At 73.2% G+C, this 56547-nt stretch carries 50 protein-coding genes, 1 rRNA gene and 1 pseudogene (1 of these 52 only partly in view); 15 read left to right on the top strand and 37 right to left on the bottom strand.

The window, feature by feature from the left end:
* Together fxsT and ACIPXC_RS27200 are read left to right on the top strand one after the other, a co-directional pair.
* On the top strand, positions 1-953 hold the 3' end of the coding sequence (gene fxsT, locus ACIPXC_RS27205) for an FxSxx-COOH system tetratricopeptide repeat protein (RefSeq protein WP_401623419.1). The gene continues 3049 nt to the left of window position 1, outside the view; 953 of the gene's 4002 nt are visible here — the last part of the coding sequence; its start codon lies beyond the left edge, outside the window; its stop codon occupies positions 951-953.
* 63 nt (positions 954-1016) lie between these two features.
* On the top strand, positions 1017-1925 hold the full coding sequence (locus tag ACIPXC_RS27200; protein WP_401623416.1) for a DUF4231 domain-containing protein: 909 nt from the start codon (positions 1017-1019) through the stop codon (positions 1923-1925).
* A gap of 32 nt (positions 1926-1957) precedes the next feature.
* On the opposite strand, the gene ACIPXC_RS27195 is transcribed toward ACIPXC_RS27200, so the two are convergent.
* From ACIPXC_RS27195 to ACIPXC_RS27185, 3 genes are all read right to left on the bottom strand, one after another.
* Positions 1958-2437 carry a hypothetical protein gene (locus ACIPXC_RS27195; RefSeq protein ID WP_401623413.1) on the bottom strand — a complete coding sequence of 160 codons (480 nt, stop codon included), beginning with the start codon at positions 2435-2437 and terminating at the stop codon, positions 1958-1960.
* Between the two features lie 97 nt (positions 2438-2534).
* Positions 2535-3419 (bottom strand): S1 family peptidase, encoded by an 885-nt coding sequence (locus ACIPXC_RS27190; RefSeq protein WP_401623410.1) that lies wholly within the window; start codon positions 3417-3419, stop codon positions 2535-2537.
* 1132 nt (positions 3420-4551) lie between these two features.
* Positions 4552-5892 (bottom strand): DUF5685 family protein, encoded by a 1341-nt coding sequence (locus ACIPXC_RS27185; protein WP_401623407.1) that lies wholly within the window; start codon positions 5890-5892, stop codon positions 4552-4554.
* A gap of 285 nt (positions 5893-6177) precedes the next feature.
* Here ACIPXC_RS27185 and ACIPXC_RS27180 point away from each other — a divergent pair, with 285 nt between their 5' ends.
* Complete coding sequence (locus ACIPXC_RS27180; RefSeq protein ID WP_046780579.1) at positions 6178-6627, top strand: cell division protein SepF; 450 nt, start codon at positions 6178-6180, stop codon at positions 6625-6627.
* A gap of 36 nt (positions 6628-6663) precedes the next feature.
* Here the strand turns inward: ACIPXC_RS27180 and ACIPXC_RS27175 are convergent, their stop codons facing one another.
* Together ACIPXC_RS27175 and ACIPXC_RS27170 are read right to left on the bottom strand one after the other, a co-directional pair.
* Positions 6664-7833, bottom strand: coding sequence for an acyl-CoA dehydrogenase family protein (locus ACIPXC_RS27175; RefSeq protein WP_401623403.1), 1170 nt, complete (start codon positions 7831-7833; stop codon positions 6664-6666).
* A 149-nt stretch (positions 7834-7982) separates the two neighbouring features.
* A complete protein-coding gene (locus tag ACIPXC_RS27170) occupies positions 7983-9626 on the bottom strand; it encodes an MFS transporter (protein ID WP_401623400.1) in 1644 nt (547 codons plus the stop codon).
* A 283-nt stretch (positions 9627-9909) separates the two neighbouring features.
* On the opposite strand from ACIPXC_RS27170, the gene ACIPXC_RS27165 reads away from it, so the two are divergent.
* Together ACIPXC_RS27165 and ACIPXC_RS27160 are read left to right on the top strand one after the other, a co-directional pair.
* Entirely contained in the window at positions 9910-11025 is a 1116-nt protein-coding gene (locus tag ACIPXC_RS27165) for a hypothetical protein (RefSeq protein WP_401623397.1), read from the top strand.
* 238 nt (positions 11026-11263) lie between these two features.
* Positions 11264-12340, top strand: coding sequence for a phosphatase PAP2 family protein (locus tag ACIPXC_RS27160; RefSeq protein ID WP_401623394.1), 1077 nt, complete (start codon positions 11264-11266; stop codon positions 12338-12340).
* Between the two features lie 283 nt (positions 12341-12623).
* On the opposite strand, the gene ACIPXC_RS27155 is transcribed toward ACIPXC_RS27160, so the two are convergent.
* Both ACIPXC_RS27155 and ACIPXC_RS27150 read right to left on the bottom strand, forming a co-directional pair.
* Positions 12624-13604, bottom strand: a complete 981-nt coding sequence (locus ACIPXC_RS27155) for a helix-turn-helix transcriptional regulator (protein ID WP_401623391.1) — start codon at positions 13602-13604, stop codon at positions 12624-12626.
* 45 nt (positions 13605-13649) lie between these two features.
* On the bottom strand, positions 13650-14522 hold the full coding sequence (locus ACIPXC_RS27150) for a transglycosylase family protein (protein ID WP_401623389.1): 873 nt from the start codon (positions 14520-14522) through the stop codon (positions 13650-13652).
* A gap of 295 nt (positions 14523-14817) precedes the next feature.
* On the opposite strand from ACIPXC_RS27150, the gene ACIPXC_RS27145 reads away from it, so the two are divergent.
* Together ACIPXC_RS27145 and ACIPXC_RS27140 are read left to right on the top strand one after the other, a co-directional pair.
* The gene (locus ACIPXC_RS27145) at positions 14818-15630 is read left to right on the top strand and encodes a hypothetical protein (protein ID WP_401623386.1); all 813 of its coding nucleotides are present in this window, start codon (positions 14818-14820) and stop codon (positions 15628-15630) included.
* Between the two features lie 210 nt (positions 15631-15840).
* Entirely contained in the window at positions 15841-16248 is a 408-nt protein-coding gene (locus tag ACIPXC_RS27140) for a hypothetical protein (protein WP_401623383.1), read from the top strand.
* Positions 16249-16261: 13 nt separating this feature from the next.
* Here ACIPXC_RS27140 and der read toward each other — a convergent pair whose 3' ends face one another.
* From der to ACIPXC_RS27115, 5 genes are all read right to left on the bottom strand, one after another.
* A complete protein-coding gene (gene der / locus ACIPXC_RS27135; RefSeq protein WP_030963375.1) occupies positions 16262-17725 on the bottom strand; it encodes a ribosome biogenesis GTPase Der in 1464 nt (487 codons plus the stop codon).
* A gap of 75 nt (positions 17726-17800) precedes the next feature.
* Positions 17801-18490 carry a lysophospholipid acyltransferase family protein gene (locus ACIPXC_RS27130; protein ID WP_401623380.1) on the bottom strand — a complete coding sequence of 230 codons (690 nt, stop codon included), beginning with the start codon at positions 18488-18490 and terminating at the stop codon, positions 17801-17803.
* Positions 18445-19152, bottom strand: coding sequence for a (d)CMP kinase (gene cmk / locus ACIPXC_RS27125; RefSeq protein ID WP_401623377.1), 708 nt, complete (start codon positions 19150-19152; stop codon positions 18445-18447). The genes ACIPXC_RS27130 and cmk overlap by 46 nt, the downstream gene beginning before the upstream one ends.
* 118 nt (positions 19153-19270) lie before the next feature.
* Positions 19271-20359 (bottom strand): prephenate dehydrogenase, encoded by a 1089-nt coding sequence (locus ACIPXC_RS27120; protein WP_401623374.1) that lies wholly within the window; start codon positions 20357-20359, stop codon positions 19271-19273.
* A 118-nt stretch (positions 20360-20477) separates the two neighbouring features.
* A complete protein-coding gene (locus ACIPXC_RS27115; RefSeq protein ID WP_401623371.1) occupies positions 20478-20990 on the bottom strand; it encodes a YidB family protein in 513 nt (170 codons plus the stop codon).
* Positions 20991-21073: 83 nt separating this feature from the next.
* On the opposite strand from ACIPXC_RS27115, the gene ACIPXC_RS27110 reads away from it, so the two are divergent.
* The 3 genes from ACIPXC_RS27110 (at position 21074) to ACIPXC_RS27100 (ending at position 22740) form a co-directional block, all read left to right on the top strand.
* Entirely contained in the window at positions 21074-21415 is a 342-nt protein-coding gene (locus tag ACIPXC_RS27110; protein WP_401623368.1) for a DUF952 domain-containing protein, read from the top strand.
* Positions 21416-21497: 82 nt separating this feature from the next.
* Positions 21498-21986, top strand: coding sequence for a Rieske (2Fe-2S) protein (locus ACIPXC_RS27105; RefSeq protein ID WP_401623365.1), 489 nt, complete (start codon positions 21498-21500; stop codon positions 21984-21986).
* A gap of 73 nt (positions 21987-22059) precedes the next feature.
* Positions 22060-22740 (top strand): DNA polymerase beta superfamily protein, encoded by a 681-nt coding sequence (locus tag ACIPXC_RS27100; protein WP_401623361.1) that lies wholly within the window; start codon positions 22060-22062, stop codon positions 22738-22740.
* On the opposite strand, the gene ACIPXC_RS27095 is transcribed toward ACIPXC_RS27100, so the two are convergent.
* From ACIPXC_RS27095 to ACIPXC_RS27035, 13 genes are all read right to left on the bottom strand, one after another.
* Positions 22729-23490: a DNA polymerase beta superfamily protein gene (locus ACIPXC_RS27095; RefSeq protein ID WP_401623359.1), complete on the bottom strand. Its 762-nt coding sequence runs from the start codon at positions 23488-23490 to the stop codon at positions 22729-22731. The genes ACIPXC_RS27100 and ACIPXC_RS27095 overlap by 12 nt on opposite strands.
* 3 nt (positions 23491-23493) lie before the next feature.
* Positions 23494-24504, bottom strand: a complete 1011-nt coding sequence (locus ACIPXC_RS27090; protein WP_401623357.1) for an ADP-ribosylglycohydrolase family protein — start codon at positions 24502-24504, stop codon at positions 23494-23496.
* Positions 24501-25241: an NUDIX hydrolase gene (locus tag ACIPXC_RS27085; protein WP_401623354.1), complete on the bottom strand. Its 741-nt coding sequence runs from the start codon at positions 25239-25241 to the stop codon at positions 24501-24503. The genes ACIPXC_RS27090 and ACIPXC_RS27085 overlap by 4 nt, the downstream gene beginning before the upstream one ends.
* Positions 25238-25465: a hypothetical protein gene (locus ACIPXC_RS27080; protein ID WP_401623351.1), complete on the bottom strand. Its 228-nt coding sequence runs from the start codon at positions 25463-25465 to the stop codon at positions 25238-25240. Before ACIPXC_RS27080 ends, ACIPXC_RS27085 begins: the two co-directional genes overlap by 4 nt.
* Before the next feature lie 135 nt (positions 25466-25600).
* The gene (locus ACIPXC_RS27075; RefSeq protein ID WP_401623348.1) at positions 25601-26872 is read right to left on the bottom strand and encodes a pseudouridine synthase; all 1272 of its coding nucleotides are present in this window, start codon (positions 26870-26872) and stop codon (positions 25601-25603) included.
* Positions 26872-27504, bottom strand: a complete 633-nt coding sequence (scpB, locus tag ACIPXC_RS27070) for an SMC-Scp complex subunit ScpB (RefSeq protein WP_401623345.1) — start codon at positions 27502-27504, stop codon at positions 26872-26874. The genes ACIPXC_RS27075 and scpB overlap by 1 nt, the downstream gene beginning before the upstream one ends.
* Positions 27501-28511 (bottom strand): segregation and condensation protein A, encoded by a 1011-nt coding sequence (locus ACIPXC_RS27065; RefSeq protein ID WP_401623342.1) that lies wholly within the window; start codon positions 28509-28511, stop codon positions 27501-27503. The genes scpB and ACIPXC_RS27065 overlap by 4 nt, the downstream gene beginning before the upstream one ends.
* 563 nt (positions 28512-29074) lie before the next feature.
* Positions 29075-29605 carry a hypothetical protein gene (locus ACIPXC_RS27060; protein ID WP_401623339.1) on the bottom strand — a complete coding sequence of 177 codons (531 nt, stop codon included), beginning with the start codon at positions 29603-29605 and terminating at the stop codon, positions 29075-29077.
* Positions 29590-30627 (bottom strand): ParA family protein, encoded by a 1038-nt coding sequence (locus ACIPXC_RS27055; RefSeq protein ID WP_225884681.1) that lies wholly within the window; start codon positions 30625-30627, stop codon positions 29590-29592. Before ACIPXC_RS27055 ends, ACIPXC_RS27060 begins: the two co-directional genes overlap by 16 nt.
* 449 nt (positions 30628-31076) lie before the next feature.
* Positions 31077-32192: an alanine dehydrogenase gene (gene ald / locus ACIPXC_RS27050; RefSeq protein ID WP_392580272.1), complete on the bottom strand. Its 1116-nt coding sequence runs from the start codon at positions 32190-32192 to the stop codon at positions 31077-31079.
* 153 nt (positions 32193-32345) lie between these two features.
* Positions 32346-34322 (bottom strand): tetratricopeptide repeat protein, encoded by a 1977-nt coding sequence (locus ACIPXC_RS27045; RefSeq protein ID WP_401623334.1) that lies wholly within the window; start codon positions 34320-34322, stop codon positions 32346-32348.
* A 402-nt stretch (positions 34323-34724) separates the two neighbouring features.
* Positions 34725-35357 carry an NUDIX domain-containing protein gene (locus ACIPXC_RS27040; protein WP_401623331.1) on the bottom strand — a complete coding sequence of 211 codons (633 nt, stop codon included), beginning with the start codon at positions 35355-35357 and terminating at the stop codon, positions 34725-34727.
* Positions 35358-35438: 81 nt separating this feature from the next.
* On the bottom strand, positions 35439-37109 hold the full coding sequence (locus ACIPXC_RS27035) for a CTP synthase (RefSeq protein WP_401623447.1): 1671 nt from the start codon (positions 37107-37109) through the stop codon (positions 35439-35441).
* Positions 37110-37573: 464 nt separating this feature from the next.
* Between ACIPXC_RS27035 and ACIPXC_RS27030 the strand changes: the two genes are divergently transcribed.
* The 3 genes from ACIPXC_RS27030 to ACIPXC_RS27020 all read left to right on the top strand — a co-directional run bounded on the left by ACIPXC_RS27030 (position 37574) and on the right by ACIPXC_RS27020 (position 42533).
* Positions 37574-39385 (top strand): glycoside hydrolase family 15 protein, encoded by a 1812-nt coding sequence (locus ACIPXC_RS27030; protein WP_401623445.1) that lies wholly within the window; start codon positions 37574-37576, stop codon positions 39383-39385.
* A 120-nt stretch (positions 39386-39505) separates the two neighbouring features.
* A complete protein-coding gene (locus ACIPXC_RS27025) occupies positions 39506-40891 on the top strand; it encodes an FAD-binding oxidoreductase (protein ID WP_401623328.1) in 1386 nt (461 codons plus the stop codon).
* Between the two features lie 22 nt (positions 40892-40913).
* Positions 40914-42533, top strand: a complete 1620-nt coding sequence (locus ACIPXC_RS27020) for a PucR family transcriptional regulator (RefSeq protein ID WP_401623325.1) — start codon at positions 40914-40916, stop codon at positions 42531-42533.
* 357 nt (positions 42534-42890) lie between these two features.
* On the opposite strand, the gene ACIPXC_RS27015 is transcribed toward ACIPXC_RS27020, so the two are convergent.
* From ACIPXC_RS27015 to ACIPXC_RS26995, 5 genes are all read right to left on the bottom strand, one after another.
* Complete coding sequence (locus ACIPXC_RS27015) at positions 42891-44003, bottom strand: glycosyltransferase family 4 protein (protein WP_401623322.1); 1113 nt, start codon at positions 44001-44003, stop codon at positions 42891-42893.
* Positions 44004-44255: 252 nt separating this feature from the next.
* Positions 44256-45980, bottom strand: a complete 1725-nt coding sequence (gene recN / locus ACIPXC_RS27010) for a DNA repair protein RecN (protein ID WP_401623443.1) — start codon at positions 45978-45980, stop codon at positions 44256-44258.
* A 144-nt stretch (positions 45981-46124) separates the two neighbouring features.
* A complete protein-coding gene (locus tag ACIPXC_RS27005) occupies positions 46125-47033 on the bottom strand; it encodes an NAD kinase (RefSeq protein WP_381885551.1) in 909 nt (302 codons plus the stop codon).
* A complete protein-coding gene (locus ACIPXC_RS27000; RefSeq protein ID WP_401623318.1) occupies positions 47030-47845 on the bottom strand; it encodes a TlyA family RNA methyltransferase in 816 nt (271 codons plus the stop codon). Before ACIPXC_RS27000 ends, ACIPXC_RS27005 begins: the two co-directional genes overlap by 4 nt.
* Before the next feature lie 7 nt (positions 47846-47852).
* A complete protein-coding gene (locus tag ACIPXC_RS26995) occupies positions 47853-48185 on the bottom strand; it encodes a hypothetical protein (protein ID WP_401623315.1) in 333 nt (110 codons plus the stop codon).
* Between the two features lie 65 nt (positions 48186-48250).
* On the opposite strand from ACIPXC_RS26995, the gene ACIPXC_RS26990 reads away from it, so the two are divergent.
* Positions 48251-48598 carry an SCP2 sterol-binding domain-containing protein gene (locus tag ACIPXC_RS26990; protein WP_401623312.1) on the top strand — a complete coding sequence of 116 codons (348 nt, stop codon included), beginning with the start codon at positions 48251-48253 and terminating at the stop codon, positions 48596-48598.
* A 57-nt stretch (positions 48599-48655) separates the two neighbouring features.
* On the opposite strand, the gene ACIPXC_RS26985 is transcribed toward ACIPXC_RS26990, so the two are convergent.
* The 4 genes from ACIPXC_RS26985 to ACIPXC_RS26970 are packed head-to-tail and all read right to left on the bottom strand — an operon-like array spanning position 48656 to position 52723.
* A complete protein-coding gene (locus ACIPXC_RS26985) occupies positions 48656-49489 on the bottom strand; it encodes an ABC transporter ATP-binding protein (protein WP_401623309.1) in 834 nt (277 codons plus the stop codon).
* A 17-nt stretch (positions 49490-49506) separates the two neighbouring features.
* The gene (locus ACIPXC_RS26980) at positions 49507-50508 is read right to left on the bottom strand and encodes a FecCD family ABC transporter permease (protein WP_401623441.1); all 1002 of its coding nucleotides are present in this window, start codon (positions 50506-50508) and stop codon (positions 49507-49509) included.
* Between the two features lie 41 nt (positions 50509-50549).
* Complete coding sequence (locus ACIPXC_RS26975) at positions 50550-51608, bottom strand: FecCD family ABC transporter permease (protein WP_401623306.1); 1059 nt, start codon at positions 51606-51608, stop codon at positions 50550-50552.
* Between the two features lie 50 nt (positions 51609-51658).
* Positions 51659-52723 carry an HAD hydrolase-like protein gene (locus ACIPXC_RS26970; RefSeq protein ID WP_401623303.1) on the bottom strand — a complete coding sequence of 355 codons (1065 nt, stop codon included), beginning with the start codon at positions 52721-52723 and terminating at the stop codon, positions 51659-51661.
* Positions 52724-52810: 87 nt separating this feature from the next.
* On the opposite strand from ACIPXC_RS26970, the gene ACIPXC_RS26965 reads away from it, so the two are divergent.
* Entirely contained in the window at positions 52811-54082 is a 1272-nt protein-coding gene (locus tag ACIPXC_RS26965) for a DUF1015 family protein (RefSeq protein ID WP_401623300.1), read from the top strand.
* Between the two features lie 72 nt (positions 54083-54154).
* On the opposite strand, the gene ACIPXC_RS26960 is transcribed toward ACIPXC_RS26965, so the two are convergent.
* From ACIPXC_RS26960 to rrf, 3 genes and pseudogenes are all read right to left on the bottom strand, one after another.
* Positions 54155-54982 carry a hypothetical protein gene (locus ACIPXC_RS26960; protein WP_401623439.1) on the bottom strand — a complete coding sequence of 276 codons (828 nt, stop codon included), beginning with the start codon at positions 54980-54982 and terminating at the stop codon, positions 54155-54157.
* Between the two features lie 552 nt (positions 54983-55534).
* Positions 55535-56350: pseudogene (locus ACIPXC_RS26955) on the bottom strand (hypothetical protein); the annotation flags it as partial.
* A gap of 106 nt (positions 56351-56456) precedes the next feature.
* A 5S ribosomal RNA gene (gene rrf, locus ACIPXC_RS26950) occupies positions 56457-56547 on the bottom strand; the annotation flags it as partial.

Genomic DNA, 56547 nt, shown 5'->3' with positions numbered 1-56547 from the left:
CGCACCCGCGGACCCTGGCCGCCGCGAACAACCTGGCGCTGAACCTGCGGCTGGTCGGCCAGTACACCCGGGCCCGCGAGATCGACACGGAGGTGTACGACCTGCGCACGGAGGTGCTCGGCCCGGAGCACCCGTACACCCTGTCGTCCGCGCAGAACCTCGCGCGCGACCTGCGCGAGGTGGGCCGGTACGAGGATTCGGTGCAGCTGCTGAGCCGGACGTACGAGATCTACAAGCGGACGCTGGGAAGGGCGTTCCCGGGCACCCTGTCGGCCGCGAAGAACCTGGCGGTGTCGCTGCGCCGGGCCGGGCAGCTGGAGGACGCGCTGCGGCTGACGACGGCCACCCGGGCCCGCTACCGGGCCAAGTACACCTCGGTCAACCCGGACCTGCTCTCCTGCGAGCTGAACCTGGCCTCGGACCTGTTCGCGACCGGGGACCCGGGCGGGGCGCGGGACCTGGCGCAGGAGGTGGTCGACGAGTACATGAAGGTCCCGGGCGAGCGGCACCCGTACACGCTGGCGGCCGTGAACAACCTGGCGGTCTTCCACTGGGGCTCGGGCGCGGCGGAGCCGGCGGAGGCGATGCTGCGGCAGACGATCCGGCTGATGCGGGACGTCCTGGGCGGCAACCACCCGCACACGGTCTTCGCCACACTCAACCTGGCGAACGCACGGGCCGACCTGGGTGACCCGGAGGGGGCCCTGGAGCTGGAACGGCTGGCCGTGCTGCGGCTGCGCGAGGTGCTCGGGGCGCATCATCCCGAGACCCTGGCGAGCAGCTCCAACATGGCGGTCAGCCTGGACTCGATGGGCCGCAAGGAGGAGGCGGCCCGGGTGCGGAACGAGGCGGTGGTCGAACTGACCCGGCTGCTCGGCGAGGAGCACAGCCTCACCCGGTACGCCCGTGACGAGCGGCGGGTCCACCGGGACCTGGAGCCGCTCGCCGTGTGATCCGACGGAGGGCGGCGGGGGCCTCGGTCCCCGCCGCCCGCCACCCGAGACGAGGGGGGCGTTGTGACCGACAGCACGACCTTTCGAAACGAGGACCTGCCGGCCCTCTTCCACCACACGGACCAGGCGGCCATCTCCCGGCAGCGGGAGTCCACCCATGCCACGCGGGCGCAGCTGCTGCTGCTCGTGGCGGCCGCGGGGGCCGCCGCGCTGCCGCCGGGGCCGGAGCTCGGGCCGCTGCACCTGTTCGGGCTGCTGAGCGCGCTCTCGTACGCGGCGGTGCTGGGCGTGGGGATACGGGCGACCAGGCGCCGGGCCCGGCCGCAGTGGCAGCTCAACCGCAGTGCGGCGGAGTTCATCAAGTCGCTGGCCTGGCGGTACGCGGTGCACGGGGCGCCATTCGGCAGTGACGTGGCCGATCCCGGGGAGACGTACCGGACGCGGCTGGAGGCCGGTCTTGCCGAGCTGCGAAAAATGGGCTGGGAGGATCCGCGGGCGGCCGGCGCGGTGCCGGAGGGTGCGGAGATCACCGGGGCGATGAGGCGGCTGCGCGGCAGGGACTACCACGTACGGCGGGAGACGTACGTACGGGACCGGCTGATCGAGCAGCGCAACTGGTACCGGCGGCGGACGGAGGTGTCCCGGCGGGCGACGCGCCTGTGGTCGTGGACGATCGTCCTGCTGACCTGTCTGGCGCTGCTGTTCGCGCTGCTGAGGGCGTTCGGCTCGGGCCCGGGGGCGGGCCTGCCGGGGCTGCTGAGCACGGCGGCGGCGGCCGGGATCGCCTGGAACGAGGTGCGCCGCCACCATCCGCTGATCGAGGCGCACACGCTGATCGAGCAGGACCTGGCGGCGATGATGGTCGTGATGCAGACGACCATCACCGAGGTCCAGTGGCCCTCGTCGGTGTACGAGACCGAGCGGTACGTCTCGCCGCAGCACACGGACTGGCTGGCGCGGCACAGCAGTTGAGGCGGTGGTGGTCGCGGGTGGGAGGGCGGGGCTCAGTCCCGGGTCACGCCTTCGCGCCACAGGACGGTGACCGGCTTGCCCAGGGCCCGGGCATAGGCCACGATCTCGGCGGTGCCGCCGTGTCCGCGGGCGGGCCGGCCGTCCCAGACGGCGACGAGCCGGTCGCAGGAGTCGGCGATGTAGGTACCCGCGGCGTAGTAGGCCTCGTTCGTGGAGCGTGCGAAGTCCATGCGGATCTCCTGGGTGGCGCGGAGCCTGAGGCGCCGGTAGCGCTCCAGTGCCCCGGCGTCCTCGAAGGTCTCTTCGTAGTCCTCGCTGGGGATCACCACGGTGAGGTCGGCGCCGCATTCGAGTGCGATGGCCGCGAACAGCTGGTCCGCTCCGTCGGCGAGGCTGGAGAGGGCTTCCAGCGGGCCTTCGTGGCCGTCCAGTACGGCCCGCAGGCCGTTCTCCACGTGGCCGAGCCCCGAGTCGGGGATGGACCGGTGCCCGGTCACGCCGATGCGTTTCATGCCGGAACCTGCTTCCCCCGTGGACACGGCCGCCCTGGACATCCTCCCAGAAGGCGGGAGGACGTCCAGGGTGCCGACAGGGGCGCGCGGGGCACGGTCAGTAGACGCTGACCCCGTAGGCGTTGAGCGCTTCGACCACGGGCTGGAAGAAGGTCGTGCCGCCGGAGGAGCAGTTGCCGCTGCCGCCGGAGGTGAGGCCGACGGCCCGGGTGCCCGAGTAGAGCGGGCCGCCGCTGTCGCCGGGCTCGGCGCACACGTTGGTGCGGATCATGCCGTAGACGATGTCGCCGCCGCCGTAGTTGACGGTGGCGTTGAGGCCGGTGACCCGGCCGCTGTGGGTGCCGGTGGTGGAGCCGCGCCGGGTCACGGACATGTTGACCGTGGCGTTGACGGCGCTGGTGATGTCCTGGCTGCCGACGGTCCCGGGGGGCGTGGGCGTGTTGCTGGCGTACTTGATGAGGCCGTAGTCGTTGTTGGGGAAGCTGGACCCGGTCGTGGTGCCGAGGACGTTCGTGCGGGCGGAGTTGGTCCACCAGGTGCCCGCGCCGTCGGTGCAGTGTCCGGCGGTCAGGGCGTAGTAGTTGCTTCCGCTGCGGACGTTGAAGCCGAGCGAGCAGCGCCAGCTGTTGGCGTAGATGGCGTCGCCGCCCGAGGCGAGCTTGGTGAGCCTGCCCGGGATGCGCTCGATGCGCAGCGCCCCGGCGTCGGCTCCGGCCTCGCGCTTGATTCTCACGAGGGCGGCGGCGGGGACGGTGGAGTCGGCGGAGACCACGAGGGTTCCGGTGGCGGGGTCGGCGTGCCAGGCGGTGCCCGCGACGTCGGCCCGCAGGACGGAGGCGCCGGCGGCGGCGAGCCGGTCGGCGCTGAACCTGCCGTCCTGGGGGTCCGCGCTCGCCGCGGTGGGGGCGGCGAGCGCTGCGGCGGCGGCCAGGCCGGTGGCCACCGCGAGCAGCCTGTTACGGGTGGTGCGCTTGATCCTCACTTCTCGTCCTCCTGGAGAGGGTCGGGGGCCGGCGGTCGTGGGGGTGCCAGGGCCCGTGAGGCGCAGCCGGGGGCACGGTGGGCGCATGAACTTTGGCCGTGTCCCTGACAAGCGCTGTCGGGAGTGTCCTGTCGTCGGTTACCGGTCGCAAGAGCGGCTTTCGGCCTCCGCCCGCCGCCTTTCACCGTGGCGGGCGGCGTGTTCCGGGGTGGCGGGAAAGGCCTTGGGAAGGGGTCCGCGAAGGCGCGGTCGGCGGCGCGGGCGGAGCCCGGTCGGGCTCGGTGGTGATCGCGCCCCGCGCGCCGGGTATGCCGGCCTGCGGGCGGCGGAGGGGGCGTGCGGCGAGCCGTGCGCCGGCGCGTCGGGGGGTGCGCACGGCGGCCACGGACCGCGGGGCCGGCGTCCGGTCGGGACCGGGCCGGTGCGGGCCCGCGCCGGAGGGGGTCACCGGGCCGGTCCGGTGGTGCGCGTGCGCGGGGAACGCCCCGGCGGTACGGGGACGGGAGCGCCCGAGGGGGTTTCGGTGCACGTGGGGACGCGGCCGAAGGTGCGGGGCGGCGTCGGGACTTCGGGCCGGATCACGACGGGCGGGGCGGCCGCGGCGGGCGGTACGGGCGGCGCGGGCGGGAGGGCCCCGGTCGCGGGTACGGCCCGGGTCGCGCGGCCCCGGCGTCCGCGGTCCCCGGCGGTGGTGCGAAGCGGACCGCCCCCGCGGGCGTGCCCGGAGTGTGTCCGCGCAGCGGCGCCGGCCACCCGGGGGGCCGGCCCTGCGGCGTCCGCCGCAGGGCCCGGCGGGGCGGAGCGGCACCCGTGCGCGGGACGTGCCGGGGCGTGTCCGGCTGTGCGGCGAGGCGCGGCGCCGCCCGCCCTGCGACGGGCGGGACCTCTCGGACACGACCCCGGACGCGGAACGGCCGGAATTCGACCTTCCGGGTCGGCGGCGGGCCGACGGCCGCCGACCGGCGCGGGGAGACCGTACGGAGCGGACCCGGGCGCGGCCGTGTGCGCGCGCCGTGTCCGCCGGACCGCGTGCGGATCGTCTGCGTGATCGCTCATCCCGCTCAGCTCTTCCACGCAGGTCCGGACGGGAATCCCCGCATACGCCGTCCGGGCGCGTGGAACTGACGCGGACTCAGTCGCAGCAGCAGCCGCAGTTGCCGTCACAGCAGCCGCCCCCGCCACCGCCGGAGCCGCCCCCGGAACCACCGGTCGACGAGCAGCCCGGCCGGCAGCAGTCGCAGCATTCGCAGGCGTCGCACCACGGGGCGCGCTTCTTGCGCGACCAGGGGCCCTCGTACTCGGTGCAGCAGATCCGACAGGTGCAGAAGAGCCCGATGGCCACGGCGCAGCCGGCCAGCAGTCCGCGGCGCGGCTTCTGCGGGTGCTGACCGCCGCCACCGAAGCCACCGCCGCCGAAGCCGCCGCCACCGCCGTATCCGCCACCGCCGGGGCCGCCTGGGCCGCTGCCGCCGCCCGGGGCCTGGGGGATGTTCGCGCCGAGCGGGGCACCGCCGTAGGGGTTGCCGCCGTTCGAGCCGTACCGGTTCGAGCCGTACGGGTTCGGGCCGTACGCGTTCGGGCCCTGCCCCGCCGAGGCGGTGGCCGTGTGGCCGCAGCTCATGGTCCCGAAGGCCCGGTCCACGGAGGTGCGCAGCTCGTGCACGAGCAGTCGGTGGGCGAGGCCCGCGTCCGCGAACTCGACCTCGCCCAGCGCCAGCCTGATGCCGCGCAGGGCGTCGTCGCAGAGCCTGCGGGCCTCGGTGAGCGGGGTCCCGGTGGCGGTGAGCGGGTTCCAGGCGCCCGCCTCCGCGTCGGCGCCCCGGTCCTCGACCGCGTCCAGCAGGTGCGCGAGGCGCCCGAAGTACCGGCCCGCCTCGGCGAGCGCGGCGGCGTTGCCCGGCCGTCCGGCCAGCTGTGCGGTATGGGCGAAGGCGGCGGCCGTCGCGGTCTCCGTCGGCTCGGTCACCACGAGCACGGACGTGCCGGGGCCGGCCAGCGTCTCGATGCCCGCCTGCCGGTCCACCGCGTCCACGAGCACCGCGGTGTCGAAGCCGAGCGAGGCGCCGGTACGCGCACCGGCGCGGTCCCAGCCGCGGGCCACCTTGCGCGCGGCGGCGGCGATCGGGGCACGGGCCAACAGCCCGTCCCGGTCCGCCACGTGGTCGCGCACCTTGGCCGAGGCCAGGACCAGCGAAACGGCGGCCGCGAGCCGGGCGCCCTCGCCCTTGGCGACGGCGGCGGTGCGCATCCCGCGCAGCGGGCAGGGGCCCGCGGTGCGCCGGGAGCCGGGCGCGGGACCCGACTGAGCCTCCGTCAGAACGGAGACAAGCAAACCGTCATAGTTCGTGACGATCCGGGCGAACTGCCCGTGGTCCCCCCGAAGTGCCAGGCACAGCCCGCACAGATGGGCCATCCACTCCGCCTTGAACCGCTCCCCGAGCCGGTGCGTGCACGGTCTGACTATGCCGAACAAGCTGCTCCCCCGTGTGCCGTACGCGTGCTTGCCGGGCATCGTATCGACCCGCTGCTTTCACCCGTACGTCCCCGTCGCCCACCCGTACGGCGGCGGTCGTCGTATTTTCACTCAGTCAGCAGCGGTAGCGACCAGGATCCTTGACCGTGCAACGGATGTTCTGCACCAGTACCGTCACGAAACCCCTGCGCGGCGACTATCCACTTGGCGCGTTGTCAGCATCATGGACGAGCATAGGGGCAGCGGAGAGAAAGACAGACTGACCGCGGTGAAAGGAGGCAGTCCATGGGTTCGGTGCGCAAGGCGAGTGCCTGGCTGGGTCTCGTGGAGGACAGCGACGACGAGCGCTACTACGACGATGACTACGCGGAGGGCTCCCACGGTTCCGTGGCGGGCCCCGGTGACCAGTGGGTGACCGACCCCCGGGTCAAGGTGGCCTCCGAGTCGGCCGTGGAGCACGGCCGCCGGATCGCGACGGTCACCCCGGACGGATTCCGTGATGCGCGCGGCATCGGCGAGCTGTTCCGTGACGGCGTCCCGGTCATCGTGAACCTGTCGTCGATGGATCCGACCGACGCCAAGCGCGTCGTCGACTTCGCGGCCGGTCTGACCTTCGGGCTGCGCGGTTCGATCGAGCGGGTGGCGACCAGGGTCTTCCTCCTGACCCCGGCCGACACCCAGATCGTCAGCGGCGAGGCGGGCGGCCGCTCGCGCGACTTCTTCAACCAGAGCTGAGCCCGGGGGCGCCTCCCAGCGGTAGCTGGGGGATCCTCACCGGAAGGCATCCAGCCCGGTGAGCGCCTTGCCCAGCACCAGCTGGTGCATCTCGACGGTCCCCTCGTAGGTGAGGACCGATTCGAGGTTGGTGGCGTGCCGCATGACGGGGTACTCCAGGGAGATCCCGTTGGCGCCGAGGATGGTCCGCGCGGTGCGGCAGATCTCGATGGCCTCGCGGACGTTGTTGAGCTTGCCGAAGCTGATCTGCTCCGGCCGCAGGGTGCCCGCGTCCATCCGCCGGCCCAGGTGGTGGGCGAGCAGGATGCCCTTGTGGAGTTCGAGGGCCATGTCCGCGAGCTTGGCCTGGGTGAGCTGGAAGCCGCCGATGGGCCTGCCGAACTGCTCGCGCGTCCTCGCGTAGTCGAGCGCGGCCTCGAAGCTGGCGCGCGCCGCGCCCATGGATCCCCAGACGATCCCGTACCGCGCGTGGCTGAGACAGCCGAGCGGCCCCTTGAGACCCGTGACGAGCGGCAGCACCGCGTCGGCGGGCAGCCGCACGTCGTCCATGACCAGCTCGCTGGTGACGCTGGCCCGCAGCGACCACTTGTGCTTGATCTCCGGAGCGGAGAACCCGGGCGTGCCGGTGGGCACGGCGAAGCCGCGGATGCCGTCGTCGGTCTGCGCCCACACCACGGCCACCGCCGCGACGGAGCCGTTGGTGATCCACATCTTGCGGCCGTTCAGCACCCAGTCCGTGCCGTCGCGCTTGGCGTAGGTGCGCATCGCGGCCGGGTCGGAGCCCACGTCGGGCTCGGTCAGCCCGAAGCAGCCGATCAGCTCGCCGGCCGCCATGCCGGGCAGCCAGCGCTGCTTCTGCTCCTCGGAGCCGTACTTCCAGATCGCGTACATGGCCAGCGACCCCTGTACGGAGACCAGCGAACGGATGCCGGAGTCGGCGGCCTCCAGCTCCAGGCAGGCGAGGCCGTACTGCACGGCGCTGGCACCGGCGCACCCGTAGCCCTCCAGGGACATCCCGAGCGCCCCGATGGCACCCAGTTCCCGGGCCAGCTCCCGGATCGCGGGCAGTTCTCCGCTCTCGTACCACTGGGCGATGTTCGGCAGCACCCGGTCGGCGGCCCAGCCGCGGACGGTGTCCCGGACGGCGAGGTCCTCGGGTCCGAGGAGCTCGTCGAGCCCGAGCGGATCGGTGGGAACGAAGGACACGGGGCCTCCCGGCGGCCTGAGCGGAACCTGGCGGCGCAAGTTTTTGCGCCCACCCGAAGCTATTGGCCTGCGGCGGGCAAATCCAGCCCTGATGTCCGACGTGGGCCGCCCCTCGCCGCTCCGGCCCCGTCGGCGCTCGGGGCCCGCGGTCAGCCGGACTGCTCCACCGGGGCCGGCCGCACCGCGTCGCCCTTCGCCTGCGCGGGCAACCGCACCGGCTCGGCGTCGCCGGACACCCCGCAGTCCATGACCCGCGGCAGCTTCAGCGCCATCACCGCGCCCGCGAACAGCAGGGCCGCGCTCACCAGCAGCGTGACGTGCAGCCCGTGCACGAAGGAGTCCCGGGCCGCGGCGTACAGCGAGGCTCCGGCCGGGCCGCCGAGGCTCGCCGCGATCTGGTAGGCCTCGCCCAGGGAGTTCGCCGCGCCCGCCGAGTCCGCCGCCGAGACCCCGGGGACGGACACGAGCCCCGGCCGGTACGCCGCGTTCATCACGCTGCCCAGCAGGGCGATGCCGATGCCCGCGCCCAGCTGGTAGGAGGTCTCGCCGATCGAGGCCGCCCCGCCCGCGGTCTCGGCCGGAGCCTCGCTCAGCATCGACTCGTACGCGGCGAACAGCGTGGTCTGCAGTCCGAAGCCGAGCAGGATGAAGCCGACGGTCAGCAGCACCGGCCGGTCCTGCTGGCCCATCAGCGTCAGCAGCAGCACGGCGAAGCCCGTCAGCAGGAAGCCCAGCGACACCATCGTGCGCGGCCCGACCCGGGCGAGTGTGTAGGAGCCGGTGGCGCCCGCGGCCATGGCGGCGAAGGTCAGCGGCAGCAGGCGCAGGCCGGTCTCCAGCGGGCTGAGGTGCAGTACCAGCTGGAGGTACTGGACGGCGATCAGCTCCAGCCCCACCAGAGCGAGCATGGCGAGGACGATGCAGGCGACCGAGGCGGAGAAGGCGGCCCGGGAGAACATCCGCATGTCGATCAGCGGGTGCTCGCGCTGCTTCTGGCGGCGCACGAACAGCACGAGCAGCACCGCGCCGAGCAGCAGCGGTACCAGCGCCTGCGCGTCGAGGAGGTGCCGTTCGGCGCCCAGGCGCTTGATCCCGAGCACCGCGCCGAGCACGCCGGCGGCGGCCATCAGCGCGCCGAGCACGTCCCACGGCCCGTCCGCGGAGCCGCGCGACTCCGGCAGCAGCCAGCGCCCGAGCGGCAGGATCAGCGCCATCAGGGGGATGTTGATGAGGAAGACGGAGCCCCACCAGAAGTGCTCGATGAGGAAGCCGCCGAGGACCGGGCCGCTGGCCGCGCCGATCGCGGCGACGGCGGTCCAGATGCCGATGGCCAGCGCCCGCTCACGCCGGTCGGGGAAGACCTGGCGCAGGATCGACAGGGTGGCCGGCATGATCATCGCGCCGCCGATGCCCAGCAGGGCGCGCGCGGCGATGAGTACCTGGGCGTTGTCGGCGAGGGCCGCTATGGCGGAGGCCACGCCGAAGAGTCCGTAGCCGAGGAGGAGGATGCGGCGGCGGCCGACCCGGTCGCCGAGGGTGCCGAAGAGAATCAGCAGCGAGGCGCAGACCAGCGGGTAGGCGTCGACGACCCAGAGCAGCTCGATCGGGCCGGGCCGCAGGTCCTCCGTGACGGACGGGACCGCGACGTGCAGGATCGTCGCGTCGAGCGCGACGAGGACCAGGCTGACGCAGAGAACCGCCAGGACGACCCAGCGGTTGGCACCGCCGGAGGCCGCTCCCAGCCGCTGCCAGGGCGAAGGGGTCCCGGCCGTGGCCGCGTTCGTCCCCGCCATGCATGTACCTCCCAGGTGATCCCTCGCGCTCGGTGGACCAGCGTCTTGTGGAGCCGCGGGGGGTGGTGCGCTGTGCGGCATCCAACGGGGTCCGGCATCGACACGCGAGTGAACGGTCAGCGTACGCGAGTTCGCGTGCCCGACACGTGGCCAAGCTCTCATCCCGGCGGCGCCCCCGGTGTGGCGTGTGCCACTCCCCCACCCCGAAGCCTCCCCCCGCGTACACGCCCGCTCACGGTCCGTGGTTCTCGGCGCCGGCCCAACTCGGACGCCACCGATAATCATGCCCGTGGAAGATCTTGGATTTCGACGGGCCGCGCCCGCGCTGGCCGCCTTCGCGGCGGTCCGGCTGCTGGGGCTGACCGTGCTCGCGGCGTGGGGGGCGGTGGCGGGCAGCAGCCCGCACACGCTGCTGTCGGCCCGATGGGACTCGCTCTGGTACGCCCGCATCGCCGCCGAGGGATACGGCTACGAGATCGCCCTCCCGAACGGGGACGTCCACTCGAACCTGGCGTTCTTCCCGCTGCTGCCCTGGCTGGAGCGGGTGGTGGCCGCGCCGACCGGGCTCTCGTACGGCTCGGCGGGCCTGGTGGTGTCGGTGTGCGCGGGGCTCGCGGCGGCGTGGGGGATCTTCGCGGTGGCCGACCTGCTCCACGGCCGGCGGACCGGGGTGCTCGCGGTCGCCGTCTGGGCGGCGCTGCCCGTCGGGATCGTGCAGTCGATGGCGTACAGCGAGTCGCTGTTCACCGCGCTCGCCGCGTGGTCGCTGTACGGGGTCCTGCGCGGCCGGTGGCCGACGGCGGGCCTGCTCGCCGCCGGGGCCGGCCTGACCCGCCCGGTGGGCGCGGCCGTCGTCCTGGCGGTGTGGGTGGCCGTCGCACTGGCCCTGCGGCGCGGGGAACGGTCGTGGCGGATGGCCGCCGGGGCGCTGCTGGCTCCGGCGGGTGCGGCGGCGTACGTGCTGTGGGTGGGCGCGCGCACCGGGGGCGGACTGCTCGGATACCTGGAGGTGCAGGCCGGCTGGGGCAACGGCTTCGACGGCGGATGGGCCTTCGCCCGCTTCGTCGGGGCGAAGCTGACCTCGTCCGCCTTCCCGGCCGGGCTGGGTCTGATCGCCGGGGTGGCCCTGGTGCTGTGGCTGTACGCGGCGTGCGTGCGGCAGCGGCAGCCGGCGCCGCTCCTCGTGTACTGCGGGGTCGTCGTGGCGCTGGCGTTGTGCGCGTCCGGGTACTTCGGGTCGAAGCCGCGGCTGTTGCTGCCGGCCTTCCCGCTGATGCTGGTGCCGGCGGTGGCGCTCGCCCGGTGGCGGACCCGGCGGGCGGTCCTGGTGGTGGGCGCGGCGGCCCTGCTTTCGGCGGTGTACGGGGCGTTCTGGCTGAACGGCTCGGGTCCTCCGTAGGAACCCGGCGTGTCCGGGCGGCTCTTCGCCGGTCGTCCACGGGTGAGGGAATCGACCTGCGGCAATAAAGTCCGAATAAGCGCCGGAAACAATTTCCGGACGCCGGATCGAGAAGGATCCAACCCCTGCCGAAATACCGGGAATTAGGGCCCGCGTGAGACCAACTCCACATCACATGGTCATCACAAACCCCGCGATTCGCCCGGGCCGAGCATCCCCGCGCGGTAACGTCGATTGAGTGCGTACCGATCAAATCCTGACCCGTCTGGAGCGGGTCTTCGCCCGGCTGGACCGGGAACCGGAGCGACCGGCTCATCTGCAGACCCCGCAGATGAGCCGGCACCGCGTCGTGCTCCTGGGGTCGACCCTCGCGTTCTACCTCGCCATCGTGGTGGCCGTCCTGACCACGTCGTGGCTGGTCCGCCTGGACTGGCAGATCATGTTCTTCCGGCCCTACGAGCAGTGGCCGCAGCTGCACGCGTTCCTCGACTACCTGGTCGTCCTCGGCCAGCGCGGACCCACCGCGGTCATGGTCGCCGCGTGGCTCGGCTGGCGCTCCTGGCGGCAGCACACCCTCCGCCCGCTGATCACCCTCGGCGTCGCGCTGCTGCTGCTCAACGTCACCGTCGGGTCCGTGAAGCTCGGCCTCGGCCGGCTCGGCCCGCACTACGCGACGGAGATCGGCTCGGCCGAACTCTTCGCCGGCGGCGATATATTCCCTTCCGGCCACACCGCCAACGCCGTCGTGACCTGGGGAATCCTGGCCTACCTGGCTTCCACCGTGGTCACCCGGCGGGTGCTGTCCGTGGTGTCCGCGGTCGTCTCGCTGAGCGTCGGCGCCACCACCGTGTACCTCGGCACGCACTGGGTCAGCGACGTCCTGCTGGGCTGGTCGGCGGGTCTGCTGATCATGCTGGCCCTCCCCTGGTTCGAGCCGCTCATCGCGCGGACCGAGGCCTACGTCTTCGACCTGCGCGAGCTGCTGCGCCGCCGGGCCGAGACCGGGCGGATGCCCGCCCCGGTCGTCTCCGCGCTCACCCCGCTGCTCTCCGCGGGCGGCAAGTGGCAGCTGAGGCCCGTGGCCGTGGCCGCCGAGGGGCCGTCCGCGGCGCCCTCCCCGGCCACACCGGCCGGTGCCGCCACGGGGCACGCCCCGGCGCACCGTCCGGTCGCGCACCCCGCCAACCGGCCGCACCTGATCCGCTCCGAGCGGACCCCGGTCACCCCGGTCGGCAGCCGCCGCCCCGCTCACACGGCGCACGCCGAGCGGGCCGGAACCCGTGGCACCGCGGCCCGTCCGGTGGCCGGGGGCTGACGTTCCACGGCGGGGGCGGTACGCACCATCCACCCCCGCGACACGAAGGCGGGCCGGGTCGTGGACCCGGCCCGCCTTCGGCGTTCGTCAGCGCCGCGCCCGGACGTTCGTCCGTCCCGGGTCACGCTTGTGTCACAGAATATCCACAGTCGCCAATTCCTTTCCGGAGTGCGACACGCCCGGGACGCAGACGCGTTCGAATTGCCGGCGAGAACCGCAGATTTTCCTCATCGGATTTCCACGGGCTCCCTGCGGCCGACGGGCTGAATACCCCTCAGATCCGCTACATTTCCTTCATTTTCCGGGCCCCCACGGCCTTGCCCAGGAGATCTCCGAGGTCCCTCATCCGATCCGTGAGCAGCGGTGGCTCGACCACTTCGAACTCACAGCCGAGCAGCAGGATGTGAATCACCAGAACGTCCAGGTTCACGGCGCCGGTGCGCAGCAGGCAGGTATGCGCGTCGACCGGTTCCAGGACTCCGTCGCTGGGCGTGACGATCTGCGCCGCCTCCTGTTCCGGGATCTTGAGCAGCACCACCGCGCGGGTGGCGTAGGCCCGCTGGGACACGCCTTCGGAGACGTACGCGGCGAGGTCCTCGGCGGGTGGCGGGCGCGGGGTGAACCGGGGCCCGTGGGGCGGTGCGGGCTCGATCCGGTCGGCGCGGAAGGTGCGCCAGGCCTCGCGGTCGAGGTCCCAGGCGACCAGGTACCAGCGGCGCTCCGTGCACACGAGCCGGTGCGGTTCGACGGTGCGGCGGCTGACGCCGCCCCCGTGGTCCCGGTAGGCGAAGCGGAGCCGCTCGGCGTCCCGGCAGACCGAAGCCAGTTCGGTCAGCACCGAGGGGTCCACGGTGGAGTGCCGGGCGTCGCGCAGCATCGGCACGGTGAACTCGTTGAGGGCGGACACCCTCCGGCGCAGGCGCGACGGCAGGACCTGCTCCAGTTTCGCGAGGGCCCGTACGGAGGCCTCCCCGATCCCCTCCACCCCGTGGCCGGCGGCGGTCCGCAACCCGACGGCGACGGCCACGGCCTCGTCGTCGTCCAGCAGCAGCGGCGGCAGTTCGGCCCCCGCCCCCAGCCGGTAGCCGCCTCCGGTCCCGGGAGAGGCGTTCACCGGATACCCGAGTTCCCTCAGCCGGTCCACGTCGCGCCGCACCGTCCGGGCGGTGACGCCGAGCCGGTCGGCGAGGTCGGCGCCGGTCCATTCGCGGTGCGCCTGAAGCAGGGAGAGCAGGCGCAACAGCCGTGCGGAGGTCTCGAGCATCCCCCGAGTCTGCCAGTGGCGCCGCCGCACACGGGCCGTGGACGTTCAGCGGAAGGACGACGCCCCCTGCTTCGCCACGCGCACGGGCTTCGACTCCGCCCCCGGCACGGGGACCGGCTCCGCCGCAGGCACGGGGACCGGCACGGGCTTCGACTCCGCCCCCGGCACAGGCTTCGGCTCCGCCGCAGGCGCAGGAACCGGCACAGGCTTCGACTCCGCCCCCGGCACGGGGACAGGCTCCGCCGCAGGCGCAGGAACCGGCACAGGCTTCGGCTCCGCCCCCGGCACGGGCGCCGGCACGGGCGCGGGCGCCGGAACCGGTTCCGGCAGGAGCAGCAGCATGCCCACGGCGATCGACTCCGGATGCGGCCCGACCGTCTCCCGGTTGGCCGCGTACAGCGCCTGCCAGCCGCCCTGCACCCGGCGCTCGCGGGCGATCGTGACCAGCGTGTCCCCGCTCCGTACGGTGTGCATCCGCCCGGCCAGCCCGTAGCGCTTGGAGCAGACCGGCCACGCGTTCCAGCCCTGCGCGGCGAGGACCTCCTGCGCCACCCGGATCTGCTGCACGCGCTGCGCGAGGTCGGCCCGCGGCGCGAACACCAGGCCGCCGTACTCCTCCCACGTCGGCTGCCAGAACTGCAGCCCGCCGTAGAAGCCGTTGCCGGTGTTCACGGCCCACCGGCCACCGCTCTCGCAGTCGGCCACGCAGTCCCAGGGCCATTCCCCGCCCGGTCCGCAGTCCCCGGGCCCGCTCCCGATCACGCCCGGCGAGCCCGGGTGCGCCGCCCCGGCCGGACCCGGCGCGGGCGGCGGTGGTGCCGCGGCGGCCGTCCCCCCGAGCGGCACGAGCGCCAGCACGGAGGCGACGACGACGGCGCGGGCGGCCCGGTGGGCCCGGGGGGTCCGGAGACGGGGCATCGGGTCACGCTACGCAGCACTCCACGGCGTTCCGGGGCGCGCCACGCGGCGGTCACGCCACCCCACCCGGTCGGCCGACCTCCCGACCCCGCACAAACGGCCACATCCGGCCACCAACTGCACAGAACCCGCAACCAGTTGGCACAGAATCGAAGTCAGGGTCGCACGGTTCACCCTTCCGGGCGCCCGGTTCGAATCCGTTCCCTCAAATGGCGTGACCCCGGCCGCCGCTCCTGCGTTGTGCCCGGCGAGCCGGGAGCCTCCCGGACCCGCACCTATGCCGAGGAGCCACCCCGTGCCGCGCATGCTCGACGTCAGTGATGAGGTACGTGCCGAGATCGGCGACGAAGAAGCCGACAGGCTGCTCGTCGGCGACGACGCGCCGCGCAGTTACGACTGCACCTCCTGCCGCACTCCGGGCGACCCCGAGAACGACCGCACCAGCACGGTGCTGTTCGTCGGCGAGGAGACCGCCGTCCTCGCCTTCGCCCACGCCACCTGCATCCCCTCGCAGGTCGTCTCCGTCTCCGAGGAGCAGCTCCAGGGCGCGGTCCGCAGCATCACCGGTGACAGCCCCGCCTCCGCACCGGACGCGGGCGCGCCCGCCCCGCAGAACGTGCCGGGCGGACAGGCCGTCCTCGGCATCACCAGCGGCCTCGTGCTGATCGGCGGCGAGCTGCACCCCGCCCTGGTCGTCGAGCCGACCGCGCCCATCGCCCGCCCGGGCAGCGACGGCCCCGGCGACGACTTCCTGCCGCTCCTGATCGAGCAGGGCTTCATCCCGGTGACCGACACGACGGAACTGCCCGCCCTCCTCGGCGGCTGGTCGGTCCTGCTCGCGGCCGGACAGCTGCACGCCGTGCTCCAGCCGGGCACCGACGGCGGCGGTCAGGTCGCCTGGTGGCAGGCCCACCAGGCGCTGTCGGTCACCGACGGCTGGCGGACGGCCGTCCAGAAGACCCAGCGCGTGCTCATCTACGCCGCGCCGGTCGGTTCCATCGGCCAGCAGCCGCGCGAGGACCTGCTGCGCGACGCGCTCGACAAGGCCGCCGCCGCGGGCAAGCTCGTGGCCGCCGCCATGCCCCTCGCGGGGACGCCCGGCGCCTGATCCCGAGCCGGTACCGAAACGGCCGCCCGGCCCCCCGCAGTGGGGGCCGGGCGGCGTGCGCCGGGGGTGTGCGGTCCGTCCCGCGCACCCCCGGCGATCTGCGTTTCCCGCCCCCTCACCCCGCATCCGCAGAGCGCCGGTTTCGTTGGCTGATACGTGCATCCATACGACTCCTCCCGCGCCCCGTCCTATCCGAGCGCCGTCCCCGCCATGCGTCCCGCACGGGACCGGGACAGCTCGCCGGCCGCCGTCTCGCACACCCCCATCTACGACACGCTGTACTCGGAGTACCTGCGCGCCTTCCGGGCCCTGCCGGGCGACCGTACGGGGGAGGAGGACCTCGGGTTCACGGCCTTCTCGTACGGGGGCGGCTACACCGGGAGCGTGTACGGCAGCGGCTGGAACGGTTCGGCATGGCAGCGGACCGACTGGCAGCCCTCGTACCTCCCGCAGACGCCGCCACCCGCGCCGTCCCCGTCGCAGCCACAGCACCAGCCCCAGCCCCAGCCCGCCTACTCGTACGCGGGCGGCTCCGGATACGCCGACGGGCGGCAGCACCAGACCGGGATGACGCACATCCCGGCGGCGCTGCCGCCCGCTCCGCGCCGGGGCTACTGACCCCGGACCGCCGCTACTTCTTCTTCTTGTACTGGGCGCCGCGCTTCTCGCGCACCCGCACCGAGATGTGGATCGGGGTGCCCTCGAACCCGAACTCCTCGCGCAGGCGGCGCTCGATGAAGCGCCGGTAGCCGTGCTCCAGGAAGCCGGAGGCGAAGAGGACGAACCGCGGCGGCTTGCTCCCCGCCTGGGTACCGAACAGGATGCGGGGCTGCTTGCCGCCGCGGATCGGGTGCGGGTGGGCGGCGACGACCTCGCCGAGGAAGGCGTTCAGCCGGCCGGTGGGGACGCGCGTCTCCCAGCCCGCGAGGGCGGTCTCGATCGCCGGGACCAGCTTCTCCATGTGACGGCCGGTGAGCGCCGAGACGTTCACCCGGGGCGCCCAGGAGACCTGCTGCATCTCGGTCTCGATCTCGCGCTCGAGGTAGTAGCGGCGCTCCTCGTCGAGCTCGTCCCACTTGTTGTAGGCGATCACGATCGCGCGGCCGGCCTCGACGGCCATGGTGATGATGCGCTGGTCCTGGACGCTGATGGTCTCGGTGGTGTCGATCAGGATGACCGCCACCTCCGCCTTCTCGACGGCCGCGGCCGTGCGCAACGAGGCGTAGTAGTCGGCGCCCTGCTGGAGGTGGACCTTCTTGCGGATACCGGCGGTGTCGACGAACTTCCAGGTGACGCCGCCGAGCTCGATCAGCTCGTCGACCGGGTCGCGGGTGGTGCCGGCCAGCTCGTTGACGACGACCCGGTTCTCCTTCGCGACCTTGTTCAGGAGCGAGGACTTGCCGACGTTCGGGCGGCCGATCAGGGCGATGCGGCGGGGGCCGCCGGGGGCGACGCCACCGAAGGTCTGCTCGGGGGCCTCCGGCAGGACGTCGAGGACGGCGTCCAGCATGTCGCCGGTGCCGCGGCCGTGCAGGGAGGAGACCGGGTGCGGCATGCCGAGGCCCAGCGACCACAGCGAGGCCGCGTCGGACTCGCCGCTCTGGCCGTCGACCTTGTTGGCGCACAGGACGACGGGCTTCTTGGCCTTGCGGAGCAGCTTGACGACGGCCTCGTCGCTGTCGGTGGCGCCGACCTTGGCGTCCACGACGAAGACGACCGCGTCGGCGGTCTCGATGGCGTACTCGGCCTGGGCGGCGACGGCGGCGTCGATGCCGAGGACGTCCTGCTCCCAGCCGCCGGTGTCGACGACCTTGAAGCGCCGGCCGGCCCACTCGGCCTCGTAGGTGACCCGGTCGCGCGTAACGCCGGGCTTGTCCTCGACGACCGCCTCGCGGCGGCCGATGATGCGGTTCACCAGGGTGGACTTGCCGACGTTGGGGCGGCCCACGACGGCGAGGACGGGCAGCGGGCCGTGGCCCGCCTCCTCGATGGCGCCTTCGACGTCTTCGAGGTCGAAGCCCTCTTCCGCGGCGAGCTCCATGAACTCCGCGTACTCGGCGTCGCCAAGTGCTCCGTGGTCGTGCTGGTCGTTCATGAAGTCCGTTCCTCGTCGTTCGTGGTGATCGGTGGTACCCGCGCAGCGCGGTTCCACTACTGGTTCAAGTCTCGCTCAGCGCCCGGTCAGGCGCTTGGCGTCGGCCAGGTGGGCGGTCAGCCGGTCCTGGATGCGTACGGTCGCCAGGTCCAGCGCGGTACGGGTGCGGCGGCCGCTGCCGTCCCCGGCGTCGAAGGCCGAGCCGAAGACGACGTCGACCCGGCTCTTGAAGGGCGGCAGCCCCGGGATCAGCCTGCCCCGGCTCTCGTCGCTGCCGAGGACGGCGACGGGCACGATGGGCGCGCCGCTGCGGACCGCGAAGTACGCCAGGCCCGCGCGCAACGAGGCGAAATCGCCCTCGCCGCGGGTGCCCTCGGGGAATATCCCCAGGGCCCCGCCCTGGTCGAGCACGGCGAGGGCGCTGCCTATCGCCGCCCGGTCGGCGCCGGAGCGGTCGACCTTGACCTGTCCGATGCCGTCCAGGAAGGGACCGAGCGGGCCCACGTACGCTTCCTTCTTGATCAGGAAGTGCAGGGGGCGGGGCGCGGTGCCCATGACCATGGGGCCGTCTATGTTGTGGGTGTGGTTCACGGCCAGGATGACGGGGCCCGAGGCGGGCACCTTCCAGGCGCCCAGTACGCGCGGCTTCCACAGCCCGTACATGAGGCCGATGCCGATGCGCCTGCCGACCGCCGCACCCTTGAGGGAGGGCGCTGAGCTCACCTGCGGCCCGCCCGCTTCTCCTCGACGAGCGTCACGACGCACTCGATCACCTGGTCGAGCGTGAGTTCGGTGGTGTCCACCTCGACCGCGTCGCCCGCCTTGGCCAGCGGCGAGGTCTTGCGGCCGGAGTCCGCGGCGTCACGCTTGATCAGCGCCGCCTTGGTGGCCGCGAGGTCCGCGGCCTCCTTGCCAAGGAGTTCTCCGTTGCGCCGGGCGGCGCGCGCCTCGGCGGAGGCAGTCAGGAAGATCTTGAGGTCGGCGTCGGGGAGGACGGTGGTGCCGATGTCCCGGCCCTCGACGACGATCCCGTCCGCGTCCCGGGCGGCCTCGGCGGCGATGGAGCGCTGCAGCTCGGTGATGAGCGTGCGCACCTCGGGGACCGCACTGACGGCGCTGACCTTGGAGGTGACCTCCTGGGTCCGGATGGGACCGGCGGCGTCGAGGCCGTCCACGGTGATGGTGGGGGCGGCCGGGTCGGTACCGGACACGATGGACGGCTTGCCCGCGGCGACCGCCACGGCCTGCGCGTCGTCGGTGTCGACCCCGTTGGAGATCATCCACCAGGTGATGGCCCGGTACTGGGCACCGGTGTCCAGGTAGCGCAGCCCGAGCTTGGCGGCCACGGCCTTGGAGGTGCTGGACTTGCCCGTGCCGGAGGGACCGTCGATGGCGACGATCACGGCGGACGGAGCTGCGGTTTCCACGGTGCGGGCACCTTCCTGGTTGCGCGTGCGTGTCAGGGCGCGGCAAAGCGCCCCTCCCCAAGGTTACCGGGCCCCGGCCACCCCCCGGCCCCGCCCGTGGTTCCCGCGCCCCGCGGGCTCAGGAGGTGCGCAGGGCCCAGCCCCGTTCCCGCAGCTCGGCCGTGAGGACGGCGGCGGACCGCGGCTCGACCATGAGCTGGACGAGACCGGCCTGCTGACCCGTGGCGTGCTCGATCCGCACGTCCTCGATGTTGACGCCCGCACGGCCGGCGTCGGCGAAGATCCTCGCCAGCTCGCCCGGCTGGTCGCTGATGAGCACGGCCACGGTCTCGTAGACCGTGGGCGCCGCTCCGTGCTTGCCCGGAACCCGTACGCGACCCGCGTTCCCGCGGCGCAGCACGTCCTCGATGCCCGCGGCGCCGCCGCGGCGCTTGTCCACGTCGGCGGACTGGAGGCTGCGCAGCGCGTCGACGGTCTCCTCCAGGTCGGCGGCGATCCCGGCGAGCACGTCGGCGACCGGTCCCGGGTTGGCCGAGAGGATCTCCACCCACATCCGCGGGTCGGAGGCGGCGATCCGGGTCACGTCGCGGATGCCCTGCCCGCACAGCCGTACGGCCGTCTCGTCGGCCTCCTCCAGCCGGGCCGCGACCATGCTGGAGACGAGCTGCGGGGTGTGGGAGACGAGTGCGACGGCCCGGTCGTGGGCGTCCGCGTCCATCACCACCGGGACGGCCCGGGACAGGGCGACGAGCTCCAGGGCGAGGTTGAGCACCTCGTGGTCGGTCTCACGGGTCGGGGTGAGCACCCAGGGGCGGCCCTCGAAGAGGTCCGCCGTCGCGGCCAGCGGCCCCGACTGCTCCTTGCCCGCCATCGGGTGCGTGCCGATGTAGGCGGTGGCGTCCACGCCGAGCGCGGCCAGTTCCCGCCGCGGCCCGCCCTTGACGCTGGCCACGTCGACGTAGGCGCGCGCGGCGCCGCGCCCTATCAGGTCGGCCAGGGTCGCGGCGACGTGGGCCGGCGGCACGGCGACAATCGCGAGGTCGACCTGCTCCTGCGGGGGCTCGTCGGTGCCGGCCCCGAGGGCGGCGGCGGTACGGGCCCGGTCCGGGTCGTGGTCGGCGAGGTGGACGGTGACCCCGCGGGCTGTCAGGGCGAGCGCCGCGGAGGTGCCGATCAGTCCGGTTCCGATGACGACGGCGGTTCTCACGGGGCGCTCCACGGGTGCGTGACGACAGGTTCTGGCTCAGGGTAGCCAGACGGTACGCCGCGAGGGCCCGGCTGCCCGCCCTGTGGGACGGCGGCCGGGCCCTGGTGGGACGACGTCTTCAGAACTTCTGCTGCCGGATGATGTCCTCGATCGAACCGGAGGGGATCTCTCCGCCCGGGGTGAGCCTGTCGACGGCCTGCGGCAGGCTCTGCGCGATCTGGTCCGCGGCCTGTTCCGGGGAGACGCCGGCCTGGGCGGCGACCTTCTGGAGGGTCTCGTCCGGCAGGGCCTCGCTGATCTGCGCCCCGCTGACCGGCTGGTTCTCGCCCGTGCCGATCCAGGACTGCGCCTGGTCGGCCAGGCCGGACCTGGTCAGCATGTCCATGAGGCCGCCGAGCGGGTTGTCCGCGCCGCCGCCCGCCCGGGCACCGCCGGCGCCGCCCGCGCCGCCCATGAGTGCACCGAGCAGGGCGCCGAGGACGTTGCCCCCGCCCGCGCCACCGCCACCGCTCTGCCCGCCGCCACCGCCACCGCCGAGGAGACCGCCGAGCAGCGAGCCGAGGTCGTTACCTGCCATCGTCATGCCTTTCGCAGGAGGGCCGGGTCGCGCGGACAGCGCCGTATCCGGCATCGAGACACGGACAATCTCACCCGGACCGGACGAAGTCGCCACCTGACGCCCGCTTCCCCGGCCGCTGCGGTAGAACGATCGGCATGATCTTCCACATCGTCCCGCTCGCCGACTGGACCGCCGCACCCGAGCTGCCGTACGCCCCGCCCTCGCTCGACTCCGAGGGGTTCGTGCACTGTTCGGCGGACAGTACGACGGCGCTCGGAATCGCCGACACGCACTACCGGGAGCAGCCGGGGACCCTGCTCGCGGTCGAGCTCGACGAGGACGCGCTGACCGCGGAGGTCCGCCGGGAGGGTGATTCCGGCGACCGTTTCCCCCATGTTTTCGGTCCGCTGAACCGGGACGCCGTGGCCCACGTGTGGGAGGTCGTACGCACACCTGGCACACCCGCATCACTGGCACCGTGGCAGTGGAACTCGTGATGCGGGCGCGGCAGGCTTCACCTGGGGCCCGCCGCACGTCAGGATGCTGCACGCCGATCCGCCACACAGCGAGGAGAAACTGATGAGCGACCCCACGCAGACCGCCCGGCGCAAGGTACTGGTGATCGGAGCGGCCACCCTGGCCGGCGGTGCGCTCACCGCCTGCGGCGGTGGCGGCGACGGCGGGAGCGCCGCGACCGGCGAACCGAACGGCGCCGCCACCCCTCCGCCCGGCTCCGCCCCGGCCGACGCGCCCTCGGCGGGCGGCGCGGCCGCCGGTACGAAGTCCATCGCCCAGGCGGCGGACGTGCCCGTGGGCGGCGGCAAGGTCCTCAAGGAGGAGAAGCTCGTGGTCACCCAGCCCACGGCGGGCTCCTTCCGCTGCTTCACGGCGGTCTGCCCCCACCAGGGCTGCCTGGTGAGCAAGGTGGCGGACAACACCATCAACTGCGCCTGCCACAACAGTGAGTTCAAGGCCACGGACGGCTCGAAGATCTCGGGACCGGCCACCAAGGGGCTCGCCGAGAAGAAGATCACGGTCTCGGCGGACGGCAACATCGCACTCGCGTAGCGGGCGCTCACAGCCCTGCCGGCCTGCGAAAAAGGCCCGGCAGGGCGGGTGCGCCCGGGCGTAGGCTCCCGGGATGGACGATCTGACGCTGGTACGGGACCACACGGTCTACCGGTGCGTGATGGGCTCCCGGGCGTTCGGGCTGGCCACGGAGGCCAGCGATACCGACGTGCGCGGTGTCTACCTCGCCCCGACACCGCTGTTCTGGCGGTTCGAGAAGCCGCCCACGCATGTCGAGGGGCCCCGGGAGGAGGAGTTCTCCTGGGAGCTGGAACGTTTCTGCGAACTCGCCCTGCGGGCCAACCCGAACATCCTGGAGTGCCTGCACTCCCCCCTGGTGGAGCATGCCGACCCGGTCGGCCGGGAGCTGCTGTCCCTGCGCGGGGCCTTCCTCTCCCGCCGGGCGCACACCAGTTTCAGCCGGTACGCGGCCTCCCAGCACGGCAAACTCGTCGCGGACGTCCGCGTCCACGGGGCGCCGCGCTGGAAGCACGCCATGCACCTGCTGCGGTTGCTGCTGTCCTGCCGCGACCTGCTGCGCACCGGCCTCCTGAGCATCGACGCGGGCCCGCACCGCGACCGCCTCCTCGCCGTCCGCCGCGGGGAGCTCACCTGGGACGAGGTCGACACCTGGGTGACCCGGCTACAGGAGGAAACGGAGCGGGCCCTGGCCGGCACCCCCCTGCCGGAGGACCCGGACCGTGCCCGCGTGGAGGACTTCCTCGTCCGCGCCCGGCGGGCGTCAGCCTTCTAGGGTCCGGCGCCGCCGCACGACGAAGGCGTCCAGCGCGTCGTACGCCGACCCGTACGCGGGCAGCGCGGTGCCCGCCTGCACGGTGTCCAGCAGCGCGTGCAGCGCCTCGAAGTCCTCCCGTACGGCGGCGACGGGCGGGCCCTCGTAGCCCCCGTGCTCGGCGGCCGCCTTGGCCTCGATCAGGGCGGCGAGGTACGGCGGCGCCTCCGGCACCTCGGTCAGCAGGGTCGGCAGGTGCGCCTGCACCTCGGCCGTCCTCATCAGATGGATGCCGGTGAGCAGCGCCCGGAAGGCGTAGAGGAGCGGCTTGAGTTCGGCGGCCTTGTCGAAGAGCCGCCACTGGGTGTTCGCGAACCCCCGGTAGTGGTGGGCGTGGTGGGAGGTCAGGACGCCCGGAGCCAGCGCGACCAGCTCCTCGTGGGCCGCCGTCGTGTGGACCACGAGCGGGGACAGCAACTGCTCCAGCACGTATCCGTTGCGGTTGAGCATGAGACGGACGAACTTGCGCAGGTCGTGCGTGACGAGGTCCATCTCCACGTCGCCGCGGTCCCACATGCGGGTGCGGGTCTCCTCGGGCTCGCGCAGGCCCAGGAGGTCCTCGACGGGGAGCAGGTGCGCCCCGCGCAGGTCGATGTCGGAGTCCCGGGAGGGGAAGCCGTACAGGTGTGCGCCCGAGACGGTGGCGAAGAGCAGCGGGTCGGGCTGCTCCGCCACGACGGGGGTCAGGTCGATACTCAGGGCGTCCAGCATGGATCAAGCATCCCAGAGGGTGCCGAAGGCCAGGAGCTCGTCCCGGTACTCGATGCGGCCCTCCCACTCGCGCGGCCAGACGTCCGCCCCGAGGTGGGCTCCGGCGAAGGCGCCGGCGAGGCAGGCGAGGGAGTCGGAGTCGCCCCTGGTGCAGGCAGCGCGGCGCAGGGCGGTCAGGGGCTCGTCGGGGAAGAGGAGGAAGCACTGCAGGGCGGTGGCGAGGGCCTCCTCCGCGATCCAGCCGTCGCCGGTGGTCAGGCAGGGGTCGGTCTCCGGGGACGGGGTCCGCAGGGCGGCCGCGAGCCGGTCCAGCACCTCCAGGCACTCGTCCCAGCCGCGCGTGATGAAGGACTCCGGCGTGGCGTCACCGGCGGTCCGCATCCACAGGTCTCCGAGCCAGCGCTCGTGGTAGCGGGTGCGGTTCTCCAGCGCGTACGAGCGCAGCCGCCCGACGAGGCCGGTCACCTCGGTGCCGGAGGCCAGCAGGTGCACCGCCCGGGCGGTCAGGTCGGAGGCGGCGAGCGCGGTCGGGTGGCCGTGGGTGAGGGCGGACTGGAGCTGGGCCGCGCCGGCCCGTTCCTCGTCGGTCCAGCCGGGCACCAGCCCGACGGGGGCCACCCGCATGTTCGCACCGCAGCCCTTGGAGCCGGTCTGGCTGGCGTCGCGCCAGTCGCGCCGCGGGTCGTTCAGCAGGTGGCAGGCCCGCAGGCAGGTGTTGCCGGGCGCCCGGTTGTTCTCCGGCGAGTGGTACCAGTCGACGAACTCCTCCCGGACGGGCCGGGTGAGCCGCGAGGGTCCTATGCGTCCGCGGTCCGTCGCGGTCCGGATGCCACGCGCCAGAGCGAGGGTCATCTGGGTGTCGTCCGTGACGATCGCCGGGCGGGGCAGGCGCATCTCGCGCCACGGACCCGTCTTGGCGAGGATCGCGGGAACGTCGTTGAACTCGGTCGGGAAGCCCAGGGCGTCGCCCAGGGCCAGGCCGATCAGCGCGCCGGTCGCGGCTCGCTTCGTCATCGTGTGGGTCCTTCCGGTCGGAGCAGGGGTGGACGGAGGGCCGTCGCCGGACCGGCCCGGTAGAGGGCTGCCGGTTTGCCGCGGCCGCCGGTGAGCCGTGCGGCGCCCGGTACGGGCTCCACGAACCCGGGCGTCGTCAGGACCTTGCGGCGGAAGTTGGGGCGGTCGAGCACGGTGTCCCAGACGGTCTCGTAGACGGCCAGGAGCTCCCCGAGGGTGAACTCGGGCGGGCAGAAGGCGGTGGCCAGGCAGGTGTACTCCAGCTTCGAGCGGACCCGCTCACGCGCGTCCGCCAGGATCACCGCATGGTCGAAGGCAAGGTCCGGGGCCTCGCCCAGCGGCAGCCAGCGGGCCTGCGCCGCGTCCCCTCCGCCCTCGGCGGCCGGCTCCGGGAGGTCCGGGACGAGGGCCGTGAAGGCCACCGAGACGACCCGCATCCGGGGGTCCCGGTCGGGCTCGCTGTAGGTGCGCAGCTGCTCCAGGTGGAGGGCCGCCACGATGTGCCCGGGCAGGCCGGTCTCCTCGGCCAGCTCACGCCGGGCGGCCGTCTCCGCGGACTCCCGGGGCAGGACGAACCCGCCGGGCAGTGCCCAGGAGCCCGCGTACGGCTCCTGGCCGCGCCGGATCAGCAGCACGTGCAGGGCGCCGCCGCGGACGGTGAAGACGGCCAGGTCGACGGTCACCGCGAACGGCTCGAAGGCGTACGGGTCATAGCCCGGCCCCGCCGCGGCGTTCACCGGTTCCCCGGGAGGGGGCCGGCGAACCGCCGGCCTTCGGCGCGCAGTTCGTCCACGGCTGCCGCGGCCGTGGCCAGCCGCTCCCGGCGGTCGCCGCGCACGGACAGGTGGCGCCTGCCGGTCGCCTCCAGCTCCGCGCGGAAGCGGCGGGTCATCCAGGGTCCGCGCTCGGGCCCGTCGCGCAGGGCGCCCGTGGCGAACCCGAGTGCCTCGGTCCAGCTCAAGTTCCGGTCCATGCCGGGCCCCACCCCCTTTAATAGTCACTGTGACTATAAACAGGGGTGCGGGGTCCGGGCAAGGGAGAAGCCCGCGGTGCCGTGGGCACTGCGGGCTTCTCGTGGAGCGGGGCCGAGCGGGTCCTACAGACCGACCTCGCGCATCAGCATGCCGACCTCGGTGTTGGTCAGGCGGCGCAGCCAGCCGGACTTCTGGTCCCCCAGCTCGATGGGACCGAAGGAGGTCCGGACGAGCTTGTCGACGGGGAAGCCCGCCTCGGACAGCATGCGGCGCACGATGTGCTTGCGGCCCTCGTGGAGGGTCACCTCGACCATGTAGTTCTTGCCGACCTGGTCGACGACGCGGAAGTTGTCGGCGCGCGCCCAGCCGTCCTCCAGCTCGATGCCGTCCTTGAGGCGCTTGCCGATGTCGCGCGGCAGGTTGCCGGTGATCGCGGCGACGTAGGTCTTCTGCACGCCGTACTTCGGGTGCGTGAGGCGGTGGGCCAGCTCTCCGTGGTTGGTGAGCAGGATGATGCCCTCGGTCTCGGTGTCGAGCCGGCCGACGTGGAACAGCCGCGTCTCGCGGTTGGTGACGTAGTCGCCCAGGCACTGGCGGCCGTCCGGGTCCTCCATGGTGGAGACGACACCGGCCGGCTTGTTCAGCGCGAAGAACAGGTACGACTGGGTGGCGACGGTCAGGCCGTCCACCTTGATCTCGTCCTTCGGCTGGACGCGCTTGCCCTGTTCGGTGACGATCTCGCCGTTGACCTCGACGCGGGCCTGCTCGATGAGTTCCTCGCAGGCACGGCGCGAGCCCATGCCGGCGCGGGCGAGGACCTTCTGCAGGCGCTCACCCTCCTGCTCGGCGCCCGGGAACGTCTTCGGGGTCCTGATCACGGGCTTGTCGGCGTACCGGTCGCGCACGCGCTCCTCGATGCGCGCGTCCAGCTCGCGCGGGCGGGACTGGCCGCTGCGGCTGCCCGGGCCGCGGCGCGGGCCGCCGGCGCCGCCGATGCCGGGGGTCTTGGAGGCGCGAGGACCGCCCTTGGCGCCGCCGCGCGCCGCGTCGCCGCGGGCGCCGCGGGTGCGCTCGCCCTCGGGGCCCACGTCGTAGCGGCGCTCCTCGGGGCGGGGGTTGCGGGGACGCTGGGGCGCCTGGTCGCGGTCACGGTCGCGCGAGCCGCCCTGACCGCCGCGGTAGCCGCCGCTGCCGGAACCGCCGCCCGAGCCGCTGCCGCCCCGGTAGCCACCGCCGCCGGAACCGCTGCCGCCGCGGTGGCCCCCGCCGCCGCCGGAGCCGCCGCCACGGTAGCCACCGCCGCCGCCGGAGCCGCCGCCACGGGCGCTACCGCGCCCGCCGCCGGAGCCGCCGCTGTTCCTGTTGCCACCGTTGCCGTTGCCGCTGCTTCGCATCAAAGTTCCGTCGTCTTGTCGTCTTCATCGGTGTCCGGTGCGTCCGGATCGAACGACGGCACACCTTCTTGCGTCTCGGCTTCGATCGCGTCCGCCTCGGGGAGGAAGGGCGCGAGCTCCGGGAGCTCGTCCAGGCCGCGCAGGCCCATCCGCTCCAGAAAGTAGTTCGTCGTCCTGTATAGGATCGCACCTGTTTCGGGTTCCGTCCCCGCCTCCTCCACCAGACCGCGCTGGAGCAGGGTCCGCATGACCCCGTCGCAGTTGACTCCGCGCACGGCGGAGACCCGCGACCGGCTCACCGGCTGGCGGTACGCGACGACCGCCAGGGTCTCCAGTGCCGCCTGGGTGAGCCGGGCCTGCTGGCCGTCCAGTACGAAGCCCTCCACGGCCGGCGCGTACTCCGCCCGGGTGTAGAAACGCCATCCGCCCGCGACGAGCCGCAGCTCGAAGCCCCGGCGCGCGGCCGTGTACTCGTCGGCGAGCTCCCGCAGCGCGTCCGCGACCTCGCGCGGGGTGCGCTCCAGCACCTTGGCGAGGTGCGCCTCGGTCGCGGGCTCGTCCACGACCATGAGGACCGCCTCCAGGGCCGGCTTCAGTTCCAGCGCGGCGACCGCGCCCCCGTCGCTGCTCAATCCTTCGCCTCCACGATCCGGTCGAACTCGTCGGTGACGGTCGGCATGCCGTCGCCGTCCCCGCCGCTCCAGCGCACGGTGAGCGTCCGCAGGGCCTCCTCCTGGTCGAGGGCGACCGCCTTCTCCCGGTAGAGCTCCAGGAGGGCCAGGAAGCGCGCCACGACGGTGAGCGTGTCCTCGGCGTCCTCGGTGAGCTCCTGGAAGGTCGCCTCGCCGCGCGCCTTCAGCATCCGCACCATGACGCCGGCCTGCTCGCGCACGCTGACGAGGGGTGCGTGGATGTGGTCCACGTAGACCTGGGGCTTGGCCTTGGGCTGCATGGCCTTGACCGCGAGCCGGGCGAACCCTTCCGCGCCGATGCTGATGACGACGTCGGGCAGCAGGTCGGCGTGGTGCGGCTCCAGCCCGACCGTCCGGGGGTAACGGCGGCCCTCGCTCTCGGCGCGGCGCTCGAAGATGTCGGCGATCTGCTTGTACGCGCGGTACTGCAGCAGGCGGGCGAAGAGCAGGTCCCGGGCCTCCAGGAGGGCGAGGTCGGCCTCGTCCTCGACCTCGGCCACCGGCAGCAGCCGGGCGGCCTTGAGGTCGAGCAGGGTCGCGGCGACGACGAGGAACTCGGTGGTCTGGTCGAGGTCCCAGTCGGGCCCCATGGCCCGGATGTACGTCATGAACTCGTCGGTGACCTTGGACAGCGCGACCTCGGTGACGTCGAGCTTGTGCCGGGAGATCAGCTGGAGCAGCAGGTCGAAGGGCCCCTCGAAGTTGTCGAGCCGCAACGTGAACCGCCCCTCGCCCCCGGCGGGGACCGCCGGGACGCCTCCTGCGGATTCCGTGGCGGGCTCGGCCGCGCCCGGGGTCCCGGCGGTGTCGGCCGGCCCCCCGGTCCCGTCGGCCACCTCGGCGGGCTCCGCCGCGTCCGGAGCGGGCGCCGGATCCCCGGCGGCCGCTCCCGGCCCGCGCCCCAGGGTCCGGCGGGCCGGACGGGCGGCGTCGTGGTGGGCAGGCATGGCGGTCCAGGTGGGTACGGAAGGAACTGGGTACGGAAGGAACGGCAGGTCGAACACGGGAAGCCTAAGGGCTGTCCCGCAATCCCCGGTGGATCAGCGCACGGCGTCAGATGCGGTGCATCGCAAGGCGGAGGAGCGTCCCCATACTGGGCGTATTCGGGCGTTCCGCCAACGCAGCGAGGTGCCGTAGCTGGCGTCGTGCGCCCGCCGGGGATTGCGGGACAGCCCTTGGGCCCTGCCCGGACGATTCGCCGCCCGGCGGGCCGGGACGGTGCGGCGGCCCGCGCGCCGGTGCGGCGCAGGCCCGCGGGCGGTGTGCGGGGGCCGAAGCACACCGCAGGTGGTGCGGGCGGGGGCCGCCACCGGTACCGCCGGTGTCCCGGCAGGCCGCTCCGTACGCACAGCGCCCGCACGGGCACTCCGGTTGCGCGAGCGGCAGGGCGGGGAGTCCCCGGCACCGGACGCGGCGAGAGGCCGCCGACGGCGGGTCGGCGGCCTCTGGGCAGGACGTCGGGTGCGGCAGGGTCCCGGCCGAGCGGCGCCGCAGGCGGCCCGCAGGCGGCCTAGCGGCCGCGGAGGCGGCGGACCAGGATGCTGGCGTCCCCGCGGGACTCCAGGTCGGCGAGGACGACCGCCACCGCCTCGCGGACGATGCGGCCGCGGTCGACGGCCAGGCCGTGCTCCCCGCGCAGCACCAGCCGCGCGTGCTCCAGGTCCATCAGTTCCTCGGCGGAGACGTAGACCGTGATCTTCTCGTCGTGTCGTTCGCGGCCGCTGGGCCGCCGGTTCGCGCCGCGGCCCTGGCCCTTGCCCCGCCGGGTCGCCCCGGTCGGGGCGGCGGGCGCCCCGGCAGCCGGGGCGGCAGAACCTTCCTGCGCTCGCCGCGGCTGCCCCACGACGGGTCCGCCCGCCTCCGTACCGGCCTCAGCCTCCCGGCTGCGGCCCTCTCCCGCCGTACCCCCGGCCGGAGCGGCCGAGTGTTCCGCGGCGGGTGCCTCCTCGGCCCCGCGGCGCGGCGAGGACGACTGCAGCGCCATCCCCCCGGTCGTGCGGAACAGTTCGTCGGCGCCGGGCAGACTCACTCGGCGTGACAACGGGCGAGCACCTCCCTGGCCAGCTGGCGATAGGCGGCGGCGCCGACGGAGTTCGACGCGTACGTGGTGATCGGCTCACCGGCGACCGTGGTCTCCGGAAAACGCACCGTCCGGCCGATGACCGTGTGGTAGACGTGGTCGTCGAACGCCTCGACGACGCGCGCCAGCACCTCGCGGCTGTGCACCGTACGGGAGTCGTACATCGTGGCGAGGATGCCGTCGAGCTCCAGCTCGGGGTTGAGCCGCTCCTGCACCTTCTCGATGGTCTCGGTCAGCAGCGCCACGCCGCGCAGTGCGAAGAACTCGCACTCCAGCGGGACGATGACCTTGTGAGCCGCCGTCAGGGCGTTCACGGTCAGCAGGCCGAGCGAGGGCTGACAGTCGATCACGATGTAGTCGTAGTCGGCCATCAGGGGCTTCAGGGCCCGCTGCAGGGTGGACTCGCGCGCGACCTCACTGACCAACTGCACTTCCGCAGCGGACAGGTCGATGTTGCTCGGCAGCAGGTCCATGTTGGGGACCGCCGTCTTGAGGAGCACCTCGTCGGCCGACATGCCCCGCTCCATGAGCAGGTTGTAGACCGTCAGGTCGAGTTCCATCGGGTTCACGCCGAGGCCCACGGACAGCGCGCCCTGCGGGTCGAAGTCGACGAGCAGCACGCGGCGCCCGTACTCGGCGAGCGCGGCACCCAGGTTGATGGTCGACGTGGTCTTGCCCACGCCGCCCTTCTGGTTGCACATCGCGATGATCTTCGCCGGACCGTGGTCGGTCAGCGGACCCGGGATCGGGAAGTACGGGAGCGGGCGTCCGGTCGGGCCGATCCGCTCACGGCGCTGGCGGGCAGCGTCGGGGGCGAGGGTGGCCGCGTACTCGGGGTCCGGTTCGTACTCCGCGTCGGGGTCGTAGAAGTGCCCCTCGGGCACATTGTCGTAGTCGGCGAATCCCGTGGGCGTATCGCCGCTCAGGTCGCCGGCCCTGGAGTTCACGTCTAGGCCGTCCATGCTCTTTTGGGGCGTCGTCATGTGCTGGTGGTTTGCGAAGGTGCGTACTGCGACGGAGCCGACAGCTTCGAGCCCGGCAGGACTCTGGCCCCGCGCAGGGACGCCTGCGCCACCACCCCCAGGAGTAAATGTCGACTCATTCACAAGTCGTCTTACCTCCTCGGACGTGACCAGGACACTTATCGATAGGTCAGCGTGGCACCATGCCGACGGTTGGCGACTCTATGGCGTGTCACCACCCAGCGGCAACACAATCCGCCGGACCCGGCACGATGTGTCGGCAACCGAACACCGCTCTGTCAAGGGCGTCCACGCCGTCGCCACGAAGTTTCGCGGGTGCGCGAAAGGGTTAAAGGGTTACGTTCGAGGCGAGTTGAGCGAGGTCCCGGAACACTCCGCGAACACGTCCGGCCGGACCTTGCGGGCAAGGTCCGGCCGGATACGTGAGATTGACGTCAGTCGTTGACGGGTCAGCCGAGCAGCGTGTTGAGCTCAAGGGTCTCGAGACCGTGGGCCTCGGCGACCGGACCGTAAACGACCTGACCGTCATGGGTGTTGAGACCCAGCGCGAGCGCGGGGTCACGGCGCAGCGCCTCGACCCAGCCGAGGTTCGCGAGCTGCACGATGTAGGGCAGCGTGGCGTTGGTCAGCGCGTAGGTGGAGGTGTTCGGCACCGCGCCCGGCATGTTGGCGACGCAGTAGAAGACCGAGTTGTGGACCTGGAAGGTCGGCTCGGCGTGGGTGGTCGGACGGGAGTCCTCGAAGCAGCCGCCCTGGTCGATCGCAATGTCGACAAGTACACTTCCGGGCTTCATCTTGGCGACGAGCTCGTTGGTGACCAGCTTCGGGGCCTTCGCACCCGGGATCAGGACGGCGCCGATGACGAGGTCGGCCTCGACGACGGCCTTCTCCAGCTCGTAGGCGTTGGAGACGATCGTCTTGATCTTCGTGCCGAAGATCTTGTCGGCCTCGCGGAGCTTGTTGATGTCGCGGTCGAGCAGGGTCACGTGGAAGCCCATGCCGATGGCGATCTGCGCGGCGTTCCAGCCGGAGACGCCGCCGCCGATGACGACGCACTCGCCGGCGTGGGTGCCGGGGACACCGCCCGGGAGGACGCCGCGGCCGCCGGCCGAGCGCATCAGGTGGTAGGCGCCGACCTGCGGGGCCAGGCGGCCCGCGACCTCGGACATCGGGGCGAGCAGCGGGAGCGCGCGGTTGGCGAGCTCGACCGTCTCGTACGCGATGGCGGTGGTGCCGGACTCCAGCAGGGCGTCCGTGCACTCGCGGGAGGCCGCCAGGTGCAGGTAGGTGAAGAGCGTCTGGTCCTTGCGGAGGCGGTGGTACTCCTCCGCGATCGGCTCCTTGACCTTCAGCAGCAGGTCGGCGGTGGCCCAGACCTCGTCGGCGGTGCCGAGGATCTCGGCACCGGCCGCGACGTACTCGGCGTCCGTGATCGAGGAGCCGACGCCGGCGTTCTGCTCGATGAAGACCTGGTGGCCGTTACGGACCAGCTCATGCACGCCGGCGGGCGTGATGGCGACCCGGAACTCGTTGTTCTTGACCTCGCGAGGGATGCCGACCTTCATCGTCGATCACGGTCCTTGACTCAGGGGGAAATAACGGGGCACTTCCATACATACCCGCCCACAAGAGTGCGCAACGGGATGCACCACGAGATGACGTGGTGAAGCCAGTTTAATGAAGGATGAGTCGCTGTCTAGCCTTGCAAACCAATAATCTCAGTCGGATCCACTGCGGATTTCGCAGGCAGCGGGGTCGTCTCCCAGCAATCTGTCTGCGGCGGAGCGGTGCAGTCTGGCCGCCGCGGGGTCCCCCAGCCGGTCCAGCGTGTCGGCCAGCCGGACCTGCAGCGCGGCCTGAAGCCGCTGGTCGCCGGCCCGGCGCGCCAGCTCCACCGCCTCGCGGCAGGTGTGCAGGGATTCCTCGGGCCGGCCCGCGTACTCCTGCACCCGCGCCATCTCGCTCAACGCCTTGGCCTGCCCCGGGACATCGGCGAGTTTGCGGTAGCCCGCGGCGGCGGCCCGCCAGCTGCGCAGCGCGTCCCCGTACCGGCCCGCGTACGTGTGGACGTTGCCGAGGCGCCCGTACAGCCGGGCCTCGTCCGCCCGCTCCCCGCGCGAGAGGGCCTGGGCCAGGGCCCGGCCGAACCAGTCGGACGCCCGGTGCCAGTCCGCCAGCTCCTGGTAGGCACCCCCTACGGATTCCATCGCGCGGCCCGTCGCGTACGGGTCGTTCGCCGCCCTTCCGGCGTCCAGCGCGGCCCGGTAGCGCTCCAGGGCCTCCTGCGTACGGCCGGTCTCGGCGTCCAGGTCGGCCAGGTTCAGCAGCGCCGCGGCCTGCTCGCGGTGCAGGCCGCGGCGCTCGGCGACGTCCAGCACCAGCCGGTGCAGCCCGTAGAGCTCGGGGGCGGCCTCCGTGGTCCCCCGGTGGTCCGCGAGGGCCCGTACGAGGGCGGCGACCAGCCGGCGGGCCAGGGTGTCCAGCTCACCGTCGGCGACGGCCAGGGCGGCGGCCGCGGAGAGCGCCGGGAGCCGGGTGTCCAGCCAGACGGCGGCGGCGCGCCGGTCGGGGAAGCGCAGGGCGCGCGGGAGGCCGTCCAGCAGCTCCTGGAGGTCGGCGTCGAGGTCGTCGCCCCCGGCGGCCGCCATGGCCCGGCAGGAGTGGAGCAGCCGGACGGTGCGCTCCAGCATCCGGGCGCGGGCCAGTTGGACCTCCGCGGGCCGTTCCTTGGTCTCCAGCAGGGCCTGGAGCATCGGCGCGAGGCAGCCGGGGAGCAGGAACAGGCCGTCGGGGGCGTGCCGGAGCAGCCCCAGCCCGGCGAAGTCGTCGAGCGTGGACTGCGCGGCGGCCACGGAGCAGCCCGCCAGCGCGGAGGCGGTGTGCGAGTCGACGAGACCGGCCGGGGCGAGCGGCAGCAGGCGCAGCGTGCGCTGGGCGGGCTGCGGCAGAGAGTCGTAGACGAGCCGGAAGGCACGGCCGAGCGGCCCGCCGGCGCCGGCGGGAGTGTCGTGGAGCTGCTTGGCCACGTCGGCGACGGCGGCCTTGGGGCGGGCCGCGAGCCAGCCGCCGACGAGTTCGAGGGCGGCGGGCTGGCCCCCGCAGGCCTCGGCGAGGGCCTCGGCCGCCCGGGGGTCGGCGGTGATGCGGGTGTCGCCGATGCGGCGGGCGAGCATCGCGACGGCGGAGACGGTGTCCAGGCCGCCGAGGGTGCAGGGACGCACGTCGGGGATGCCGGTGAGCGGGCCTTCGGCGGTGACGACGACAAGGCACTCGGGGGTGTCCGGGAGCAGGGCGTCGACCTGGTGCGGGTCGGCCGCGTCGTCGATCAGGATGATCGCCCGCCGCTCCTGGAGCGCGCTGCGCAGGACGGAGCTGAGCTCGTCCTCACCGGCTCCGGGCGGGGTGCGCCGGCCCAGCCCGGCCAGCAGGCCCCGCAGGGCGCGCTCGGTCGCGACGGTCTCCCCGCCGGGAGCGACGAGCCTGGTCCGCAGCACCCCGTCGGGGTACTGGTCGGCGACCTCGCGCACGAAGGCCTCCGCGAGGGCCGTCCGGCCGGATCCGGGGCGGCCGGCGACGAGCAGCACCCGCGCCCGCGGGGCCTTGGCCTTGCGGCCGGAGAGGGTGTCGAGCCCGGTCCGCGCGATGTCCTCGCGCAGCTCCTTGAGCTCACGCCGCCGCCCGACGAAATCCGTCACGGATCCGCTCCTCTCCCTGCCTTCGGATAGCGAGCGTAGTTCACGCAGAGCGACGATCCGTGGGGAGCGCGGCGGGTAAATCCCCCAATCGGATCAGCGGATGGTCGGCTTTTTTCCCGTGCCGATGGCGCGGCTCCTCCTGCCGTGCCGCGGGCGGGGCGGTCGTCGCCCATGCGATGGGGACGGGATCGCCCGCCGTCCGCGGTGCGAGCGGGGGGTGGCCGCTGCCCGGACCCCTCCCCCAGCGGCCCTTCCACCGTTCCCCGGGGGCCTGCGCCCCGGACCTCGCGCCTCGCTCTCCCCCGGCTGCCCCGGGAGATGCCCCCCGGGCGACGGACCTCGGGCCCGTCGGCGTACGAGGCCGGGGCGGCGCCCCGGGGAACGGCGGCGCGGGCGCGGCGGCTACGCCTCGTACGGGCGGGCCGGCCAGGGGGCGGTGGCGGGGCGCAGGGCGTCGACGCCGCCCTCGGAGGCCAGCGCGGCGGACAGCGCGAGCACCCCCGTCACCAGGCCCGGGTTGCCGAGCTCGCCCGCCAGGACGCCCCGTACCAGCTCGGCCAGCGGCACCCGGGTCACCTCCATGTCCGCCTCCTCCGAACCGGACTCGGAGTAGCGCTCGCCGTCGGCCTCCGACACGCCCCGGGCGAGGAAGACCCGGATCGCCTCGTCCGAGCCGCCCGGCGAGGCGTAGAAGTCGACCAGCACCCGCCAGTCCTCCGCCTTGGCGTGCGCCTCCTCGTAGAGCTCGCGCTGCGCGCCGAGCAGCGGGTTCTCGCCGGGCACGTCGAGCAGCCCGGCCGGCAGCTCCCACAGCCGCCGCCGCACCGGGTGCCGGTACTGGCTGAGGACCAGTACCCGCCCGTCCTCGTCCAGCGCGAGGACGCACACCGAGCCGGGGTGGACCTGGTAGTCGCGGCGGGCGGTCGAGCCGTCCGGCATCCGGACCTCGTCGGAGTCCACCGCCGTCTTCGCGCCCTGGAACGGCCGTCGGCTCGACAGCGTCTCCCAGGATTCCGACGTGTCCTTGATGTTCATGCCCCGAAGCCCTCCACAACGCGCGACAGCCGGGGTACGGATCTTCCGTACCCCGGCCGTCTACGTTATGCGGTCAGGCGCTCACTTCGCGGACTGCTGCCGCTCCACGGCCGCCTTGACCAGACCCGCGAACAGCGGGTGCGGGCGGGTCGGGCGCGAGCGCAGCTCCGGGTGGGCCTGGGTGGCCAACAGGTAGGGGTGGACCTCGCGCGGGTACTCGACGTACTCGACGAGCTTGTTGTCCGGGGAGGTGCCGGAGAAGACCAGGCCGGCCTTCTTCTCCAGCTCGCCGCGGTAGGCGTTGTTGACCTCGTAGCGGTGGCGGTGGCGCTCGTCCACGTACGCCTGGTCGCCGTAGACCTCGCGCACGATGGAGCCCTCGGCGAGCTTCGCCGGGTACATGCCCAGGCGCATGGTGCCGCCCAGGTCGCCCGCGCCCTCGACGAAGGCCAGCTGCTCCTCCATGGTCGAGATGACCGGGTGCGGGGTGGAGGCGTCGAACTCGGTGGAGTTGGCGTCCTCGATGCCCGCGAGGTTGCGCGCGGCCTCGATGACCACGCACTGCAGGCCCAGGCAGAGGCCGAGCAGCGGGATCCTGTTCTCGCGGGCGTAGGTGATCGCGCCGACCTTGCCGTTCACACCGCGGTCGCCGAAGCCGCCGGGCACGCAGATCGCGTCCACGTCGGACAGCTGGGCCGCCGCGCCCGCGGGGGTCTTGCAGTCGTCGGAGGTGACCCACTTGATCTGGACGCGGGCCTTGTTGGCGAAGCCGCCGGCGCGCAGCGCCTCGGTCACCGACAGGTAGGCGTCGGGCAGGTCGATGTACTTGCCGACGAGCGCGACCTTGACCTCGTGGTCGGGGTTGTGGACGCGGTCGAGGAGGTCCTCCCAGACGGTCCAGTCGACGTCGCGGAAGGGCAGGTCGAGCTTGCGCACGACGTACGCGTCCAGGCCCTCGGTGTGCAGGACCTTCGGGATGTCGTAGATCGACTTGGCGTCGATGGCCGCGACCACGGCCGCCTCGTCCACGTCGCACATCAGCGAGATCTTGCGCTTGATGCTGGTGGGGACGTCGCGGTCGGCGCGCAGCACGATGGCGTCGGGCTGGATGCCGATGTTGCGCAGGGCCGCGACCGAGTGCTGGGTCGGCTTGGTCTTCAGCTCGCCGGAGGGGCCGATGTAGGGCAGCAGCGAGATGTGCACGACGAAGACGTTGTCGCGGCCGACCTCGTGGCGGACCTGACGGACGGTCTCCAGGAACGGCAGCGACTCGATGTCGCCGACGGTGCCGCCGACCTCGGTGATGACGACGTCGACGTCCTCGGTCGCCATACGGCGGATGCGGTGCTTGATCTCGTTGGTGATGTGCGGGATGACCTGCACGGTGTCACCGAGGTACTCGCCGCGGCGCTCCTTGGCGATGACCGTGTTGTAGACCTGGCCGGTGGTGACGTTGGCCGAGCCGTCGAGGTCGACGTCGAGGAAGCGCTCGTAGTGGCCGATGTCCAGGTCGGTCTCGGCGCCGTCGTTGGTGACGAACACCTCGCCGTGCTGGAACGGGTTCATCGTGCCCGGGTCGACGTTCAGGTACGGGTCGAGCTTCTGCATCGTGACCCGCAGGCCGCGCGCCTTCAGGAGCGCACCCAGGCTGGAGGCCGTCAGGCCCTTGCCGAGGGAGGAGGCGACACCCCCGGTGACGAAGATGTGCTTGGTCGTCATGGCTGTGCTGTTTCGGAAAGCAGCGGGCGGCATCGCCAAGAGGGGGCTCCCGTGGTCGCGAAGTGAGGTGCGTCCGGCGCCGGCCACCATCGATCCGGAAGGGTTTCAGGGGGCGCCGAAGCTGCGGTTTCGGGGCCCCTGATTCGCACAGGCAGACCACCGGTCCACGGGGTACCAGCCTATCAGCGCCCGGACCGGTCCGCCTCCGGCCACGCGCCGTCGACGGCTCGTAGCAGAGCGCCGAAGTGCGCCGGGGCGGCAATCCCACGGCTCACCCGTTCGGCGCAACGGCATTCCCCGCGGCCTGGAGAAGATCACTAGGGTGCCGTCATATCCTGCTCGGATATTGCACACATCACCGCCGGGCAGTCCGTCGGACGGCCTAACCGGGCCGATATACGGAATCATGGGCTCACGCGGCGATACCCGCACACAGGAGACCGCGCAAACGCGCATTGCAAGCGCCCTTCGGGGCGGACGTGGCCGTTCGACTGGAGATGCACGTGTCCGGGCGCATCGAGGATTACGCACTGATCGGTGACATGCAGACCGCGGCGCTGGTCTGCCGGGACGGGGCGGTGGACTGGCTGTGCCTGCCCCGCTTCGACTCCCATGCCGTGTTCGCGAGCATTCTCGGCACCGAGGATCACGGGTTCTGGCGGATCGGCCCGGCGTCCCCGGCGGGCTCCGAGGCCCCGTATGCCACCCGCCGCCGCTACCGCGGCGACTCCCTGGTGCTGGAGTCCGAATGGGACACCCCCCGGGGCAGCGTCCGCGTGATCGACTTCATGCCTCCCCGCGAGCACCACGCACCGCAGCTGATCCGCATCGTGGAGGGCGTCAGCGGGCGCGTCCCCATGCGCTCGACCCTGCGGATGCGCTTCAGCTACGGCCGGGTGGTGCCGTGGGTGCACAAGGTCGACGGGCGTACCGTCGCCGTCGCCGGCCCCGACTCGGTCTGGCTGGACACCGATGCGGAGACCTACGGCAAGGACCTGACGACGTACTCCGACTTCACCGTCGGGCCGGGCGACCGAATCGCCTTCAGCATCAGCTGGCAGCCCTCGCACCGCGGCGCGCCCGAGGCACCCGACGCCGAGGCGGCCCTGGAGTCGACCGCCGAGTTCTGGCGCGAGTGGGTCGAACAGTGCACCTACCACGGGCCCTACCGGGAGGCCGTGATCCGCTCCCTGATCACGCTCAAGGCCCTCACGTACGGCCCCACGGGCGGGATCGTCGCCGCACCGACCACCTCCCTCCCGGAGGAGATCGGCGGGGTCCGCAACTGGGACTACCGCTACACCTGGCTGCGGGACGCCGCCATCACCCTCTCCTCGCTGCTGCGCACCGGCTACCGCGAGGAGGCCCGCGCCTGGCGCGAGTGGCTGCTGCGCGCGGTGGCCGGCGACCCGGAGAACCTGCAGATCATGTACGGGATCGCGGGCGAACGTGAGCTCGGCGAGACCGAACTGGACTGGCTGCCCGGCTACGAGGGCTCCCGCCCGGTGCGCGTCGGCAACGGCGCAGCCGGCCAGCTCCAGCTCGACGTGTACGGCGAGGTCACCGAGGCCCTGCACCTGGGTCACATGACCGGCCTGGCCCGCAGCGACTACGCCTCCGTGCTCCAGCTCAAGCTGATCCGCTACCTGGAGACGCACTGGTCCGAGCCGGACGAGGGCATCTGGGAGGTGCGCGGCCCGCGCCGGCACTTCGTGCACTCCAAGGTGATGGCGTGGGTGGCCGTGGACCGCACGATCAAGCTGATCGAGAGCGGGGACGCGGACGGCCCGCTGGAGCGGTGGCGGGAACTGCGCGACGAGATCCACCAGGACGTGTGCGAGAAGGGCTACGACAAGGAACGCAACACCTTCACCCAGTCGTACGGGTCGAAGGAGCTGGACGCCTCGCTGCTGCTGATCCCGCAGATGGGCTTCCTGCCGCCGGACGACAAGCGGGTCATCGGCACCATCGAGGCGATCCAGCGCGAGCTGTCCACGCCCGACGGCTTCATCCTGCGCTACCCGACGGCGGGCGAGGAGGCCGGTGTGGACGGCCTGGAGGGCGACGAGGGGGCCTTCCTCGCCTGCTCGTTCTGGATGGCCGACGACCTGGCGATGATCGGCCGGGTGGACGAGGCACGACGGCTGTTCGAGCGGCTGCTGGCGCTCCGCAACGACCTGGGCCTGCTCGCGGAGGAATGGGACCCGCGGCTCCAGCGGCAGGTCGGGAACTTCCCGCAGGCCTTCAGCCACGTTCCGCTGATCGACACGGCGCTGCGGCTGACCGCGAGCGGGGCCTACGGCGGCTGAGCCGGCCACGACCCGCCCGGGGTGCGGTGCACAGCACCGTGCGGTTCGCCGCGCCCCGGTGATCCGCCGGGCCTAGGCTGGAGAGGTCTTATGCCCTCCGTCCGTTGGAAGGGGGCAGCCATGGCTCCCCTCTCGAAGGCGGGCGCGGCCCTGACCGCGCTCCGCGAGGATCTGTCCGGCGAGGTGTTCGCTCCGCAGGATCCGGGCTACGACGAGGCCCGGACCGTCTTCAACGCGATGATCGACCGCAGGCCCGCCGTGATCGCCCAGTGCGAGAGCGCGGAGGACGTGGCCACCGCCGTGCGCTTCGCGAGGGACCTCGACCTGAAGATCGCCGTGCGGGGCGGCGGGCACAGCGTCTCCGGTTCCGCCCTCGGCGACGGCGCGCTCGTGATCGACCTGCGCCGGATGCACGAGGTCACCGTCCACCCCGGTGCCCGCGCCGTACGGGTCGAGGGCGGGGCGACGATGAGCCACCTGGACCGGGCCTGCGCCCCGTACGGGCTGGCCACCACCGGCGGCCGGGCCTCCACCACCGGCGTCGGCGGCTTCGTCCTGGGCGGCGGCAGCGGCTGGCTGGACCGCAAGTGCGGGCTGGCCGTGGACAACCTGCTGGGCGTGGAGCTGGTGACGGCCGACGGCTCGGTCCTGGAGACCACCTCCGAGGAGCGCCCGGAGCTGTTCTGGGCGCTGCACGGCGGCGGCGGCAACTTCGGCGTGGCCACCGCGATCACCCTGCGGCTGCACGAACTGCCCGCCATGGCCATCGCGTTCGTCCTGTACCTGCCGGAGTACGGTCCCGAGGTGGTGCGGACCTACCGGGACCTCCTGGAGGGCGGGCCGGCGGAGGCGAGCGGGGGCGTGATCTTCCTGACCGGTCCCCCGGACGACGATTTCGTGCCCCCGCACCTGGCCGGGCGGCTGGTGTGCGCGGCGCTGCTCACGTACGCCGGCCCGGAGGAGCGGATGCGGCGGCTCGCCGAGCCGCTGCTGGCGCTGCCGCACGAGGCGGCGATGGTCACCGCCATCCCGTACGCGGATCTCCAGTGCATGATCGACGACCCGCCGGGGCTGCGGAACTACTGGTCGGCGGAGTACCTGACCGGTGCCCCGGACGCGTTCGTCGACGTGTTCTGCTCCCGGGCCGCGTCGATGCCGGTGCCGACCGGGACCCAGCACATCCTGTTCCCGCAGGGCGGTGCGATCGCTTCCGGCCCGGCCGACTACCCGGTTCCGTACCGGGACTCTCCCTGGGTGGTGCACCCGTTCGGGATCTGGGAGGACCCCGCGGACGACGAGCGCTGCAGGCAGTGGGTCAAGGACGTCCGCGCGGACGTCGCGCCGTGGAGCACCGGCGCGGTGTACCTGAACTTCACCGGGGACGAGGGCTCGGACCGGGTGGTCTCCGGGCTCGGCGCGGACAACATGCGCCGTCTGGAACGGGTGAAGCGCGAGTACGACCCGGACAACGTCTTCCGCTTCAACCACAACATCCGGCCGGCCTGACCCCCTGATAGCGTCCCGCGACATGGACAACCAGGGCGGGATCACGGTTCAGCGGGCACTGGAGCTGCCGGGGCTGCGCAGCGGCCTGCCGGAGGTGGTGGCCTGCGCCGACCGCCTGGGCCGCACCGTCCGCTGGGTGCACGCCGGCGAGGTGCCGAACATCGCCTCCCTGCTCAAGGGCGGCGAGCTGCTGCTGACCACGGGGCTGGGCCTGGGCACCCGCCCAGCCGAACAGCGGGCCTTCGTACGGCGCCTCGCGGACCGCGGCATCGCCGCGCTGGTGGTCGAACTGGGCCCGCGCTTCACGCGGCTGCCCGCCACGATCGTGGAGACGGCGCGCACGGCGGGACTGCCGCTGGTCCAGCTCCACCGGGAGGTCCCCTTCGTCGCGGTCACCGAGGAGGTCCACACCGAGATCGTCAACGGCCACTACGCACTGCTCCAGCGGGCCGAGGAGGTCCACCGGCGCTGCACCGAGGCCCTCCTGGGCGGCGGGGGCATCCCGCAGGTGCTGCGCATCGTGGCCGACTTCACGGGCAACCCGGTCTTCCTGGAGACCCCGGACGGGCAGTTGCTGTACGCGGCCGCCAGCTCGGCCGGGGACCCCGGCGCGGACCCGCTCCAGGTGTGGGAGGGGCTGCGCGGCCAGCGCGAGGCCGAACCGTCCGCGAACACGGTGGTGATCGACGTACCGGGCGGCGGCCACGGCACCGGCTCGGTGCGGGCCCGGGTGGTCCTGGTCGGGGTCTCGGCCCCGCTGCTCCCGGTGCACCGGATGGCGGCGGAGCGCACGGCGGGTGTCCTGGCCGTGGTGCTGATGCAGGCGCGGCAGGAGGAGGAGTTGGCGGCCCGCGGCCGCGGCGACTTCCTCACGGACCTGGCGGAGGGCCGGATCTCGGCGGAGGACGCCCCGGCACAGGCCCGGGTGCTGGGTTTCAGGCCGGGTGCCGGACCGCTGCTGCCGGTGGTCATGCGGCTCTCGGACCTCGGCCCGTCCGGCAACTGGGCCGTGCTGGCCCGCGCGGTGCTGGAGGAGCTGTCGTCCGTCGGGGTGCCGGTCCTGCTGGGTGTCCGCCCGGTCGAGGGCCGGGTACCGCTGCTGGTGTCGCTGCGGGCGGAGTCGGAACGCTCGGCGGTCGCCGACCGGGTCGCGGCGGCGCTGCGGGCGGGGGTGGAACGCGCGGGCCTGGAGCGGGCCGCCGCCCCGCCGGCGGTGGTCGTCGGCGTCGCGGGCGGCTGGGCGGCCGCCTCCTCGGGTCTGCGGCACGCGGCGGAGACTGCCACGGCGGCCCACGGCCTGCCGGCCAGGCCCTGGTACGACGCCCGCCGCCTCGACATCGACCTGCTGCTGTGGCGCCTGCGCGAACACCCGGACCTGGCGGCCTTCGTGGACCGCGCGATCGGCCCGCTGCGGGCGCACGACGCGACGTCGCGGCCGCCGCTGCTGCCCACGCTGGAGACGTACCTGGCCCATGCGGGTCGCAAGGCGGAGACGGCCCGTGAGCTCCACCTGAACCGGCAGACCCTCTACAACCGGCTGGCGCGCATCTCGGAGCTGCTGGGCACGGACCTGGACGACCCGGAGACGGTGCTCTCCCTCAGCCTGGCCCTCCGGGCCCGTCGCCACACCACCCCTTCCTGACCCGTCCCTCGCACCCCTCGGCGCCTGGGCGCCTCGCGGGCTTCGGGCCGCCGCGCCGGACTCCGTCCGCCGGACCCGCACTCCCCTTCGCTCGGGGCGCCCCCCTGCCACCTCAGCCCTCCGGCGCTCGGGCCGGGCCGATTCGGCCTCGCCGGCGTTTGAGGCGCGGGGGCCCGGGGGCGGATCCCCCGCAGCGGCGGCGCGGCCGGACGCGGCGGGGTGGCCCTGCGGGGCTTGTCCCCTACCCGCCCTTCCACCGTTCCCCGGGCGCTGCCCGGACCCGCGCCTCAAACGCCGGCGGGGCTGGGTACGCGGAGCCCCACGGCGGCGGGGAGCCCCGTCTGCCACCGCCCGGGGCTATCGGCGGCGTTCCGTCAGTTCGTCGTAGACGGACAGGACCTGGGCCACGGTGTCGTCCTCCGAGGGCCATGTGGCGGCCTGTACGCGCCCTGCGGCGACCAGGTCGGACCGGCGGGCCGGATCTGCCAGGAGGCCGGCCACGGCCGACGCCAGAGCCCCCGCCTCCCCCGGCGGGACGAGGACCGCGCCCTCCCCCACCAGCTCCGGCACACCGCCCACCGCCGTCGCCACCAGCGGTACGCCGGCCCGCAGCGCCTCCTGCGCCAGCGGGGCCCGCGCCTCCCACCGGCTCGGCAGTACCGCCAGGTCCGCCGCGGCCAGCAGGTGCGCCGCGTCCCGGCGGCGGCCGAGGAGCCGGACCGGCAGCCTCTCCGCCGCGATCCGGCGGGCCAGTTCGGCCCGCAGCGGCCCCTCTCCCGCGATCACCAGCAGCGGCGCGGGCTCCAGGGCCCGCCACTCCCGCGCCGCGTCGAGCAGGACGGAGTAGCCGCGGTGCGCCACGAGACTGCCGACCGCGATGAGCAACGGCCGCTCAACGACGCCCAGTTCCGCACGCACCTTGCCGGGGTCGGACGGCGTTCCCGGCCCGGCCGGGAAGGCCACCGGCGCCAGCCGCGCGTCCCTGGCGCCCCGCTGGCGGGCCAGGTCCACGAGGTCCGAGGAGGCTCCGAGCACCACTGCGGCGGCGCGTGCCACGCGCCGTTCCAGCATCCGGCTCAGCCGTCCGAGCGTGCCGTGCGCCGTCGGGCCCTCGCCGTGCCAGCTCACCACCAGCGGCACCCGGCGCCCGCGCATGGCCAGTGCGGCCCGCAGGCCGGCCCGCACTCCGTGCGCGTGGACGACGTCCGCGCCGGCGCACGCGGCCCGCAGCACGCTCACCGCGTCGGGCGCGAACTCCGCCCCGGCGCCGGTGAAGTCGTACTCCCCCTCCGCCTGGACGGGGGCGCACACCGTGACCCGTACCCCGCGCGCGGCGAGCCCGGTGGCGAGGGATCGGACGTGTGCGCAGCTGCCGGCGCCCGCACCGTCGCCGAGCACTTGGACGGTGCGCAGCGGCGGGCGACCGTAGGGCTGTGCCGCGACGGAGGTGGAGACCGGGGAGCTGCTCACTGGCCGAAGCTCCAGGGTGAGGGAGTCAGAGACGTCGCCAAGAATGCCAGTCCGCACGAGCGTTCCGGGAGCATACGGGTGCGGATCCTGTGCGAGATACGGCAGGACACCTTCCGGCCTCACTCACACGACGTAAGTGGAATCCGGAGAGTGACGCCCCGATCGATCTCTTTCAGGTCCGAAACGGTCTTTCGTGGACAAGCGGAGGGCCCGGAACGTTATGCGTCCCGGGCCCTGGGGTGGTGTTCGGACTCACACGTCGGCGCGCGCCGCCGCCAGCAGTTCCTCGGCGTGCGCCCGCGCGGAGACGGAGTCCTCGTGCCCCGCGAGCATGCGCGACAGCTCGCGGACCCGGTCCTCGCCCTCCAGGACGGTGACCCCGCTGCGGGTGACCGAGCCGTCGTTGGTCTTCTCCACCAGCAGTTGCCGGTCGGCGAAGGCGGCCACCTGCGGCAGGTGGGTGACGACGACGACCTGTGCCGACCTGGCCAGCTTCGCCAGCCGCCGGCCGATCTCGACGGCCGCCTTGCCGCCGACGCCGGCGTCGACCTCGTCGAAGAGGTAGGTGGGCACGGGGTCGGTGCCCGCGAAGACGACCTCCACGGCGAGCATCACGCGGGACAGCTCACCGCCCGAGGCGCCCTTGGCGATCGGCCGCGGCTGGGCGCCGGGGTGCGGGGCCAGCAGCAGTTCGACCTCGTCGGCGCCGGAGGGTCCGTAGGCGACCGGGCGGCCGTCCACGTCCACTCCTTCGGGGTCCTCGGTCTGCCGGATGTCGATCGTCACCCGGGCGTGCGGCATCGCGAGCGACGCCAGCTCCGCCGTCACCGCCGAGGCGAAGCGGGTCGCCGCCTCCACCCGGGCGTCGGTCAGGGCCTGGGCCAGCAGCGACAGTTCGGAGCGCAGCCCGTCGCGTTCCGCGGTCAGCTCGGTGATCCGCTCGTCGTCGCCGTCCAGTTCCAGCAGGCGCGCCGCGCCCTGTTCGGCCCATGCCAGTACGGCCTCCACGGTGCCCCCGGTGCCGTACTTGCGCGTCAGCTGGGTCAGGGCCGCCCGGCGCTCCTCCACCGCGGCCAGCCGCAGCGGATCGGCGTCGAGGTCGTCGGCGTAGCCCGCCAGTTCCCCGGCCACGTCGGACAGCAGGATGCCGAGTTCACCGATCCGCTCGGCGAGCGCGGCGAGCGCCGGGTCGTGCGACCGTACGGCCTCCAGCGCCCGGTGGGCCCCGGCGACGAGCATGTTCGCGTCGATGGCCTCGGGGTCCTCGGGGTTGCCCGCGACCGCCGCGTGCGCCGCCTGGGCCGCCTGGGCGAGCGCTTCGGCGTGCCCGAGTCGTTCCGCCTCGGCCGCCAGCTCGGCGTCCTCGCCGGCCACCGGCTCCACGGCGGCGATCTCGTCGAGTCCGAAGCGGAGCAGGTCCGCCTCCTGGGCCCGTTCCCGGGCCCGGGTGGTGATCTCGTCGAGTTCCACGGCGACCGCGCGCAGCCTGCGGTAGGCCGAACCGTACTTCTCCAGCGGGACGGCGACGGCGTCCCCGGCGTACCGGTCGAGCGCCTGCCGCTGCCGGGCCGGCCGGAGCAGGCCCTGCTGGTCGGTCTGCCCGTGTACGGCGACCAGGTCGTCGGCGAGTTCGCCGAGCAGGCCGACGGGCACGGAGCGACCGCCGACGTGGGCGCGCGAACGGCCCTCGGCGGACACGGTCCGGCTGATCAGCAGGGCGCCGTCGTCGAGCTCGGCGCCCGCCTCCTCGGCGCGTACCGCGGCCGGGTCGTCCGGGCGCATGACGATGCGGCCCTCGACCATCGCGGCCTTGGCCCCGATCCGTACCAGGGCCGGGTCGGCGCGGCCGCCGAGCAGCAGCCCGAGGCTGGTGACGACCATCGTCTTGCCGGCGCCGGTCTCGCCGGTCACCGCGGTGAAACCGGGCGACAGCTCGACCACCGCGTCGTCGATGACCCCGAGCGACCGTATCCGCATCTCCTCAAGCACGGGACGACGATACCGAGGTTTCCCGGGTGCCATGTGACGTCACCCGCCCCGAGTTTCTCGAACGCGTGTGCTATTAATGCTCTCGCGGCGGGCGCCGCACGGCAACACCCGCAATCCCGGCCGGGCTTGCCGTCAGTGGGGTGCGCCCCGCCAGCCCGACACCGGCAGCGCGAACTTCGCGACGAGCCGGTCGGTGAACGACGCGTGGTGCAGCCGGGCGAGCCGTACGGGCACGGCCCCCCGCCGGACCTCCACCCGGGCCCCGGCCGGCAGCTCCAGCGTGCGCCGGCCGTCGCACCACAGGACCCCGTGCGGGGTGCCGTTCTGCACCTCCACCGCGAGCACCGAGTTCGGCGAGGTCACCAGCGGCTTCGCGAACAGCGCGTGCGCGCTGATCGGCACCATCAGCAGCGCCTCCACCTCCGGCCAGACCACCGGCCCGCCCGCGGAGAAGGCGTACGCCGTCGAACCCGTCGGAGTCGCGCAGACGATCCCGTCGCAGCCGAAGCCGGTCACCGGGCGCCCGTCGATCTCCAGGACGACCTCCAGCATCCGCTCCGGGGACACCTTCTGGACCGCGGCCTCGTTCAGCGCCCAGTCCCGGTGGACGACATCGCCGTTCGTACGCACGATCACGTCGAGGGTCATCCGCTCCTCGACCTCGTACGAACGCGTCACCACCCGGTCCACGACCTTGTCGAGGTCGTCGCGCTCGGCCTCCGCGAGGAAGCCGACCCGGCCCAGGTTGACGCCCAGCATCGGCACGCCCGAGGCGCGCGCGAACTCCGCACCCCGCAGCAGGGTCCCGTCGCCGCCCAGCACCACCAGCAGCTCGCACCCGTCGAGCACCCCCGGCGTGGACTCGGTGACGAGCTCCACCTCCGGCGGCAGCGGCAGGTCCACCGCCTCGTGCTCGAAGACCCGTACGCCCAGCCCGCAGCGCAGCAGTCCCTTGACGACCAGCTCGGCGCTGCGGATGGCCGCCGGCCGCCCGGTGTGCGCGAGCAGGAATACGGTCCGTTCCCCCGGAAATTCTGTCACTGAGGCCCCTCCGCAACTGCACGGTCAACGTCCGCCGGGTCGAGTGCCGGTGCCCCCGCCCTCAGCCACAGAAAGTACTCCACGTTCCCCGACGGCCCCGGCAGCGGACTGGCGGTCACCCCGAGGACGCCCAGACCCAGCTCCGCGGCCCGGACGGCGACCTCGCGCACGGCCTCCGCCCGCAGCTCCGGGCTGCGCACGACGCCGCCGCTGCCCAGCCGCTCCTTGCCGACCTCGAACTGCGGCTTGACCATCAGCACCAGGTCGGCGTCGGGCGCCGTGCACCTCACCAGCGCGGGCAGCACCAGGCCGATCGAGATGAAGGACAGGTCGCCGACGACGAGGTCCACCGGGACGCCGTCGAGCTGTTCGACCGTCAGCTCGCGCACGTTCGTACGGTCCTTCACGGTGACCCGGTCGTCGCTCTGCAGCGACCAGGCGAGCTGCCCGTAGCCGACGTCGACCGCCATCACGTGGGACACGCCCGCGCGCAGCAGCACGTCGGTGAAGCCTCCGGTGGACGCGCCCGCGTCCAGCGCCCGACGGCCCTCGACCCGCAGGCCCTGCGGCCGGAAGGCCGCGAGGGCGCCCGCGAGCTTGTGTCCGCCGCGCGAGACGTAGTCGGGGTCGGCGTCGTCCTTGAGGACGACGAGGGCGGCGCTGGTCTCGACCTGGGTGGCGGCCTTGGTCGCGGTGGTGCCGCCCACGGTCACCCGGCCCGCAGCGATCAGCTGCGCGGCGTGCTCGCGCGAGCGGGCCATGCTGCGGCGTACCAGTTCGGCGTCCAGGCGGCGGCGTGCCACTCCTGCCACGTTCGGTTCAGCTCCTGTTGTCGTACGGTCCGGGGACGGGCGGTGCGTCCAGCGCGGTCAGCGCCTCACGCAGCCCCCGGTGAACATCCTCGTACACCTCGACGTGTCCGTCGGCCGTGAGGTGGTCCGCGTCCGCCAGCCGCGCCAGGTGCGCGTCCACCCCGGCGTGGCCGGTGGGGGTGCGTACGACGCCCAGCGGCGCGGGCCCGGCGGGACCGGCGGGACCCGCGGGCTCGGCAGGCTCGGCGGGACCCGCGGGCTCCACGGGGGCTTCCGCCCCGGCTCCGGCGTCGGCCGCGCTCGGGGCCCCGGCCCGGGTCTCGGCTGCTTGGTCGGTCATGCCACGACGCTACCCCGAAGCGCCCCCACGGCCACGCGCGGCTCTGCGGTACGGTCGTGATCACGATGGCTACGATCCAGGAGTGCCGTGACGCACTCGACCGACTCTCCGACAACCTTCAGCGGGCCGAGGCCGGCGTGCGCGGCGCGGCCGCGTCCGACCGGTCCCTCAGCTGCCACATCACGGACCTGGACCAGACGTTCACGGGCCACCTCGACGGAGGCCGGATCCGCGTGGACGCGGTCGCCCCGGGCCCGCCCGCGCACAAGGCCGAGATCCGCCTCGCGATGACCGGCGACGACCTGGTCTCCCTGGTCGCGGGCGAACTGAAGTTCGCGAAGGCCTGGGCCTCCGGCCGGGTCAGGCTGGAGGCCGGCTTCCGCGACCTGCTGCGACTGAAGAGCCTGCTCTAGCCAGGTCCTGTCGTCACAGCGGCGCCGCGGGCCGGGCGGGACTTCGACGACAGAGCCCTACGAGAGCCCGGCCGCCGGCTCCCGGACCTCGGCGGCCACCTGTGCGCGGGGGCGCCGGGCCGCCGGGATCACCAGCGGGGTTCCCGTCTCCGGGTCGTCGATGACCTGGCAGCGCAACCCGAACACCTGCTCCACGAGCTCCGCGGTGACGACCTCCTGCGGCGGCCCCTCGGCGATGACCTTCCCGCCCCGCATCGCGATCAGGTGGGTGGCGTAGCGGGCGGCGTGGTTGAGGTCGTGCAGCACCGCGACGAGCGTGCGCCCCTGGGTCTCGTGCAGTTCGGCGCACAGGTCGAGCACGTCGATCTGGTGCTGGATGTCCAGGTACGTCGTCGGCTCGTCGAGCAGCAGCAGCGGGGTCTGCTGCGCCAGCGCCATGGCGATCCACACGCGCTGCCGCTGCCCGCCCGACAGCTCGTCCACCGCACGGTCGGCAAGCTCGGCGACCCCGGTCGAGGCCATCGACTCGTTCACGATCCGCTCGTCCTCGGGCGACCACTGCCGCAGCAGCCCCTGGTGCGGGTACCGGCCGCGCGAGACCAGGTCGGCCACCGTGATGCCGTCGGGCGCGATCGAGGACTGCGGCAGCAGACCGAGGGTCTTGGCGACCTTCTTCGCGGGCATCGACCCGATGGCCTGCCCGTCCAGCAGCACCCGCCCCTCGGACGGCTTCAGCATCCGCGACAGGGCCCGCAGCAGCGTGGACTTGCCGCAGGCGTTCGGGCCGACGATCACCGTGAAGGAGTTGTCGGGGATCTCCACCGACAGGTTCTCGGCGATGACCCGCTGGTCGTAGCCGAGGGTCACGTTCTCCGCGGTCAACCGCTGCACTTGCGCACTCCTGAGGTTCATATACGTCCTGCCTTGCGCTCGGTGACGAGCAGCCAGAGCAGATAGACACCGCCGACCAGCCCGGTCACCACGCCCACCGGCAGCTGGTCCGCGCCGAAGGCCCGCTGCGAGGCCCAGTCCGAGAGCAGCAGCACCACCGAGCCCATGAGGGCGGCGGTCAGCAGGTTGGCACCGGGCGAGCGGGTCAGCCGCCGGGCCAGCTGCGGCGCCGCCAGTGCCACGAAGCTGATCGGCCCGGCCGCCGCGCTCGCCGCCGTGGTCAGCAGGATGGCCGCCAGCATCAGCAGCATCCGGGTGCGCTCCACCCGCACCCCCACCGCGTACGCCGCGTCGTCACCCATCTCGATCATCCGCAGGGCCCTGCTCTGCCCCAGCACCAGCGGGAACAGCACCGCACAGGTCAGCAGCAGCGGCCACACCTGCGCCCAGTCCCGGCCGGCCAGCGAACCGGTCAGCCACACCATCGCCCGCGAGGCCTCCACCAGCTGGGCCTTCGTGATCAGGTACTGGATGACGGCCACCAGCATCGCGGACGCGCCGATGCCCACCAGAACCAGCCGGTAGCCGTGGATGCCCCGCCTGTACGCCAGCAGGTAGACGGCGGCGCCGGCCAGCAGTCCGCCGAGCAGCGCGCCGACGGCGACCGCGGTCGCCGAGCCGTTCAGCAGGATGATGACGACGAGGGCGCCGACCGCGGACCCGTACGAGAAGCCGAGCAGGTCGGGCGAACCGAGCGGGTTGCGGGTCACCGACTGGAAGACGGCTCCGGCCATCCCGAGGGCCGCGCCGACCAGCAGGGCGACCAGCACCCGGGGCAGCCGCAGGTCGTTGACGATGAAGTCGTTGGCGGGGGTGCCGTTGCCGAGCAGGGTCTGTACGACATCCCACGGCGCGATGTCGAAGTCGCCGGTGCCGATGAGCAGCACGGCCATGACGAAGGCGCCGAGGACGAGCAGGGCACCGACGGCCAGGGCGCGCCGCTCGATCCGCAGCGACATCCCGCCCGGGAGCCGCACGGGACGTGCTTTGGCGGTCACGGTCACAGCTGGGCCATCCTCTTGCGCCGGACGAGGTAGATGAAGACGGGCCCGCCGATGAGCGCGGTGACGATGCCGACCTGGAGCTCGGCGGGCCGGGTGACGACCCTGCCGACGACGTCCGCGCCGAGCAGCAGGACGGGCGACAGGACGGCCGAGTAGGCGAGCACCCAGCGCATGTCCGGTCCGGTGAACACGCGCACGAGGTGCGGGATCATCAGGCCGATGAAGACGATGGGACCGCAGGCTGCGGTCGCCGCACCGCAGAGCAGGGTGATGGCGAGCATCGCGCCGACCCGGGTCCGCGTCAGGTTCGCACCGAGGGCTCTGGCCGTGTCGTCGCCCATCGCCATGGCATTGAGCGGTCGGCCGAGCGCCAGCGCGAGCACCGCGCCGACCAGCAGGAACGGGGCGACCTGCCGGACGGTGTCCATATTGGCCGAGGCCAGCGAGCCCACCGTCCAGAAGCGCAGCTTGTCCAGCGCCTTGCTGTCCATCAGCTGCACGGCGTTGATGTAGCCGACGAGGGCCGCACTGGCGGCCGTACCGGCGAGTGCGAGGCGTACCGGTGTGGCGCTGCGGCTGCCGCCGAGCACGTACACGACGACGGAGACGACGGCGGCGCCGAGGAAGGCCCACCACACGAACTCCGACAGCGAACTCGCGCCGAGGAAGCTGATCGCGGACACCACGGCGGCCGCGGCGCCGGCGTTGACGCCGAGGATGCCGGGCTCGGCCAGCGGGTTGCGGGTCAGCGCCTGCATGACCGCACCGGACAGGCCCAGCCCGAGCCCGACCATCAGCCCGAGGAGGGTACGCGGGACCCGGAGGTCCCGCACGACCACGTCCGAGGTGGTTCCCGAGTAGTGGAAGAGGCCGTGCCAGACCTCTTCCAGGGGCATCTGCCTGGCACCCACGGAGATGCTCACCACCGCGACGAGGGCGAGCACCACGAGGGCGACGGCCAGACCCGCCGCGCGCGCGGCATGGCGTGGGCGGGCGACGGCGTCCGGCGGGGGCGCCGCACTCGGCCCGGATTCGGGAGGACTCTCAACCAACACGGAGGTTAGGTTAGCCTAGCCTCCACCCCGAACGGACCTCCGGAGGGCCCTCAAAGACCAAGCCTGGCCAGCGCCTTCGCCGCGTCCAGCGTGCACACGCCCTCCGCGGCGGCCGTCCAGGCCGCCGCGCACAGCGCCCGCAGCCCGTCCATCGGGTCCCGGCCCGCTTCGCCGTCCGCACCGGTCTCGTCGTCCTCGCACAGTTCGAGCACACCGCTGTTGAGCGCGACCGCCGTCCACCCGCCGCAGCGGAACCCCTCCGCGGCCGGCACCACCTCCGGCTGCCCGGCCAACAGCCCGCGCAGGTCCCGGTCCACATAGGTCGGCCGGTGCCGGGGCTCGGCACGCAGCAACTGCTCCGCGTCGGTCACCCCGGTCATCACCAGCAGCGAGTCCACCTCCCCGTTGAAGGCGCCCTCGATGTCGGTGTCCAGCCGGTCCCCGACGACCAGCGGCCGCTTCGCCCCGGTCCGCAGCACCGTCTCCCGGTGCATCGGAGGCAGCGGCTTGCCCGCCACCTGCGGCTTGGCACCCGTGGCGATCCGCACGACCTCGACGGCCGCCCCGTTGCCCGGCGCGATGCCCCGCGCGCCGGGGATCGTCAGGTCGGTGTTCGACACGTACCACGGCACACCGCGGTTGATCGCGTACGAGGCCTCCGCGAACCGGCCCCACGCCAGGTCCGGCCCCCCGTAGCCCTGCACGACCGCCGCGAGCCCCTCCTCGTCGGCGGACTCGACCGGCACCAGCCCACGTTCGCGCAGCGCGACCCGCAGCCCCTCCCCGCCGATCACCAGCACCTTGGCCCCCGGCTCCACCTGCTCCGCGATCAGCCGGGCCACCGCCTGCGCCGAGGTGATCACCTCGGCCGCCTCCGTCGGGATGCCCAGCTCTCCCAGGTGCTCCGCGACGGCTTCCGGGGTCCGCAGGGCGTTGTTCGTGACGTACGCCAGGTGCATGCCGTCCGCGCGGGCCGCCACGAGGGACTCCACGGCGTGGCCGATGGCCCGCCCGCCCGCGTACACCACACCGTCCAGGTCCAGGAGAGCGGTGTCGTACGCCTGGTGCAGACTCTGGTCACACGCCGCGGGACTGGTCCTGATCTGCCGGGTCATTCTGGCCGCTCCCTCTGTGATCGATCTTGTCCGATTCCCTACTGCCCCGATCATCCCGCATGACGAGACGCGACTTACCATGCACTAATGACCACTCCTGGCACCGCGGACCACGGACTGCGCCTCATCCCGTTCCATGGCCTGCGCTACGTCCCCGAGCGTGTCGGCAGCCTCGCCGCCGTCACCTCGCCGCCGTACGACGTGGTCGTGCGCCCCGACGGAGTCGACCACCTCGAATCCGCCGACCCGCACAACATCGTCCGCCTGATCCTCCCGCAGGCCGGCACCCCGGCCGCGCGCAACGAACAGGCCGCGCGCACCCTGCGGGACTGGCTCGCCGAAGGCGTCCTCTGCGCCGACCCCGAGCCCGCGCTGTACGTGTACGAGCAGCGCCGGGCCGGGCTGCTGCAGCGCGGCGTCATCGGCGCCCTCGCCCTGTCCACCGCCGACGCCGGCATCGTCCTCCCGCACGAGGACGTCATGCCGGACGTGGTGACCGACAGGGCCGGCCTGATGCGCGCCACCTCCGCCAACCTCGAACCCCTCCTCCTCACCTACCGGGGAGACGATCCCGGCACAGGTGCGGCGGCGGTCGTCGAGCGGACCGCCCAGCGCGCACCGCTGCTGTCGACCACCACCGAGGACGGCTTCCAGCACCGCCTGTGGGCCATCACGGACCCGGCCGAACTGGCCTGCGTCACTGCTGATCTCAGCCACCGCCAGGCCCTCATCGCCGACGGCCACCACCGCTGGGCGACGTACCTGCGCCTCCAGGAGGAGCACGACTCCCCCACCGCGTGGGACTTCGGCCTGGTGCTGCTCGTGGACACCGCCCGCTACCCGCTCCAGGTCCGCGCCATCCACCGGATGCTGCGCCGCCTGCCGGTCGCCGACGCGCTGGCCGCCGTCGCCGGTCACTTCCGGGTCCGCCCCGTCGACGGGCCGCTCCCGCTGGCCCTGGACGCCCTCGCGGACGCCGCGGAACGCGGCAACGCCTTCCTCCTCACCGGCGACGGCACCTTCCACCTGGTCACCGATCCCGATCTGGCCCTCCTCGACCGCACGGTCCGTCACGACCGCCCCGAGGCCTGGCGCCGGCTGGACGCCACCGTGCTGCACGCGACGCTGCTCGAAGCGCTCTGGCAGGTGCCGGACACCCCCGACCAGATCACCTATATCCACGACGCCGCCTCCACGGTGGCCATGGCCGAACGCCACGGCGGCACCGCCGTCCTGCTGCATCCCGTACGCGAGGAGGTCGTGCGCGACCTCGCCCGCCAGGGTGTCACCATGCCCCGTAAGTCCACGTCCTTCGGGCCGAAGCCGGCCACCGGCCTGGTGCTGCGCGGACTGGGCTGAGGTCTCCCGGACACGGAGAAGGGCGGTACCCCGGTCGGGGTACCGCCCTTCTCGCCGTCACTGCGACGTGGCTCAGGCCTTGTCGCCGCCGCGGACGTCGGTGTCGGCCGCGGACTGCTCCAGCGGCTCGTACTCCTCGTCGTCCTCGTCGTAGTACTCGGTGACGTCGGTGGCGCGCTCGGCCGCGGCGACCTCCGCCGGGTCCTCGTCGTCGTCCTCGTCGTCGACCAGGTTCTCGACCCCGTCCCGGTCCTCGTCGTCGGACAGGTCCGCGGCGTCGACGAACTCGACGCCGTCGAGCTCGGCGAGACGGTCGGAGGCGTCGGTGGCCCCGTCCTTGTCCGCTTCGAGGGCCTTACCGAACCACTCGCGGGCCTCGTCCTCGCGACCGGCCGCCAGCAGGGCGTCGGCGTAGGCGTACCGCAGGCGCGCGGTCCACGGCTGGACGGCGTTGGACGCCAGCTCGGGGCTCTGCAGGGTCACGATGGCCGCTTCGAGCTGCCCCTGGTCCCGCCGCGCGCCGGCCGCGACCAGACGCATCTCGACCTGGCCGGCCTTGTCGAGCTTCTGGACCTCGGGCTCACCGGCCATGGCCAGCGCCCGCTCGGGACGGCCGAGGCCGCGCTCGCAGTCGGCCATGACGGGCCACAGCTCGACGGAGCCGGTCATCCGCTTGGCGGCGCGGAACTCCGCGAGGGCCTCGCTGTACTTCTGCGTGGCGTAGGCGGCGAAGCCGGCGGCCTCGCGGACGGCTGCGACACGGGAGGCCAGGCGCAGGGCGATGCGCGAGTACGCGTACGCCTGCTCGGGGTCCTCGTCGATCAGCCGGGCGACCATGACCAGGTTCTTGGAGACCTCTTCGGCCAGGCCCTTGGGCAGGCTCAGCAGCTCCTGACGCACATCGGCGTCGATCTCGAGACCGGTGACGTCCTCGTCGATGGGAAGACGCTTGACCGGGTCGCGGTCGCGGTCCGAGCGGTACCCGCGGTCGCCGCCGCGGTCGTCGCGACCCCGGTAGCCACCGCGGTCGTCACGGCCGCCGCGGTAACCACCACGGTCGCCGCCCCGGTCGTCGCGGCGCGGGTAGGACGGACGGTCCCCGCCGCGGTCGTCACGGCCGCCGCGGTACCCACCACGGTCGTCGTCGCGACGCGGGTACGAGGGACGCTCGCCGCGGTCGCCCCGGTCGTCACGACGGGGGTAGGACGGACGGTCGCCGCCGCGGTACCCACCACGGTCGTCGTCGCGACGCGGGTACGACGGACGGTCGCCCCGGTCATCCCGACGCGGGTACGACGAGCGCTCGCCGCGGTCGTCACGGCGGGGGTACGAGGGACGCTCGCCCCGGTCGTCACGGCGCGGGTAGGACGGACGGTCGCCGCCGCGGTCGTCACGGCCGCCGCGGTACCCACCACGGTCGTCGTCGCGACGCGGGTACGACGGACGCTCACCCCGGTCATCCCGACGCGGGTACGAGGGACGGTCACCGCCGCGGTCGTCGCGACGCGGGTAGGACGGACGGTCGCCCCGGTCGTCACGGCGCGGGTAGGACGGACGGTCGCCACCGCGGTCGTCACGCCCACCGCGGTACCCACCACGGTCGTCATCGCGACGCGGGTACGACGGACGCTCACCCCGGTCGTCACGGCGGGGGTACGAGGGACGCTCACCTCGGTCATCCCGACGCGGGTACGAGGGACGGTCACCGCCCCGGTCGTCGCGACGCGGGTAGGACGGACGGTCGCCCCGGTCGTCACGGCGCGGGTAGGACGGACGGTCGCCACCGCGGTCGTCACGCCCACCGCGGTACCCACCACGGTCGTCATCGCGACGCGGGTACGACGGACGCTCACCCCGGTCATCCCGACGCGGGAAGCTGGGACGGTCGCCGCCACGGTCGTCGCGACGGGGGTACGAGGGACGGTCACCGCGGTCGTCGCGGCGGAAGGAGGGACGCTCGCCCCGGTCGTCACGACGCGGGTAGGACGGACGGTCCCCGCCACGGTCGTCACGGCGGAAGCCGCCACCACCACCGCCGCCGGAGGGACGCCCGCCACGGTCGTCGCGACGGTAGCCACCGCCGCCACCGGCCGGCCTGCCGCCGCGGTCGTCGCGACGGAACGGGGGACGGTCGCCCCCACGGTCGTCACGGCCCCCGCGGTAGCCGCCCCTGTCACCGCCGTCGTTGCGACGAGGCTCGCGCTCCGGACGATCGTCGGGAGAGTTGGACATGGGTGTGACTCCTGTCTTCGGGGTACCGCTAGTCATTCTCGCGCAACCAACCCATGGCCGCGCTTCGGCGTAAAGAAGTGAAAAAACAAAAAGGACCCTTGGTCCAGCGTTGAACGCTGGACCAAGGGTCCTTTGAAAGATTGTTCGGCGGCGTCCTACTCTCCCACAGGGTCCCCCCTGCAGTACCATCGGCGCTGAAAGGCTTAGCTTCCGGGTTCGGAATGTAACCGGGC

This window comes from Streptomyces sp. NPDC090021 (assembly GCF_044748225.1).
Taxonomy (GTDB): domain Bacteria; phylum Actinomycetota; class Actinomycetes; order Streptomycetales; family Streptomycetaceae; genus Streptomyces.
The sequence above is the reverse complement of the archived record's forward strand: the minus strand, read 5'-3'. Positions and strand labels throughout refer to the sequence as shown.

What these genes read in the sequence shown, in the direction of transcription:
- ACIPXC_RS27115 (WP_401623371.1), bottom strand. Translation starts at nt 20,990, where the DNA reads ATGCCGGATACGGCGCTGTCCGCGCGACCCGGCCCTCCTGCGAAAGGC.
- ACIPXC_RS26990 (WP_401623312.1), top strand. Translation starts at nt 48,251, where the DNA reads ATGGCTACGATCCAGGAGTGCCGTGACGCACTCGACCGACTCTCCGAC.
- ACIPXC_RS27065 (WP_401623342.1), bottom strand. Translation starts at nt 28,511, where the DNA reads ATGCCTGCCCACCACGACGCCGCCCGTCCGGCCCGCCGGACCCTGGGG.
- ACIPXC_RS27075 (WP_401623348.1), bottom strand. Translation starts at nt 26,872, where the DNA reads ATGCGAAGCAGCGGCAACGGCAACGGTGGCAACAGGAACAGCGGCGGC.
- ACIPXC_RS27170 (WP_401623400.1), bottom strand. Translation starts at nt 9,626, where the DNA reads ATGGCGGGGACGAACGCGGCCACGGCCGGGACCCCTTCGCCCTGGCAG.
- ACIPXC_RS27140 (WP_401623383.1), top strand. Translation starts at nt 15,841, where the DNA reads ATGCGTCCCGCACGGGACCGGGACAGCTCGCCGGCCGCCGTCTCGCAC.
- ACIPXC_RS27020 (WP_401623325.1), top strand. Translation starts at nt 40,914, where the DNA reads ATGGACAACCAGGGCGGGATCACGGTTCAGCGGGCACTGGAGCTGCCG.
- ACIPXC_RS26995 (WP_401623315.1), bottom strand. Translation starts at nt 48,185, where the DNA reads ATGACCGACCAAGCAGCCGAGACCCGGGCCGGGGCCCCGAGCGCGGCC.
- ACIPXC_RS27035 (WP_401623447.1), bottom strand. Translation starts at nt 37,109, where the DNA reads ATGCCGCCCGCTGCTTTCCGAAACAGCACAGCCATGACGACCAAGCAC.
- ACIPXC_RS26980 (WP_401623441.1), bottom strand. Translation starts at nt 50,508, where the DNA reads ATGTCGCTGCGGATCGAGCGGCGCGCCCTGGCCGTCGGTGCCCTGCTC.
- ACIPXC_RS27030 (WP_401623445.1), top strand. Translation starts at nt 37,574, where the DNA reads ATGCACGTGTCCGGGCGCATCGAGGATTACGCACTGATCGGTGACATG.
- recN (WP_401623443.1), bottom strand. Translation starts at nt 45,980, where the DNA reads ATGCGGATACGGTCGCTCGGGGTCATCGACGACGCGGTGGTCGAGCTG.
- ACIPXC_RS27055 (WP_225884681.1), bottom strand. Translation starts at nt 30,627, where the DNA reads ATGACGACGCCCCAAAAGAGCATGGACGGCCTAGACGTGAACTCCAGG.
- ACIPXC_RS27040 (WP_401623331.1), bottom strand. Translation starts at nt 35,357, where the DNA reads ATGAACATCAAGGACACGTCGGAATCCTGGGAGACGCTGTCGAGCCGA.
- ACIPXC_RS26970 (WP_401623303.1), bottom strand. Translation starts at nt 52,723, where the DNA reads ATGACCCGGCAGATCAGGACCAGTCCCGCGGCGTGTGACCAGAGTCTG.
- ACIPXC_RS27150 (WP_401623389.1), bottom strand. Translation starts at nt 14,522, where the DNA reads ATGCCCCGTCTCCGGACCCCCCGGGCCCACCGGGCCGCCCGCGCCGTC.
- ACIPXC_RS26965 (WP_401623300.1), top strand. Translation starts at nt 52,811, where the DNA reads ATGACCACTCCTGGCACCGCGGACCACGGACTGCGCCTCATCCCGTTC.
- ACIPXC_RS27155 (WP_401623391.1), bottom strand. Translation starts at nt 13,604, where the DNA reads ATGCTCGAGACCTCCGCACGGCTGTTGCGCCTGCTCTCCCTGCTTCAG.
- ACIPXC_RS27165 (WP_401623397.1), top strand. Translation starts at nt 9,910, where the DNA reads ATGCCCGTGGAAGATCTTGGATTTCGACGGGCCGCGCCCGCGCTGGCC.
- ald (WP_392580272.1), bottom strand. Translation starts at nt 32,192, where the DNA reads ATGAAGGTCGGCATCCCTCGCGAGGTCAAGAACAACGAGTTCCGGGTC.
- ACIPXC_RS27100 (WP_401623361.1), top strand. Translation starts at nt 22,060, where the DNA reads ATGGACGATCTGACGCTGGTACGGGACCACACGGTCTACCGGTGCGTG.
- ACIPXC_RS27090 (WP_401623357.1), bottom strand. Translation starts at nt 24,504, where the DNA reads ATGACGAAGCGAGCCGCGACCGGCGCGCTGATCGGCCTGGCCCTGGGC.
- ACIPXC_RS27180 (WP_046780579.1), top strand. Translation starts at nt 6,178, where the DNA reads ATGGGTTCGGTGCGCAAGGCGAGTGCCTGGCTGGGTCTCGTGGAGGAC.
- ACIPXC_RS27195 (WP_401623413.1), bottom strand. Translation starts at nt 2,437, where the DNA reads ATGAAACGCATCGGCGTGACCGGGCACCGGTCCATCCCCGACTCGGGG.
- ACIPXC_RS27025 (WP_401623328.1), top strand. Translation starts at nt 39,506, where the DNA reads ATGGCTCCCCTCTCGAAGGCGGGCGCGGCCCTGACCGCGCTCCGCGAG.
- ACIPXC_RS27095 (WP_401623359.1), bottom strand. Translation starts at nt 23,490, where the DNA reads ATGCTGGACGCCCTGAGTATCGACCTGACCCCCGTCGTGGCGGAGCAG.
- der (WP_030963375.1), bottom strand. Translation starts at nt 17,725, where the DNA reads ATGAACGACCAGCACGACCACGGAGCACTTGGCGACGCCGAGTACGCG.
- ACIPXC_RS27105 (WP_401623365.1), top strand. Translation starts at nt 21,498, where the DNA reads ATGAGCGACCCCACGCAGACCGCCCGGCGCAAGGTACTGGTGATCGGA.
- ACIPXC_RS27110 (WP_401623368.1), top strand. Translation starts at nt 21,074, where the DNA reads ATGATCTTCCACATCGTCCCGCTCGCCGACTGGACCGCCGCACCCGAG.